Genomic DNA, 56,852 nt, shown 5'->3' on the forward strand with positions numbered 1-56,852 from the left:
CGGCCGAGCCGCGGACGACGGCGAGCACCTCGTGGCCGTTGCGCAGCGCGTCGGACAGCCGTTCCACGAGCAGCATGCCGGCGCCCTCGGCCCAGGCGGCACCCGCGGCGTCGTCCGAGAAGGAGTGGCAGCGGCCGTCGGGGGACAGCGCGCGGCGCTCGCTGAACTCGATGAACATCTCGGGGCTGGCCATGACGGCGGCACCGCCCGCGAGCGCGAGGGAGCACTCCCCCTTGCGCAGCGACTGGATCGCCGAGTGCAGCGCCACCAGGGAGGAGGAGCAGGCGGTGTCCATGGTGACCGCGGGACCCTCCAGGCCGAGGGTGTAGGCGATGCGGCCGGAGACGATGCTGCCGGAGATGGTGCCGCCGAGGTAGTCGTGGTGCATCAGGCCGACGAAGACGCCGGTCGGGGTGCCCTTCACCGTGGTGGGGTCGATGCCGGCCCGCTCGAAGGCCTCCCAGGTGACCTCCAGCAGCAGGCGCTGCTGCGGGTCGGTGCCGGGCGCGTCCTTGGGGCTGATGCCGAAGAAGGCGGGGTCGCACTCGGCGGCGTCGTGCAGGAAGCCGCCGTGGCGGACGTAGCTCTTGCCGGGGGCGCCGGGTTCGGGGTCGTAGATCGCCTCGACGTCCCAGCCGCGGTCGGTGGGGAACTCGGTGACGACGTCGACGCCCTCGTCGACGATCCGCCACAGGTCCTCCGGGGTGCGCACGCCGCCGGGGTAGCGGCAGCCCATGCCGATCACGGCGATGGGCTCGCGGCCCTGTTCCTCCAGCTCGCGTACGCGGCGGCGGCTGCGCTCCAGCTCGGTCGTGGCCCGCTTGAGGTAGTCGCGGAGCTTGCCGGCCGTGGCCGAGTCTTCCATCACTGGGCTCCCAGTTCGTTGTCGATCCTGGCGAAGAGTTCGTCGTCGCTGGCCCCGCCGAAGTCCTCCGTCGGCACGGGGCCGCCGGCGCGTCCGTGGGTGTCCTGCCAGCCGCGCAGCAGCGCTTCGAGGCGGGCGGTGACGCGGGCGTGGCTGCCGTCCTGGTCGGGCAGGGCGTGCAGGTCGGCTTCGAGGCGGTCCAGCCCGGCCAGCGCGGACCGGGTGAGGTCGGCCGGTCCGGGCACGAGCGCGGTCCTGAGGTGGGCGGCGAGGGCGAGGGGCGTGGGCTGGTCGAAGACGAGGGTCGCGGGCAGGGTCAGGCCGGTGGCGCCCGCGAGGAGGTTGCGCAGTTCGACGGCGGCCAGCGAGTCGAAGCCCATCTCCTGGAAGGCGCGCCCGGGATCGACCGACTCGGGCGAGGGATGCCCGAGCACACCGGCGACATGGGTGCGGACCAGCTCCACCAGGGCGCGGTCCCGTTCGGCGTCGGCCAGGGGGGCGAGCCGGTCGCGCCAGGAGTCGGCGGGGGCGCCCGCGGCGGGTTCGGCGCCGCGCCGCCGGGCGGGTCGCACCAGGCCGCGCAGCAGCGCGGGTACGCCGTCGGGCCGGGCGCGTACCGCGGCGGCGTCCAGGCGTACGGGCACCAGTACGGCGTCCTCGCCGCCCGGGCCGGCGTCGAAGGCGCGCAGTCCCTGGGCGGGGGTCAGCGGCGGCAGTCCGAGCCGGCGCAGCCGTTCCAGGTCGGCGGCGTCGATGCCGGCGCTCATGCCGCCGGAGCCGGACCACAGGCCGTAGGCGAGGGAGACGGCCGGCAGGCCGAGGGAGCGGCGGTGGGCGGCGAGGCCGTCCAGGAAGGTGTTGGCGGCCGCGTAGTTGGCCTGACCGCCGCCGACCAGCAGACCCGCGGTGGAGGACAGCAGGACGAACGCCGACAGGTCCTTGTCGCGGGTCAGTTCGTGCAGGTTCCAGGCGGCGTCCACCTTGGGCCGCAGCACGCGGTCGACCTTGTCCGCGTCGAGGGCGGCCAGCACGCCGTTGTCGACGACCCCGGCGGCGTGCACCACGGCCCGTACGTCGTGCTCGGCGAGCAGCGCGGCCAGGTCGGCGCGGTCGGCGGCGTCACAGCGGGCGAGGGTGACCTCGGCGCCCGACCCGGCCAGCTCGTCGCGCAGTTCGCCGGCACCGGGGGCGTCGGCGCCGCGCCGGCCGGCCAGCAGCAGGCGCCGTACGCCGTGCTCCGTGACCAGGTGACGGGCGATCAGGGCACCCAGTCCGCCGGTGCCGCCGGTGATCAGGACGGTGCCCTCCGGGTCCCAGGCGAGCGGGGCGCCGGGCTTGGCGCGGGCCAGCCGCGGCACGCGCACCTCGCCGTCCCGCACCGCGACCTCGGGTTCGCCGGAGGCGAGCGCGGCGGCGAGGGCGGGCCCGGTGCCGGCGTCGCTGTCGATCAGCAGGAACCGGCCGGGGTTCTCGGCCTGGGCCGCGCGTACGAGGCCGTGGAGGGGGGCGTGGGTGAGGTCGCCGGTCCGCAGGAGCACGGCGAGCCGGCGGCCGGCGTACCGCTCGTCGGCCGTCCAGGCGCGCAGGGTTTCCAGGGTGGCGTTGACCCGCTCGCGTATCAGTCCGGGCAGGTCCGTCAGGGCGGCGGGGGCGGCGGGTACGGCCAGGACGACCGGGTCGGGTACCGGGCCCGCGGCGGTGAGGGCGGCCAGGTCGGCGTGGTGGGGCGCGTCGGGGCCGGTGCCGCCCGGGACGGTGCCGGGGTGACCGGTGCCCTCAGGGCGGCCTGTGTGGTCGCGGTCGCCGGTGCCACCGAGACCGCAGACGGCCGGGGCGGGTGCGGCGGCCTCCGTCACGGTGCCGGGCGCCGGGACGAGTTCGACCCGGTAGAGCGGGTCGTCGCCGTCCCCGGCGAGCTGTTCGGCGGAGACGGGGCGGGCGACGAGGCCGCGCACGGTCGCGACGGGTGCTCCGGAGGCGTCGGCGAGGGTGAGGGTGACGGCGTCGGGACCGGTCGGGGACAGACGCAGGCGCAGCGTGTCCGAGCCCGCCGCGTGCAGGGTGACACCGCTCCAGGCGAACGGCAGCACCGCCTGACCGCCGGGCAGCTCCAGCAGGTTGACGTGCAGGGCCGCGTCCAGGAGAGCCGGGTGCAGGCCGAACGCGGCGGCGGTGGCACGGGCGCTCTCGGGCAGGACCGCCTCGGCGAACAGTTCGTCGCCGCGGCGCCACATGGCGCGCAGGCCCTGGAAGACCTCGCCGTAGCCGTAACCGGTGCGGGCCAGGCCGGGGTAGAGACCGGCCAGGTCGACGGGTTCGGCGTCGCCGGGCGGCCAGTCGGTCAGGCCGGCCGGGCGCCCCTCCTCCTCCGCACCGGCCACGAGGCCGGCGGCGTTGCGTGTCCACGGAGCGTCGGGGGTGTCCGCGCGGCGGGACCAGACGGTCAGCTCGCGCCGTCCGTCGCGTTCGCCGCCGACGGCGACCTGTACGGCCAGTGCGCCCTGCTCGGGCAGGATCAGCGGGGCGTGCAGGGTGAGTTCAGCGACGGTGTCGCAGCCGGTGCGCTCCGCGGCCTGGAGCGCCATCTCGACGAAGGCGGTGCCGGGCAGCAGCACCGTTCCGTGCACGGCGTGGTCGGCGAGCCAGGGGTGGGTGGCGCGGGAGAGGCGGCCGGTGAGGACCGCTCCCCCGGTGTCGGGCAGGTCGGTCGCGGCGGTCAGCAGCGGATGGCCGGTGGCGCTCTGCCCCAGGCCTCCGGCGTCGCCGCTGCCGCCGGCGGTGGCCTCCAGCCAGAGGCGTGTCCGCTGGAAGGCGTACGTGGGCAGGCCGGTGGGCCGGGCCGCGTGCGGGGCGAAGAACGCGGCCCAGTCCACGGCGGTGCCGGCCGCGTGCAGCCGCGCCACGGCCGTGACCAGGTCGCGTTCCTCGTCGCCGTCGCGGCGCTGCCCGGCGACGGTCACGCTGTCCTCGGGCAGGCAGTCCGCGGCCAGGGCGGTGAGGGCCGCGTCCGGGCCCACTTCGAGGAAGGCCCGGACGCCCAGCTCGTGCAGGGCGGTCAGGGCGGGGGCGAAGCGGACGGGACGGCGGACGTGCTCGACCCAGTGGTCGGCGGTGGCCAGCCGGCCGGGGTCGGCGAGGGCGCCGGTGAGCGTGGAGACGACCGGGATCCGCGGCCGTTCGAAGGCGCACCGGGCGGCGGCCTCGGCGAAGTCGGCCAGCATCGGCTCCATCAGCGGCGAGTGGAAGGCGTGCGAGACCTTCAGCCGCTTGCTCTCGCCGAAGCGGGCGGCGAGGGCGTCCACGGCGTCCTCGGCTCCGGAAATCACCACGGAGCGCGGGCCGTTGACGGCGGCGAGGCCCACCCGGCCGTCCAGGTGGGGTATCACCTCCTCCTCGGTGGCGCGCAGTGCGGCCATGGCGCCGCCCGCGGGCAGGGCCGCCATCAGGGTGCCGCGCGCGAGCACGAGCCGGACGGCGTCCGGCAGGGACAGCACACCGGCGACATGGGCGGCGGCCAGTTCGCCGACGGAGTGTCCGGCGAGGTAGTCGGGGGTCACGCCCCAGGACTCCAGGAGGCGGTACAGGGCGACCTCGGTGGCGAAGAGGGCGGTCTGCGCGTAGTCGGTCCGGGTCAGCAGCTCGGCGTCGGTGTCGATCACCTCGGCGAGCGGCCGTTCCAGACCTCGGTCGGCGAGCGCGCACACCGCGTCGAACGCCTCCGCGTACACCGGGAAGGCCCGGCGCAGGTCCCGGCCCATGCCGGTCCGCTGCGCCCCCTGACCGGTGAACAGGAACGCGGTCCGGCCGCCGGCCCCGGTGAGCGGGGTGGCGGCGTCGAGTGCGGCGAGCAGTTCGCCGGTGTCCCGGCCGACGGCGACGGCGCGGTGCTCGAAGCGGGCGCGGGTGGTGGCCAGCGACAGCGCCAGGTCGGCCGGGCGGCTGTCCGGGCGGTTGCCGAGATGGTCGCGCAGGCGCCCGATCTGTCCGGTGAGGGCCCGGCGGGTGCGGCCGGAGACGATCCAGGGGAGCCAGGCGCCGTCCCGCCCGGGCGGGTTGTCCCCGTCCTGTGCCCGGTCCGGCTCGGCGGGGGCCTGCTCGATGATGACGTGGGCGTTGGTGCCGCTGATCCCGAAGGAGGAGACGGCGGCGCGGCGGGGGCGTCCGGTGGTGGGCCACGGGCGCCGCTCCAGGGCCAGTCGGACGGCGCCCGCGCTCCAGTCCACCTGGTCGGTGGGGGCGTCGACGTGGAGCGTCGGGGGCACCTCGCCGTGCCGCATGGCCAGCACCGTCTTGATGATCCCGGCGACGCCCGCGGCGGCCTGGGTGTGCCCGAGGTTGGACTTGACCGAGCCCAGCAGCAGCGGTTCCGCTCGGTCCTGGCCGTAGGTGGCGAGCAGCGCCTGCGCCTCGATCGGGTCGCCGAGGGAGGTTCCGGTGCCGTGCGCCTCGACCACGTCGACGTCGGCGGCGGTGAGTCCCGCACCGGCCAGCGCCTGCCGGATGACGCGCTGCTGGGACGGGCCGTTGGGCGCGGTCAGGCGGCTGCTGGCACCGTCGGAGTTGACCGCGCTGCCCCGGATGACGGCGAGCACCGGGTGCCCGTTGCGCCGGGCGTCGGCGAGCCGTTCCAGCAGCAGCATGCCGGCGCCCTCGCCCCAGCCGGTGCCGTCGGCCGCCGCCGCGAAGGCCTTGCAGCGGCCGTCCGGGGCGAGTCCGCGCTGCCGGCTGAAGTCGATGAACGTCTCCGGCGTGGACATCACGGTGACGCCGCCGGCCAGGGCGAGCGAGCACTCGTCCGACTGCAGCGCCCGTACCGCCCAGTGCAGGGCGACCAGGGAGGAGGAGCAGGCGGTGTCGACGGTGGCCACGGGGCCTTCGAGGCCGAAGGTGTAGGCGACGCGTCCGGAGGCGATGCTGGCGGCGCTTCCGTTGGCGAGGTAGCCGTCGAGGTCGTCGGGTACGGCGGTGAGGCGGGTGGCGTAGTCGTTGTACATGACGCCGGCGAACACGCCGGTGCGGCTGCCGCGCAGGGACTCCGGGACGATGCCGGCCCGCTCGAAGGCCTCGTGGGAGGTCTCCAGCAGCAGTCGCTGCTGCGGGTCCATGGCGAGGGCCTCGCGGGGGCTGATGCCGAAGAAGCCGGGGTCGAAGTCGGCGGCGTCGTACAGGAATCCGCCGCTGCGGGAGTAGGTCCTGCCGGGCCGCGCCGGGTCGGGGTCGTAGAGGGCGTCCACGTCCCAGCCCCGGTCGGCGGGGAAGTCCGACACCGCGTCGGTCCCCGAGGCGACGAGGTCCCACAGTTCCTCGGGTGTGGTGACGCCGCCCGGGTAGCGGCAGCCGATGCCGACGACGGCGACCGGGCCGTGTGCGCGTTGCTCGTTCTCGCGCAGCCGCCGCCGCGCCTCCCGCAGTTCCGCGGTCGTCCGCTTGAGGTAGTCGAGCAGTTGCTCTTCGTTGTTCACCAGCGCGCCATCCGATCGAGATCGAAGTGAGGGCCTGGGCCGCGCGGATCGCCTCCGGACGGTTTCCGGTCCGCTTCCCCTCCGTTGTCGGAGGCTAGGCAGGCGGTGATGACGCAAGACACCCCTACGGCCCCCAGGGCCCCTGACGCCGGTAAGGGGTCCCGGGGGGACGACGTGCTCGCGGCACAGTGGAGCGCGGCCGCGCCGGTGCCGTGACGGTGACGGTCGCGCACCCTCGTGCGGCGGTGTGCCACTGGAGCCGCTCGTACGGGCGGGCCTTCGCGAGGCGGGACCGGGACGGGTGGACGGAACGAGGCCTGGAGGGGCGGGCGGAGCGGCATCGGGGCGGGCGGACGGAGTCAGGTCCGGACGGGCGGGCGGACGGAGTGACACCAGGACGACGGGCCTGGTCGCCGCTCGGCCTCGGCACGCCGGATGCCGCGGCCGGATCCGGGGTCCGGCCGCGGCATCCGCCACTCAGGGCACTCCCAAGGCCCAGCACAGCGGGTGCCCCGCACAGAGGGACCCACACGGAGCCGAACGGGTGATATGACCGGGCGCGGCCGCGCGGCTCGCTGTCTCCGCACGCCCGGCGGCGCTGCCGCGACCGGAGTCACGGCCTCCGGAAAGTGGTCAGCGCGCCGCGCGCAGCTCGGCGTGGAGCTCCGGACCGCTCCAGGTGCGCGGCGCCGACTCCGCCTCGCGCACCAGGGTCACCAGATGCGCGTTCGCGGGGGCGGTGAGTCCATGGGCGGCGGCGAGGGCGACGATCTCACCCTGCAGTGAATCGATCTCCGTGGGCCGGGAGCGCTGGAGGTCCTCCCACATCGAGGAGCGCGCATGGGCGTCGATGCGGAGGGCCGCTGCCGCCACCCGCCGGAAGAGGGCGTCGGGCAGCCCCAGCACATACGGGGTGAGGCCGGGCGCGGTGGGGCCGAGGCGGGCGGGTACGACCCCGGCGGCGCGGTAGGCGGTGAGGGCCTCGCGCTGGCAGAGGGCGAGACAGCGGCGGTACGCCCGTCGGCCGAGCTGATCGCGCAAGGGCAGCCCCGAGAGGGCGTTGATCGCGTTGTTGAGGTTCATCAGCAGCTTGGCGTGCTGCACCTCGGACATGTCGGTGCGGGCCTCGATGGCGAGGCCCGCCTCGCGGAAGGCGGCGCCGAGCGTGTCGTCGGGCTCGGTCATGAGCCTGCCCGGCATGCCCTGGTGCACGATGCCGGGCTCGGACCGCACCACGTTGTACGGCACCATCCCGGCCAGCACGGTGTGGCCGGGCAGCGCGCCGCGCAGGACGGCGGGGTTGTGCAGTCCGTTCTGGAAGCTGACCACGACGGCGCCGGGGGCGAGATGGGGGGCGAGGTCCTGGGCGGCGGCCTCGGTGCCGGCGGACTTCACGGTGACCAGCACATAGTCGGCGCCGGCCGCGGCTTCGGGTCCGGTGGCCGCGGTGAGCCGGTCGGCGGGGAGGTGGACCGGCGGCCGGGAGGAGGTGGTCAGCGTCAGTCCCCGCTCGCGCAGCACGTCCATCGCGGCGGACCGGCCGATGAAAGCCACGTCGTGCCCGGCGGCGGCGAGGTGACCGCCGAGGTGGCAGCCGATGCTGCCGGCGCCGAGGACCGCGAAGCGGGGCTTGGACATGGGTGACTCCTGTGGCAGGGCCGAAGCGGGCAGGGGCCAGCATGAACCAACGGCACACGAACCGGCCAGGCCCGCTGACCGCCCGGCGGACCAGCCCCGCTCCCGAACCGCCCACCGGCCCCGGTATCCGACCGCCTGACCGACCGCCCACCGGCATCCGGCTGCGCGAGCTGAGTGCCCAAGGCCCCGCCACCGCCCCTGACCGCCCGCCGTGTTGCCGCCACCCACCGCCCAGCGCCCAGCGCCCCGCCGCCACCCACCGCCGGCCACCCTGACGTCATCCGCCGCCCTGCCGCCCCCCTGCCCCCGCCCTACCTCCTTGCCGCCCACCTCCCTGCCACGGCCCGCCGCGCTGCTGCCCACCTCACTGTCACGCCCCACCCCCTCCCGCCATCCGCCATCCGCCACCTTGCCGCCGCGTCGCCGACACCGATGCCCCTGTGACCCGCCCCATCCTCGGCCACCGGCCCGTGCGCGGCGTGAGAGTGTGGCAGGAGGACATCCGGGCGGGCGAACGGAGCACTTGATGGACTGGCGTGAGTTCGCGCAGCAGATGGCTTCCATGGCGCGATCGCTGCTGGCACAGACCTCGGTCGACGACACGCTCAAGAGCATCACCGCATCGGCGATCACGCTGGTGGAGGGATGCGACGCGGCCGGCATCCTGGTCCTCCGCGGGGTGTCGGTGCAGTCCCTGGCCCCCACCGAGCAGCTCGTCGTCGACAGTGACCGGCTGCAGGAGCGGCTGCGGGAGGGGCCCTGCTTCGACGCCGCGCGTACCCGGGCGGGCGAGCGGGTGTTCCGGATCGCCGACTTCACGGCCGCACAGCCCCGCTGGCCCGCTTTCGCTCCGCAGGCCCGGGAGCTGGGGGTGGGCAGCATGATGGGGTTTCTGCTGTTCACCGAGGACGAGGACCTCGGCGCGCTGAACCTCTACTCGCACCGAGCCGGTGCGTTCACCGACGTCAGTGAGACCGCAGGCTGGCTGCTGGCCTCACACGCCGCGGTGGCGTTCTCCAGCGCGCGCACCCATGCCCAGATGCAGCAGGCCGTCGCCACCCGCCACACGATCGGCGAGGCCATGGGCATCCTGATGGGCGGCCACAACCTCACCGAAGACGAGGCCTTCGACGTACTGCGCCGCTACTCGCAGGAAAGGAACATCAAGCTGCGGGACGTCGCCCGCCGGGTGTGCGAGCACGGCGGCCTGTAGGGTCCGCGGTCGCCTCCCGCCGCCGTCCGGGCGACAGCGTGGGGGGAGTTGTCGTACCTGGGCGATAACTTGCCGCCATGGCGGACATCTACGAACTCTCCCTCGCCCTCAATCTGCGCGAGGAGCTCTCGGAGGAGGAACTCGCGGAGCTCCGGTGGCATCTCGGGTCGGGCCCCGAGCCGGAGCGGCTGCGGATCGTGCCCGCGTTCCCGGTCGTGCTCGTGGACGACGACGGCGAAACCGTCGTGGCCGACGAGCCCGTGCCGCTGCTGGGCCGACGCGGCGAGGCGTGGAAGGTGGACGGTGCGCTCGTCTCCGTACTGCTGCGCCCGGAGGACGCCCGGCACGGCGCATGGGCCCTGACCGTCCGGCAGGAGGTCCACCCCGACGAGTTCGACCGCACGGGCGAGCTGCTCGGCCGGCTGGCCACGAAGGCGCACGACCGGCACCGTGCCGCCACCGGTGAGGTGCGCCTGGGCTGGATCAGGTTCTGCGAGTCGCACCGGTTCGAGCCCCTGGTGGTCCGCGACGGCAGGACGGTGTGGCCCTGACACGCGGCCCGCCGCCGGCATTCACGCGTCCTGCCCCCGGCGTGGCCGGCACCGGCCGGACGCCCATGTCCACAGAGGGCAGGTGCCCCACATCCGGACATGGGACCAAAGCCCTTGCGTCTCCTGTCGTCTTTCAGACATGACCCGGAATCGGGTCGGCAGGCCCGGCCGTTCCACACCTGAGCTCCGCCGGAGCGTACGCCGGCGGCGAGGAGACCGCAGCGGGAACCGCGTCCGGGACCCAGATGGTCGGCCCTGCCTGCGGGAACGATACTGCGCACACCCCGCACCCGGTGGACGCCGACCGAGGCGGCGCGGCCTCCGTCCGCGGGCCCCGAAACATTCGGGCAATGTTCCAGCAAGATCTCCGCACCGGCTCCGGTGGCAGAATATCGGCGACCGTTCTTCGCTGCTCCGGCCACGCGATTGACGTGGCCTGGACCTGGTTTTAGTGTGGCCCCTCGTGCGGCCAGCAGGTAGCTGAGCAATAGCGGCCTTATCACGTCCGGAGGGGCGGTCAGTATGCCCGCAATCCCGTCGCCGACGCCTCCTACTCTTGTTCATATACTCCGGGACAGAGCATTAGAAAATCCCCACGGCACCGCTTACGTATTTCTCGCCGACGGCGAGGACGACGAACGCAGGATCGACTACCGGCAGCTGTACGCCGCGGCAACCGGCGTGGCGGACGCCCTGGCCGCGGGGCACGAGCGCGGCGAGCGGGCGCTGCTCCTCTTCCCGCCGGGCCTCGACTACATCACCGCGTTCTTCGGGTGTCTGCTCGCGGGCGTCGTCGCCGTACCGGCCTACCCGCCGCAGGACGCGCGCAGCCTCGGCCGGCTGGACGCCATCGTCACCGACGCGGGGGCGAGCATCGCCCTGACCACGAAGGATCTGCTGCCGCTCGCACAGTCGGGGCTCGACGCGCCCCTCGCGTGGATCGCGACCGACGCTCCACAGACGGGTGCCGGGCGGGCCGGCGCGCCGATCGCGCCCGGCCCGGTCACCGCGGCGCCGAAGGATCTCGCCTTTCTCCAGTACACCTCCGGCTCGACCCGTCTTCCGCGCGGCGTCATGCTGACGCACGCGAACCTCACGCACAATCTGCGGGCCATCTGCCGGTCGTTTGCCGGAGCCAGTCAGGACGTCATGGTCAGCTGGCTTCCCCCGTATCACGACATGGGTCTTATCGGGGCCATACTGGAGCCTCTTTACGGCGGTTTTCCAGGCGTTCTCATGTCCCCGTTGCATTTCCTCCAGAAGCCGTTCCGATGGCTGAAAGCCATCTCCGCGCACCGGGGGACGATCAGCCCTTCTCCGAATTTTGGATACGAACTGTGCCTGCGAAAGATCGACGGCGAGCAGCGGGCGTCGCTCGATCTCTCCTCCTGGCGTGCGGCCGTGAACGGCGCGGAGCCGGTGCGCGCGGAGACGGTCGAGCGGTTCACGCGGCGGTTCGCCTCCGTGGGCTTCGGCCTCGGCACCTTCCGCCCCAGCTACGGCCTGGCGGAGGCCACCCTGCTGGTGACCGCCGACCCGGTCGGCGAGAGCGTGCGCCGCTTCCCGGTCGAGGGCGTCTCCAGGATCGCCTGCGGGACGGCTCGCGGAGACCAGTCCGTCGTCGTGGTCGACACCGCCACACTGGCACCGGCGGCGGCCGGGCAGGTCGGGGAGATCTGGGTGTCCGGTCCCAGCGTCTGCGCGGGCTACTGGGGCCGCCCCACCGAGACCGCGGCGCTCCTCGGAGCCGTACTGCCGGACGGCCGGGGCCCCTACCTGCGCACCGGTGACCTGGGCGCGCTGGACGAGGAGGGCGCGCTCGTGGTCACGGGCCGGCTGAAGGACCTGCTCATCCTCCGTGGCCGCAACGTGTATCCGCACGACGTGGAAAGCGCCGCCGAGCGGGGCCACCCCGCGCTGCGGCCCGGTTGCGGCGCGGCCTTCACCGTGCCCGTGGACGGCGAGGAGCGGCTGGTCCTGGTGTTCGAGGTCGCGGACGGGGCGGACACCGACGCCGTCGCCCTCGCCGCCCGCCGGGCGGTGCGTGAGGAGTGCGAGGCCGACCTCCATGAACTGGTGCTCATACCGGCCCGGACCGTCCCCAAGACCTCCAGCGGCAAGATCCAGCGGCGCGCGACGCGGGAGGCGTTTCTGTCCGGAGCCCTGACGCGCCTCGGTGGCTGGCGCCCCGACGGCGCGGCGGCACCCGGCGCGCGGTCCGCCGTTCCTCCCCGTACGCCCCTGGAGTCGCTGGTGGCGCGCATCTGGGCGGAGTTGCTCGGACAGCCCGAGGTCGGCGTCCACGACGACTTCTTCGCCTCCGGCGCGCAGTCGCTCCTCCTCTCCCAGCTCGCCGTGCGCATCGAGGCGGAGTTGCCGGTGCGCGTCACGACGGGCGACCTCTTCCAGGCGTCGACGGTCGCGAAGCTCGCCGAACTGCTGGAGAGCCGACCGCTCACCGTCGACGACGAGCAGGTGGCCGGACTGATCGCGCGGAGCGACAACGGCTGAACGACGCGAGCACCGAACGCCTTCGACACAAGGCCCACCGTCCCGACGCACGCCGATCCCGGCAGGGGAGCACATGGATACCACGGACGTGGTGGAAACGCTGGACAAACTGGTCGCCGACTCAACCGACCACCACTACAGCCCCTATACGCGCTTCGACTGGGTCGACGAGCTCGCCGAGGAGCAGTGGTGGATGACACCCGACCTGCTCACCGTGGCCGGGACGCGGCACGCGCGGGAGCTGGACGAGAAAGTGCTCATGCGGCTGAGCAAGTGGGAGAGCGTCAACTTCTTCAGCCTCAACATCCACGGCATACGCGAGTTGCTCATCGAGGTGACCCGGCGGATCCACACCCGGGGTTTCGAGCTGCCCTCCGAGTTCTTCCACCGCTTCCTCGGCGAGGAGAACGGACACATGTGGTTCTTCGCGCAGTTCTGTCTGCGCTACGGCGGCAAGATCTACCCGGACAAGTCGCTCCCCGTCGCCACGGCCGAGGAGGACGCCGCGGTCGCCAACTTCCTCGTCTTCGCCCGCATTCTCGTCTTCGAGGAGCTGGTCGACCACTTCAACATCCGGATGGGCCGCGACGCCCTGCTGCACCCCCTGATCAGGGAGGTGAACCAGGTGCATCACGACGACGAGTGGCGGCACATCATCATGGGCCGCAAACTCGTGGGCCTGCTGTACGAACCCCTGCGGGAGCGCGGCGACCGGGAGCTGCGCGAGCGTCTCGACCTGTATCTCCGGCGCTACATCACCGCCAGCGTGCAGTCGCTCTACAACCCGACGGCGTACCGGGACGCGGGGATCCCCGAGGCGTTCGCCTTCCGCGAGGAGCTGCTGCGGGACCCGGCACGCGTCGCCCACCACGAGACGTTCTTCAAGCGCGTCATCCGGTTCCTGGTCAGCCAGGAGATCATCACCGGTTCTCCGTTCCGGGAGGCGGTGACCTGATGGGTGCGGACGTGATCGAGCAGGTGCGGTCGTGGCTGCTGGCACGGAATCCGGAGGTGTCCGCGATCGGCTGGGACGAGGACCTCATCGACAGCCGTCTCATCGACTCCCTCGACTTCCCCCAGCTGCTGCTCCTGCTGGAGGAGCTGGCCGGCCGGGAGCTGGAGCTGACCCCGGAGAACGTCGTCGCGTTCCGGACCCTGCGCGGCATACGCGACAGGGTCCTGGCGGCCTCCCCCGGCGCGGACGCGGTGAGCCATGAGTGACCTCTACACGGCGCGCGGCGGACTCGTCGCGCTCGGCCCGGAACTCGTCCGGCTCATGGACCTGCTGGACGGGCGTTTCCAGGGCTGGGCCCGGGAGTGCGGCGCCACGGCGATGGCCTTTCCCACGGTCATCAGCACGGCCGACCTGACCTCGATCGACTACTTCGACAACTTCCCCCAGCTCGCGCTGATGACGGCCCCGTTGAAGCTGCCGGCCGAGCGCCCGGAGGCCGGCGCGGCGCTGCCCGCCGACCGGCTCGGCGACAGCGGGTACGGGCTGGTCTCCGCGGCCTGCTACAACGTCTACCTGCACCACCGGTCCGCCACCCTCGCCGGGCCCCGCAGTGTCACCACCGTCGCCAAGTGCTTCCGCAACGAGGACCACTACGACGGGCTGCGCCGGCTGCACGGCTTCACCATGCGGGAGATCGTGTTCCTGGGGTCCAGGGAGGCGGTCCTGGACCAGCTGGCCGCGTTCCGGCCGAAGGTGGTTCGGTTCGCGGCCCGGCTGGGGCTCGACCTGGCGGTCCGGCCGGCGTCCGACCCGTTCTTCGAGAAGGGCGGCGGGCGGGCCCTGATGGCGCAGCTCTTCCCGGTCAAGGAGGAGTTCGTGCACGGGGGGAACCTGGCCATCGGGTCCCTGAACTTCCACCGCAACTTCTTCGGGGAGCGGTGCGGCATTTCCCTGGCCGACGGCGGACCGGCCTGCACCGGATGTGTCGCCTTCGGTCTGGAACGGTGGATCGCGGCCCTTCTGGAGACGCACGCGAACACCGACGACATCTTCGACCGGGTGGCGGAGGCGGCTTCGTGAGCGATCTGCTGGGGCGCCTGGCGGAGCTGTCCGGGCCGGAGCGCGCACAGGTCATGGCCCGGCTGCGGCAGCGGGCGGCCGCGACCGACGCGCGGCCGGCCGAACCCGCCGCCGTCTCCGACGCCCAGCAACGGCTGTGGCTGCTCCAGCGCCTGGACCCCGCCGGCCCGGCCCACCACCTCTCCGCCGCCCTGCACCTGCGGGGGCCGCTCGACGTCGGCGTCCTGCGCACCGCCCTGACCGAGATCACGGCGCGGCACGAGTCGCTGCGTACCGCCTTCCACGAGCGGGACGGCCGCCCCGTCCGGCACGTCGTCGCGCCCCGGCCCGTCGAACTCCCCCTGGTGGACCTCGGGGAGCTGCCGCCCGAGGAGCGGGAGCGCCGGGCGCGGGCCCTGCACGCGGAGCACGGCAAGCGCCCGTTCGAGCTGCACCTGGCCCCGCTCGTCCGCTTCGCCCTCCACCGGTGGACGGCCGAACGGCATGTCCTGACCGTCGTCGCGCACCACCTGGTCTGCGACGGCTGGTCGATGGGCGTGTTCACCTCGGAACTCGTCACGCTCTACGAGGCCCTCTCCCAGGGGCGTCCGTCCCCCCTGCCGCCTCCGCCCGCCCTTCCGGCCGGTCAGCGGCGCCCCGATGACGGGGACCGCGGCCGTTCGGTCGCGTACTGGCGCGGCGAGCTCTCCGGCGGCCTGCCGGTCCTCGAACTCCCCGCCGACCGCCCGCGGCCCGCGCGCGAGACGATCCAGGGCGCCCGGCACGGCTTCCGGATTCCCGCCGCCCTCCACCGGGAGCTGCGCGCGGCGGCTGGCCGTGACCGTTCCACCGTGTACGCCCTGCTGCTCGCCGCGTACGCCGTCACCCTGCACCGGGTCACCGGCCAATGGGATCTCGTCGTCGGCACCCCCGTGGACGAGCGCCGGAGCGCCGGCGAGGAGGCGCTGATCGGATTCTTCGTGAACACCCTGCCGTTGCGGTTGCGGCTCCGCCCGGGCTGGACGTTCGCGGACACGGCCCGGCACGCCGGCGAGGTGCTCGGCGGTGCGCTGGCGCACGATCTGCCGTTCGGGGACATCGTGCGGGAGACGAACCCGCCCCGGCTGCCCGGCCGCACGCTGCTGCGCCAGACCGCCTTCTCGCTGCAGCCCGGCGTCGCCGGGGACCGGCGCGCGGGGCGGCTGACCGTCACACCGGCCGCCCCGGACGACTTCGGCATCGGGGTGTCGCCCCTCGAACTCAGCCTGCACCTGCGCGAGCAGGACGGCGAGCTGCTCGGCTGCTTCGAGTACCGCACCGATCTGTTCGACGCCGGCACCGTCTCCCGGTGGGCCGCGGAGTTCCAGGAGGTGGTCCGCCAGGCCGTCCGCTCCCCGGACGCGATCGCCGTGACCGGCGGGCCGGCCCCCGAGACTAATCTGACGGACAGTCAACTAGCGCTCTGGTTCGGCAAGAGGACGGCCGGGGACGTACGGCTGTACTACGAGAACGTCACCGCTCTCTACACCATCACGGCGTCGCTCGACCACGACCGCTTCCAGCGTGCCTTCCAGAAGCTGGTGGACCACAGCGACGCGCTGCGCAGCACCTTCCACGAGGTGGACGGCATCCCGGTGCGGCGGGTGGCCGAGTCGGTGCCGGCGCCGGTGCCCCTGGTGGATCTCAGCGGGGAACCGGATCCCCCCGAGGCCGCCCTGCACTGGGCACGGCGGCGCAGCGGGCCGGGGCTCGACGCGGGGCGCGAGGTCTTCGACACCGCCCTGCTCCGGCTGGGCGACAGCACGTTCGCCTGGTATCTGAACGTGGACCACCTGGTCTGCGACGCCTGGTCGATGTCCCTGTTCCTGCGCACCCTGTCCGAGTACTACGACCTGGACCGGCGGGGCAGCCTCGCCGATGCCGTGCCGCTGCCGCCGTTCCAGGCGTACGTCGACCACGAGCGGTCGCCGAGCGGCTCCGGGCGCCGGGCCAGGGCGGAACGCCACTGGCGCGCCACGCTGGCCGAACCGGTCGAGCGACTGGCCTTCTACGGCCGGGAGGACGACGTGGCGGGCACCACCCGCACCGCCCGGCTCTCCCTCGACCTCGGGCCCGAACGCAGCGCCCGGCTGGCCGGGTTCGCCCGCGAGGAGGGCCACGCCTCGCCCGCCGTCGCGTTCGCCACCGCCCTCTTCGCCTACCTCCATCGCGTCGGGGGCGGCGAACTCCTGCGGGTGGGCACACCGTTCGCCAACCGGCCGGCCGAGTTCCGCGGCACGGCAGGCCTGTTCATGAACGTGCTGCCGCTGCAGCTGCGGGTCACCGGCGACACCCCGCTCCGGCTGCTCGCCCGGGAGACACAGCGGTCCTTCCTGGAGGCCGCCCGCCACCAGGACCACGTGCCCCGGCACCGGGCCGGCGCCCGCCTCTACGACGTCTACCTCAACTATCAGAACGCCGTGTTCGAAGGCTTCGGCGGCACGGTCGGCTTCGACCTCCTCGACACCGGGCACTCCCCCGACCGGCTCACCCTGCAGGTCCGCGAGCTGCGCCGGGGCCCCGCCGCCCCGCCCCGCTTCGTGCTCGACTTCGACTTCAACACCGCCTGCTTCGACGAGACCCACCGGGAACGCACCACCGGCCACTACCTCGCCCTGCTCGACGCCCTCCTGGCCCGTCCCGACCAGCCGGTCTCGGCCCCGCCGATGCTGTCGGACGAGGAGCTGAAACAGCTCGACTCCTGGAACGACACGGCCCGCTCCTACGACCTCGGCACACCGCTGCACGCGCACGTCGAGCGGCAGGCACGCCGTACCCCCGACGCGACCGCCGTCGTCTTCGAGGACCGCGCCCTCACGTACGCGGAGCTGGACACGGCGGCCGGCCGACTGGCCCGGCGCATCCGCCGGACGGTCGGGGACGACCGCCTTACGCCCGGCGCGACGGTGGCCGTGCTCATGGAACGTTCCCTGGAGCTGGTCGTCGCCCTGCTCGCGGTGCTCAAGGCGGGCGGCGCCTATCTCCCGCTCGATCCGGCCGCCCCGGCCGAGCGCACGGCGTTCATGCTCGCGGACTCCGGCACCGAGCTGGTGCTCACCGGCGGGCCGGCCGACGACGTCCCGGGCGGCGTCCCGGTCCTGCGGGTCGACGCCGCCGCGCCGGCGGAGCCGGAACCGGACGGCGTGGCGCCCGAGGTGGCCGTGGCCCCCGGCCAATCCGCCTATCTCATCTACACATCGGGCTCCACGGGCACACCCAAGTGCGTCCAGCTGACCCACCGGGGCATATGCAACCGCCTCCTGTGGATGCAGGAGGCGTACGGCCTCACCGCGGCCGACACGGTCCTGCAGAAGACGCCGTTCACGTTCGACGTGTCCGTATGGGAGTTCTTCTGGCCGCTCATGACCGGTGCGCGGCTCGTCGTGGCCCGCCCCGGAGGCCACCGGGACCCGGGCTACCTGGCCGAGGTGATCCGTCGCGAGTCGGTGACGACCGTGCACTTCGTCCCGTCGATGCTGCGCGTCTTCCTCACCGACCCGGCGGCCGCCGGCTGCGGTTCGCTCCGCCGGGTGGTCGCCAGCGGCGAGGCGCTGTCACCGGACCTCGTCCGGCGGTTCTTCCGGGTGTTCACCCCGCCGGCCGTCGAGCTGCACAACCTGTACGGCCCCACCGAGGCCTCCGTGGACGTGTCGGCGTGGCGGTGCCGCCCCGAGGACGCATCCGGCCCCGTGCCCATCGGCCGCCCGGTGGCCAACACCACGCTCGACGTGCTCGACGACCGGCTGGCCCCGCTGCCGCCCGGCCTCACGGGGGAGCTGCACATCGGCGGGGTCCAGGTCGCGACCGGGTACCGGGGCCGCGACGAACTGACCGCCGAACGGTTCGTGCCCGATCCGCGCCGGCCCGGTGGACGGCTGTACCGGACCGGCGATCTGGTACGGCAACGGCCCGACGGCGCCTTCGAGTTCATCGGCCGCGCCGACGGCCAGGTCAAGCTGCGCGGCCACCGCGTCGAGCTCGGGGAGATCGAGGCACGGCTGGCCGCGCACCCGTCCGTGCAGGCCGCCGCGGTGCGCCTGGCGCAGGACCGTCTGGTGGCGTACGTCGTACCGGTTGCCGGTACCGAGCCGCCCGGGCCGCGGGAGCTGCGCGCCTTCCTGGAACGCGCCCTGCCGGACCACATGGTGCCGCCCGTCTTCGTCCCCCTGGCCACCCTGCCCGTCACCGCCAACGGCAAGCTCGACCGGGCGGCACTGCCGCTGCCCGGACCGGCGTCGGCCGCCGTCGCCCCGGCCGGCCCGGCACAAACCGCGCTCCAGCGCACCGTGACCGGGCTGTGGGCCGGACTGCTCGGGTGCGAGCCGGACTCGATCGGGCTCGACGACGACTTCTTCGAGCTCGGTGGTCACTCACTGCTCGCGGCGCGCCTCATGGCGGCGGTGGCCCGCCGTTTCGGGGTACGGCTGCCCCTCACGGCCCTCTTCGAGGCTCCCACGGTGGCCCGGTTCGCGGAGCTGGTCTCGGCGGGCTCCGCGCACTCGCCGATCGTGTCGCTCCGTGCGCCGGTCACACCCGCGCCGCTCTTCCTGCTGCACCCCGCGGGCGGTGACGTGATGGCGTACCGGGAGCTGGTCTCGCTGCTGCCCGAGGGCCGGGAGGTGCTGGGCATCCGGTCCCGCGCGCTGTCCGGCGAGGCCGAGGCGGACAGTCTCGCCGCCCTGGCCGCCCGGTACGTGGACGTCGTCCGGGAGCGCCGGCCGGCCGGGCCCTACCTCCTCGCGGGCTGGTCCATGGGCGGCGCCCTGGCGGTCGAGGTGGCGGCCGGTCTCGAGGCCGCGGGCGAACGGGTCGCCCTGGTCGCGCTGCTCGACTCCGCCGTCCCCGGCGCGGGCGAATCCGACCCGCTGCTCGCACCGGCCGTCGCCCTGGCGGACTCGCTGCCCGGGCTGGACGTCACCGCCGGGAACACGGCGGCACTCCGCGAGCGGCTGCGCGGACTGCCCCTGGAGGAGCGGCTGAAGCTGCTGATCGGCTGGGCGGAGGAGCGCGGCGCACAGATACGGCCGTCCGATGCCCTGCGACGGCAGGCGGAACTCGCCGAGCGGCACGAGCGCCTGGTGCTCACCCATCGGCCGTCGGTCGTCGACGCCCCGCTCACGCTCTGGTGGGCCCGCGACCGGCTCCGTGAACTCCGCGCCTCCTGGGCACGGCAGACCCGGGGCGGCGTCCGTGAGGAGGCGGCGCTCCCCGGCAACCACTTCACCCTGCTCCGCCCGCCCCATGTCGCCCAGGTCGCCCAGCGGCTGGCGGCGGCCCTGGACGCAGCCGAGCGAACCGTCCCCGTAGACCGACAAGGAAGTGAACATCCGTGACCTCTGCGCAAGCCAATCAGGGGACCGCTTCACCGGAGACTCCCACCCCGTCCTCGGGCACCCCACCCCTCGCGGTGGCGGCGGGGCTGCTCACCGTCTTCCTGTGGGCCTCGGCGTTCATCGGCATCCGGGCGGCCGGTGAGGACCTCGATCCCGGCGCCCTGACCCTGGCGCGCCTGTTCATCGGCGCGGTGCTGCTGGGCGCCGTCGTGCTGATCCGCAAGGTTCCGCTGCCGCCCCGCGCCGACCTGCCGCGGCTCTTCCTGTGCGGTCTGCTGTGGTTCGGCGTGTACAACGTCGCGCTCAACGCCGCCGAGCAGCGCATCGACGCCGGCACCACGTCCATGATCATCAGTCTGGGGCCGGTGCTGATCGCCGTGCTGGCCGGCCTCCTGCTCAAAGAGGGCTTCCCGCGCCCGCTGGTCGTCGGTGGTGTCGTCGCGCTGGCCGGGGTGGTGCTGATCGGCTTCGCGACCTCCAGCAAGGGCCTGGAGGCCGGTACGGGCAGCGCGCTGGCGCTGCTGGCCGCCGCCGCGTACGCGGGCGGCGTCGTCACCGAGAAGCCGCTGCTGGGCAACAGTTCGGCACTCGTGATCACCTGGCTGGCCTGTGTCGTCGGTGCCGTGCTCTGCCTGCCGTTCCTGCCCCAGCTGATCGACAACCTCTCGCACGCGAGCGGCAAGTCGATCGGCTGGACGCTGTACCTCGGTGTCTTCCCCACCTCGGTCGCCTTCACCACGTGGGGCTACGCGCTGGCCCGTTCCACCGCGGGGAAGATGGGGGCGCTCACCTATCTCTCCCCGCCGATCGCGGTGACCCTGGCCTGGCTGATCCTCGACGAGACACCGCCGTGGCTGGCGGTGGTGGGCGGCGCGCTGTCGCTCGCCGGTGTCGTCTACAGCCAGCGCAGGAAGTGAGGAACCCGTGCCGGCGGCCCTGACGGTCGCGGTCGTGGCGACGGAGCGGCTCCTGGCCCTGCCGGGTGCCGACGCGTCGGTCCTGACCGCCGCGGAGCGCGGCCGTCTCGCCGCAGCGCGCACCGGCCGGGCGCGGGCCGACTTCCTTGCCGCGCGCGTCCTGGCCCGGCTGTGCGTGGCGCGGCGGACCGGCCGCCCGGTCCGGGACGTCGTGCTGGAGCAGCGCTGCCCGGGCTGTGCGGGGCCGCACGGCCGGCCGCACGTCAGGGACGTCCGGTGCCGGGTCAGCTTCTCGTACGGGGACGGGGTGGTGGCGGCCTCGGCCGCCGACCGGCCCGTCGGCATCGACATCGAGCGGCTGCCCGGGCCGGGCGCCCGCGGCGGCACCCCGGACCTCCGGGGGTTCGGGCACTTCCTGACCCGCGGCGAGACCGACCGCATCCGCGGCTCCCCCGCTCCGCGCTCCGCGTTCCTCCGTACCTGGGTACGGAAGGAGGCCCTGGTCAAGCTGACCGCGCGGGGGCTGCCCGCGATGGCAGGCCTGGACCTCTCGCACCTGCCGCCGCACCCCGCTCGCCGGGACCGGCCGTACCGGCTCGGCCCGCACCTCCTGTACGACCTGTCCGACGTGCCGTCCGAGGTGCTCGGCGCGGTCGCCGTCGCCGCTCCCGGTCCGCCGGCGGGCCCCGGTTCCACAGCCGCCTCCGGCATGCAGTCGCTCACTCTCGACGACCTGATCGAGACCCTCGCATCCCAGGGAGAAGAACCATGACCGAGGTACAGCCCCAGCCCGGGAGCGTCGTCCCGGACGCCCTGACCACCGTCCTGCTCGGGCACAACGCCTTCCAGTTCACGCGCGCCGGGGTCGAACTCGGCCTCTTCGACCTGCTGGAGCGCAGCCCGGGCACCCCTCGTGACCGGATCGGCGCCGAACTGGGCCTCGCGGAACGGCCCTTGGACATCCTGCTGCTCGGCGTGACCTCGCTGCGGCTGGTCGAGCGCACCGACGACGGGTACGTCAACGCCAAGGCGATCTCCGACCTGTTCACCGGCGGACACTGGGAACTCGTCAAGGCGGTCGTCGGGTTCGAGGCCTACGTCACCTATCCGGGCCTCGTCGACTTCACCGAGTCGCTGCGGGCCGACAGCAACATCGGGCTGCGGCGCTACCCGGGTGACGGCGCCACGGTCTACCACCGGCTCAGCGAGGATCCCGAACTGCTCAAGGTCTTCTACCACTTCATGGGCACCTGGTCGGCCGTGGCGAGCAAGCACCTGATCAGGTACGGCGACTTCAGCTCCTCCCGGCGCATCCTCGACGTCGGCGGCGGGGACGCGACGATGGCCATCGCGGTGGCCGGTGCCCACCCGGACGTGGAGGTCACGGTCCTGGAGATCCCGAAGGTGGTCGACCTCGCGCGCAAGCGGGTCGAGGAGGCGGGGCTCGGCGACCGGGTGAAGGTCGTCGAGGGGGACATCTTCGCGGGCGACTACCCCGAGGGGCACGACACGGTGATGTACGTGCACCAGCTGCAGATCTGGCCGCAGGACCGCATCCGGGTACTGCTGGGCCACGGGCACTCCGCGCTGCCGGAGGGCGGCCGGGTGCTGATCCTGAACTCCATGTCCGAGGACGACTACGACGGTCCGCTGATGGCCGCCCTGGCCAGCCCGTTCTTCGCGGCCGTGGCGGGTGAGGGCGGGATGCTCTACTCCTGGGAGGGCTACGAGAAGTCGCTCAAGGAAGTCGGGTTCGACCGGGTCCGGCGCACCCGCTGCACCGAGGCCATCACCCCGCACGGCATCATCACGGCGGTCAAGTGACCGGCCGGGAGCTCGATCCGGGCCTGGTGGAGGACCTGGTACGGCTGCGTGAGGACCTCCACCGGCAGCCGGAACTCGGTCTGGAACTCCCGCGGACCCAGGCCAAGGTGCTCGCGGCGCTCGACGGGCTGCCCCTGGAGATCACGACGGGCACCGGTCTGTCCTCCGTGACGGCGGTGCTGCGCGGCGGGAGCGCGGACGCGCCGGACGGCGACCGCCCCGTCGTGCTGCTGCGCGCCGACATGGACGCCCTGCCCCTGACGGAGACGAGCGGTGTCCCCTACGCCTCCGAGGCCGAGGGCCGCATGCACGCCTGCGGGCACGACCTGCACACGGTCATGCTGGTGGGCGCGGCCCGGCTGCTCACCCGGGGGCGGGACGGGCTCCACGGTGACGTGGTGTTCATGTTCCAGCCGGGTGAGGAGGGACATCACGGTGCGCGGCTGATGATCGAGGAGGGGGTGCTGGACGCGGCCGGACGGCGCCCGGTCGCGGCGTACGCGGTGCATGTGGCCTCCTCGATGCTGCCGTCCGGATGGCTGCTGACCCGCAAGGGCCCGCTGCTGGCGGGAGGCGATGTCCTGAACGTGACCGTCCGGGGCCAGGGCGGCCACGACTCCCAGCCGCACCTTCTCAAGGACCCGGTACCGGCCGCGTGTGAGATGACCCTGGCGCTGCAGACGTTCGCGAGCCGGGGCTTCGACCCCTTCGACCCGGTGCTGCTGTCGGTCGGCAGCATCCACGCCGGCACCGCGGCCAATGTCATCCCGGACGAGGCGGAGTTGAAGATCGGCATCCGGACCTTCGGACCGGCGGCCAAGGCGAAGGTCCTCGGCGGGGTGACCCAGGTGCTGGAGGGCGTCGCCGCGGCCCACGGGGTCACGGTGACGGTGGATCACGCGATGGACTATCCGGTCACGGTCGTCGACCCGGCCGAGGCGGACTTCGCGGCCGGCACGGTCGAGAGGGTGCTGGGTCCGGGCCGGCTCGTCTGGTCGGCGAACGCGCTGAGTCCCTCGGAGGACTTCTCCTTCGTCCTGAACGAGGTGCCGGGGGCCCTGCTCTTCCTCGGCGCCTGCCCGCCCGACCGCGACCCGGCGAAGGCGAGCTTCAACCACAGCCCCGACGCTGTCTTCGGCAACGAGGTGCTGGGCGACGGCGCCCGGCTCCTCGCCTCCCTGGCCGAGGAGCGGCTGGCCTCGGCCGGCTGACCGGGGCCGGCCGGCGGCGCGGCGAAGCGGGGACTGCCGTCGCGGCTCGGGGTGCGGATCAGTCCCGTAGCCCGAGCCGCGCACGTAATTCCCGGTTCTCCTGCTCCAGTTCCGTGATGCGCTCGTGCACCCGGTCCAGAGTGCCCGCGAGTTCGGCCTCGGAGAACCGCGGGGTGATGTGTTTGGCGCAGTTCCAGGCGAAACCCTCGACCGTCACCACCAGAAGCGACTCCACGTGTCCCTCCGTGCGCGTGTCGCCCGAACGGCCACGCAGGTCCGGGAATTCACCGGGGTCCCGGAGCTCGGCCCGGCCGAGCACTTTCAGCCGGGTGCGGCGTGCGTAATCCATGAAGAACAGCGACACCCGGTCGTTTCCGCGGAGGTTTCCGGCCGTGATGTACTGGCGGTTGCCGCGCACGTCGAGGAAGGCCAGTGTCGCCTCGTCCAGGACGTGCACGAATCCCGGTGGACCACCGCGGAACTGGATGTACGGCCAGCCCGTTTCGCTCACGGTGGCCAGATAGAACCCGTCGCGGGCCGCGATGAATTCGGCCTCGACGGCCCCCATGCGGTCGGCGCGCCCGGCGTTTCCGGCGAGCAGCCGCTCCATGGCGGAGGCGCTTCCCCGCTCTTCCTGGACGCGTCGGACGTGGTGCGTGAAGGCCACCTGGGCGTATCGGCTCATGCGACGCCGTCTCCATTCCGGGGAAAACAGCTCGGCGGACGGAAAGAGCAGTGCCGCCACCCTAGTCCAGATGTCCGGAGCGTCTCCGTGAGTCGGGTGAACACCCCGCATGTCTTCATGTCTTCGTCACCGACGACACCGGGAGCGGCCGCCGCACCACCCGGCTCCCGTGCGGACGTGCCCCGTCGGCCGCGACGGGGCACGTCCGCCGGCGTCACGCGTGCTGGGACAGGTCGATCGCCCGGTCGGCCCGCTCGGGCCGGAGCACGCGGAGGATGCCTTCGAGCAGGTAGTAGTCGGCGTAGGGCAGCGAGATCTCGATCCCGTCCTCGGCGGGGCGGTTGCGGGTGCAGCGGGCCACGACCGCGTCGGCCCGGGAGGAGTTCCTCGTCAGACATGTCTGCGACAGTGCGGTGAGCATGCGCAGCGCCACGTCCCGGTAGGCGCGCCTGCCCGTCGCCGCGTGCAGGTCGAGCAGACCGCACGCCATGACGGCCCCGGCGGAGGCGTCCTTGATGTCGTGCGGCTGTTGCGGCGCGCGGTAGTCCCAGACCGGGACGTGATCCGGGCTCAGGGCCCCGATGGCGAAGTCGGCGAGCTTCCGCGCGGTGTCCCGGAATGCCGGGTCTCCGGTCCTGCGGTACATGGTGGTGAACCCGTAGATGCCCCAGGCCTGTCCACGCGACCAGCAGGAGGTGGGGCTGTAGCCCTGCACCGTGCCCGGCCCGACGGGTGCGCCGGTGTCCGGATCGAAGTCGAACACGTGCGGGGTCGATCCGTCCGCGCGGGGGAAGACACGCTGGGCGGTCCGCGCGTGCTCCACGGCGATGTCAAGGTACGTGCCGTCGCCGGTCTCCCGGCTCGCGAACGCCAGCAGATCGAGGTTCATCATCGTGTCCATGATGACGCGGCCCGCGTTGGCGGTGTCCGTCAGCGCGCCCCATGCCCGGATGAACCTGCCGTGCGGGTTGTACCGCCGGATCAGGGAGTCCGCCGCCCGTATCGCCCCCGTCCGCCACTCGTCGTCGCCGGTCAGGCGCCAGGCGGTGACCCAGGAGGGGTAGAAGAGGAAGCCGAGGTCGTGCGTGCTCGTGTCGTACTGACGCGGGGCGAGGTTCCGGGCCGACTCGACGGCCCATGTGCGGAAGGCGTCGTCCTCGCTGTACAGCCACGCCATCCACAGCGTTCCGGGCCAGAAGCCGCCGACCCAGTCCCCGTTGCGCGAGTACGTCCACTTCTCGAACCGGGTGCCGACCGGGAATCCCGTCACGCCGGGCGCGACGGAACGGATCTTCCCCACCGCGTAGTCCGCCGCCTCGCGGAGTGTCCGCAGGGTGCCTCCCGCGTCCTGCCGGTCTACCGCCCCCGCGGCCGGCACCGCGGACGCGCCCACGGCCGCCGCGCCGGCCGCCGTGGCCAGCAACGCTCGCCGGGAAACGCTCATACTCACCCTCCAACTGCGCCGAGAAGTTGACCGAGCCTTGCACACCGCCCTCGACCCTGTACACCCATGTGTGCGGAGTTCAGTATGGTGAACGGCACGCGCAGGAGCCTTTCGTGACGCAGCGGAAGGTGTGCGGCTACCGGCTGACCGCGGTGCCCCGGGTCCGGCGGCGAGTGCCCGCCCCGTGGGACCGTTGGCCCCGAAGACGGTGATGCGCATGACGGCTGTTCGCTTCCCTCGTGCCTGAGCGTTCTCGTACGTGACCCGCGCAGCCGTGCGGTAGCCGGCCGGGCCCCGCGGCCGGCCCGGGGCCGGGCGAGCCCGCCGCGTTCCCCGTCCCTGCCGTCAGCCCGCGGCCCGGCGCGCCTGCTGCGTCTCCCGCAGGACGGCCCAGGCGTCCGCGACGGGGCCCACATGGCCGAGCTTGTCGGGGTTGCTCACCGTGCGGATCGTCTGGATCCGCCCGTCGAGGATGTCGAGGGTCCAGGTATTGAGGACCCTGCCGTCCCGGCCCCGGAAGACGGCGCCCGGCCGGCCGTTCACCCGGTGTGGTTCCACGAGGCCGCCGATCCGGGCGAACGGCGGCAGCAGGGTGGTGAGCACCCGGGACACGGCGTCGGCGCCGAAGAAGCCCCTCGCCCACTGCGGCGCCTTGCCCCCGCTGTCCGCGACCAGTTGCACGTCGGCGGCCGGCAGGTCCCGCAGCCCCTCGACGTCCCCCTCCCGGAAGGCGCCGAAGAACCGCATGGCCAGTTCCTCGCGCTCACGCAGGCCGGCCTCGAACCGGGCCCGGCCCTCGTTCACATGCCGGCGTGCCCGCACCGCCAGCTGGGGGCAGGCCGCCTCCGAGCGCCCCACCGCGGAGGCGACCTCGGGAAAGCCGAAGTCGAACACCTCCCGGAGCACGAACACCGCCCGCTCCAGCGGGCTGAGCCGTTCGAGCAGCAGCAGGGCCGCCATGGACAGCGAGTCGGCCAGTTCCGCCGACCGCTCCGGGTCCTCGTAGGGGTCGGCGAGCAGCGGTTCCGGGAACCACGGGCCGACGTCTTCCTCGCGCCGCACACGAGCCGAGCGCAGCACGTTGATGGAGATACGGGTGACCACCGCCGACAGACATGGCGGGGGAAGAGAGCCGGGACGAGCACCCCGCCGGGAGCCGTGCACGCGGGTCGAACTCCCCGTCCGGCGCAGTCACGTTGCGGGACGACGGCACCGGATCCACGCCCCCTGGGAGCGCAGGGGCACCCGGGCCTACGCTGTCCGTCATGCCCGCACACGACCGGCCGTTCAGCGTGGACCACGACGTCGAGGTGCCCGTTCCCGCCCCCGGCGAGCTGTGGACCGTCGGTGCCGTCATCCTCAACCGCGACGGCGAGGCCTTCGCCCAGAAGCGCGGCCCGCACCGCCGCCTCTTCCCGGACACCTGGGACGTGGTCGGCGGCCATGTCGAGGCCGGAGAGTCCCTCCTCGGGGCTCTGGCACGGGAGATCGAGGAGGAGACCGGCTGGCGCCTGCGCCGCGTCCGGCGGTTCCTGGGCATCGCGACCTGGCACGGGGACGACGGAGCCGGCCTCCGCCACGAGGCCGACTATCTCGTCGAGGTGGAAGGCGACCTGGACCGCCCCGCCCTGGAATGGTCCAAGCACTCGGCCTACGGCTGGTTCGGCCGCGGCACCCTCGACCGTCTCAAGGAGAACCGTGGGCCCGGGGAATTCCTGGTCCACGACCTCGTCGCCCGGGCCCTGCGAGACCGCCCGCAGGAGCACTGACACCGGCGCGCGACGCCGGGACCGCGCCGGAGCCGGCCCGTCACGACGGGCCGCCGGGCAGCACACCCAGCTGCCGCAGCTGCGCGTGGACGTCTACGACACCCCACACCTCGGCGATACGGCCGGCCGCGAAGCGGAAGACGAAGATCTCGCTGTACCTGACGGACCTGCCGGTGGGCGGAAGGCCCCGGTACTCGCCCAGGTGGGTGCCGGTGACGGTGTTCCGGAAGACGACCTTGTCCCCCTCCGCGACGGTGTCCTCGACGACGACCCGGAGGTCGGGGAACGCGCGGAGCAGCACCTCCCACACGTCCTTCAGCGCCCGCACCCCGGTCGTCCCCATGGGTACCGGGGTGTGGAAGACCACCTCCGGATCGACGACCTCGTCGATGGTCTTCGAGACGGTCTCCATGTCACCGGTGCCGACCGCGTCGTGCAGACGGCCGAACACCGCCTTGTTCCGTGCTGCCTGGTCTGTCGCCATGTCGCTCCTCCTCGGGCCCGGGTGAGGCATCGCGTGACGGCCGGCGCCGGTGGCGATCCCTTCCCCCTACGACGTGAGGGCCCGCCGGAATGTGACATGCCACAGGCGCCGCAGGCTGCTGTCAGGGCGTCTCGGGCATGCCGTACGTCATCGGAGGTGCGGCCCGCCCCTCAGCCGCGGGGAGCCTCGGTGAGGCCGGTCGCCGCCCGGCGCAGGGCGTCGCGGCATGCCGTGACGGCCGGGTGCCGGCTGCGGCCCCCGGCGTACGGCGGTGCAGACGCGGCGGGTGCGCCGGCCGCGGGGCAGTTGCCGCACCGCGACCGTCGGCGGCTGCCCGTTCCGGACGAGGTCGGGCAACGGGGCAGCGGCGTGGCCCTGTTGCACCAGGCGGAGAAGGCCCGCCGGGTGCTGGAGAGGCCGGGCGTGCGCCGGGCTCTCGGCCGCGGCACCGGCGTCGTGCTGATCGGCTTCGGTGTCGCGCCGGCGGTCTCCTCCGGGTGACGGACGCCGACCGCGCCGGGCCGGGGTCTCGCGGTCCCCACCGGCCCCTCGCCGGGCGGCCGGGGCCTGGGGCTCACGGTCCCCACCGGCCCTCTCGTCGAGCGGCCGGGGCCCGGGGCTCACGGTCCCCACCGGCCCCCTCGTCGAGCGGCCGGGGCCCGGGGCTCTCGGTCTGCACCCGTGGCCGGCGTCGAGCGCGCCGGGCCGGGGGAAATCGGTCGTGGGTCCGGCCGGGCGCTGTTAGCTTGCGGGCGTGGATCTCTTCTCGCGCTCGTGGGCGGCACTGCGCACGGCGGTCGCCGAACTCCCCGACGAGGACTTCGCACGGCCGTCCGGCTGCACCGGCTGGCTCGTCCGGGATCTGGTGTGTCATCTGGTCATCGACGCCCAGGACGTGCTGATCACCCTGGTGACCCCCACCTCGGCGGAGCCGACGCGCGACGCGGTCACCTACTGGGCCGTCACGGACACCCCGCCGGCCGGCGACGACCCGCTGGACGCGCTGACCGTCCGGCTGGCCGCCGCGTACGAGGAACCGCGACTGCTCAAGTTCCATCTGGACGACGTCGGTGGGCCGCGCGGCCGGGCTGGCCGATCCGGGACAGCGGGTCAGCACCCAGGAGATGGTCCTCACCACGGGCGACTACCTCTGCGCCTATGTGCTGGAGTGGACCCTGCACCACCTGGACCTGATCGCGCACCTCCCGGGTGCGCCGGGGCCGCCCGCCGAGGGACTCGCCCGCTCGCGCGCGATGCTGGAGGAGATCGCCGGGGCCGCCTTCCCCGCCACGTGGTCCGACCAGGACGCGCTGCGGATCGGCACGGGACGCCGTGCCCCGACCGCCGCCGAGCGGGCGGAACTGGGCCCGTCGGCCGGGAGGCTCCCGCTCGTCCTCGGGTGAGGGCGCGGGTACGGCACATCAGGGTCCATCGTCCGTGTCCTCCTGTGCCGTTGGCCTCAGGAACCGGTCTCCCCCACGGAGCTGTGTGCCGCCGCCCGGCGGAGAGACATCCGCCGCGTGTGCGGTGGCACAGCGGCCGTGCCGTCGGCGGCGCCCACGGTCCGGGTACCAGGGCTGGAGCGAGGTGTCGGTCTCCCGTTCGCACATCAGCAACGGTGAAAACCGGTCGACCCGCCCGTATCATCCAGGTGTCGCACCATCCGGAGCGGAGGAAAAGATGCCGGAAAGCGCTGGACCCGTCACCGAATTGGCCTCTCAATATGTCAGCCAGGTGAGCAACGACCTCGAGCACAACCTCAAGGAACAGGAACGGATCACGGCCGAAATCGCGGCCCTGCAGGAGCAGTTGGCCTCCCTGCAGCACGACCACGGCATTCTGCTGAACATGCAGCAGGCGCTCGGTATCGCCGCGCAGACCGGTGGCGCGGTCGTGCCTTCCCCTAGGAAGAAGAGCGGCGGCGCGCGGCGCCCCGAGACCGGCAAGACCGGGACCGAGAAACTCCGGACCGACATGCCGGAGGCCAAGAAGGCGGCCACGAAGGCGACCGCCAAGAAGGCGGCGGCCGGGAAGCCGGCGGCCAGGAAGGCGGCGGCGAAGAAGCCGGCCGCCCCCAAGGCCACTTCCGAGCCGGCTCAGCCCACACTCATCGAACTCGTCCGCCGGCACCTGGTCGAGCAGCGCGAACCACGCTCCGCCGCCGAGGTCACCGAGGTGCTGGGCCGGGCACATCCCGACCGCGGGGTCCAGACCAAGGTCGTGCGCACCACCCTGGAGAACCTCGTCGCCCGGAACTTCGCACACCGCTCCAAGCAGGGCTCGTCCGTCTTCTACACCGTGCCGGAGGAGCCCGCGCGGGAGAACGCGGAGGGCACCGACACCGCCGAGTGACCCGACCGCCTCTCGCACGCACCGGCGGCCTCATGTGCCGTCGGCCCGGTGCCGGAAGCGGGCGCGCCCCGGCCGGGCGCCCGGCCGGGGCGGTGATGTCGACGCCGGTGCGTGAGGCGGTCGTTCAGTCCACGGCGACGTCGCCGAGGACCAGCGCGAGCAGTCCGGGGAAGCGGGCGTCGAACTCCTCGCGGCGCAGCCGGTTGACCCGCCGCGGGCCCTCGTCGCGCTGCTCGACCAGTCCGGCGCCGCGCAGGACCGTGAAGTGGTGGCTGAGCGCGGCCTTGCCCACCGGTACGTCGAAGCTGCCGCAACTGCGCGTCCACGCCGCGGAGCCCGCCAGTTCGCGGATCAGCTGGATGCGCACGGGGTCGGCGACCGCGGACAGCGCGGTCAGCAGGGAGACCTCCGCCGGGTCCGTGTGGACCGGCGCCGCACGATGACCGCCACTCTCCGCCTGCTTCGGCATGCCTTCTCCCCGCACCTTTGCGCTCACCGGGACACCCGGGGTGTCCGGCCCCTTGCCGAGTGTTCGATGAACATCTTACAGTCTCAGTGTTCGCTTTCCATTGAACACTTTGCGGAAGGGCGCGTGCTGCTCATGCGTGCGGTGGAGTTCCACGAGTACGGCGGTCCCGAGGTGCTGAAGGCCGTGGACGCCGAGGTCCCCGAGCCGGGGCCCGGGCAGGTGACGATCGACGCCGCTTACACCGGCGTGAACTTCGCGGACCTCAAGGCGCGCGCCGAGGGGTACCGGGTGACGGCGCTGCCGTTCCGCCCGGGTCTGGAGGTGTCCGGCCGCGTGCGGGCCGTCGGCGAGGGAGTCGAGGGGCTGCGACCGGGGCAGGACGTCGTCGCGCTGGTCGGCAGTGGTGCCTACGCGGAGGTGGTGGCGGCCGACGCGGCCACCGTCTTCCCGCTCCCCCGGGGTCTGGACCTGCGCACCGCCGCCGCGCTGCCCACCGTCCTGCCGACGGCCCATGCCCTGCTCCACGAGGTGGGGCGGCTGCGCGCGGGCGAGACGGTCCTCGTGCACGGCGCGGCCGGCGGTGTCGGCACGGCGGCCGGGCAGCTGGCCCGGGCGGCGGGCGCCGGTGCCGTGTACGGCGTGGCCTCCTCCCGGGACAAGGCCGCCTACGCCCGCCGGCACGGCTACGACGAGGTGTTCACCACGGACACCTTCGCCGCCGACGTCCGCCGCGCCACCGGTGGCCGGGGCGTCGACCTGGTGCTCGACCCGGTCGGCGGCGAGACCCTGCGCCATGGCCTCGACGCCTTGGCCGCCTTCGGCCGTCTGGTGTCCTTCGGCAACGCGAGCGGTGCCGAGCCGTGGCACGTCGGGCAGCCCGAGCTGTACGCACAGGGCCGTTCCGTCGCCGGCTTCTCCGTGCTGAGTCTCGCGCAGTCCGTGCCCGACGCCCTGCGCGCGCTCGCCGAGCGTGCCTTCCGCACGGTCGTCGAGGGGACCGTGCGCCTGCCCGTCACCGCGGAGTTCCCGCTGGCGGACGCCGCCGAGGCGCACCGGCTGATGGGCGGGCGCGCGTCGACCGGCAAACTGCTGCTGCGGACGTCCGGCTGACCATCACCGCGGGATGCCGGGGGGCGCCGCCCCGGACCGCGGTGCGGCGGGACGGCGGCGGCGGCGACGGCGACGGCGACGGCGGCCGGGGAACCCGGCAGGCTGCCTCAGCCTGCCGGGCGGTCGGTGGAGCCGAAGCTGGCGAAGTAGGCGGCGACCATGTCCTCGTCGGCGTGTCCCTGCGCCGCGGCCCGCTCCAGGCGCTCCGCGCTCGCCGCGGCCACGTCCAGGCGGACACCGTGTTCTTCGCCCGCCCGGACGATGAGCCGGGCGTCCTTCGCGGCCGTGGCCACCGCGAACTGGGGCGGTGTCAGCCGGTCCTCCAGGACGAGTGCCGACTTGGCCCGCAGGTACCCCATGTCGAGCGGGCCGCCGCCGATGGCGTCGAAGAAGTCCTGAGGGTCCACCCCGAGCGCCCCCGCCAGGGCCAGCACCTCGCCGACCGCTGCCGTGGCCGCGATGACCCAGCTGTTGGCGACCAGCTTCAGCCGGGTCGCGGTACCGGCCGCGCCGTCCTCGCCGGACCACACGGTACGGGCACCGACCGCGTCGAACACCGGGGTCACAGCGGCCCGGTGCGCGCTCGGGCCCGCGGCGAGCACGAGGAGCTGACCGGACTCGGCCGGCTGGCGGGTGCCCAGCACCGGCGCGTCGAAGAAGACCAGGCCGTGATCGTGGGCGAAGGCGGCCAGTGCGCCGACACCCTCGATGCCGGCGGTGGTGGACTGCACCCAGGCGGCGCCGGAACGCAGCGCGGGGGCGGCCTCGCGCATCACGTCCAGAGCGGCCGGACCGTCGTAGAGCATGGTCAGGACGACATCGGCGCCCTCGACGGCGGCGGCTGGGGTGCCCGCGACCTGCGCGCCGTCGGCGGCGAGCGGTTCGGCCTTGGCACGGGTGCGGTTCCAGACGCGGACGGTGTGTCCGGCGCGCACCAGGTTGCGGGCCATGGCGGCACCCATGATGCCGGTGCCCAGGACACTTACGGTGAGCTTGTCGGTCATGACATCGACTTCCTGAAGGTAGGGGGCATGGGCGGTCGGGGGGAGTGCCCCACGGTCCGGTGGACAGGCCGTCCGGCCGTGCCTGGCGCCCGTTCCACCGGACAGATCTTCCACCAGCCGCGCGTGCGGCACATCGAGCCGCTCCTCCGGCGCGCCGTCCCGCACGGCGGTCCGGGACGGCCTTCCCTGCCGGGTACCCGGCCGGCCCGGACGGAACGGCACGGCACGGCCGACAGGGCGGCGGGTCCGACGCGCCGGGCGGTGTGCGCCGTAAATGCGTTACCGCCGGGCCGGAAGGCTTCGTACCGTGGCACGGTGACGACTCAGATGATCATTCTCAACGGTGGTTCCAGCGCGGGGAAGTCCGGGATCGCGCGCTGCCTGCAGGCCGTACTCCCGGAGCCCTGGCTGGTGTTCGGGATCGACTCGCTCGTCGACGCACTGCCGCCGAGGCTGCGGGGGCCGGACGGCGGCATCGAGTTCGCCGCGGACGGCGGGGTGCACGTCGGGGCCGGGTTCCGGGCGCTGGAGGCGGCCTGGATGGAGGGCGTCGCGGCGACCGCGCGGGCGGGCGCCAAGGTCGTCGTCGACGATGTCTTCCTCGGCGGAGCGGCCTCGCAGCAGCGGTGGCGGAAGGCCCTGGAGGGGCTGGACGTGCTGTGGGTCGGCGTCCGGTGCGCGCCGGACGTCGCGGCGGCACGGGAGACCGCCCGCGGCGACCGGGCCGAGGGCATGGCCGCGTCCCAGGCCGACCTGGTGCACGAGGGGGTGTCGTACGACCTGGAGGTGGACACGACCCGCACCGAGTCCCTGGAGTGCGCGCGGACCATCGCCGCCCGCCTCGGCTGACCGGCGGGCACCACCCGCCCCGCCGGCGATCCCCCTGTTCCTGTGGGGCCGGGGCGTCGTGGTCGCCCGGGGCTCACACGCAGCCCGCGGGGCCGACGGGCCTTGGGGTCGCACCGGCTCACATACGGCCTGCCTCCGACGGACGTTGCGTTCGCGCCGGCTCACCTACGGCCCACGGCCGGCGCGCGTTGCGGTCGCGCCGGGGCTCACGAACGGTCCGCGCCGTCCTCCCGGGCGTCGGCCGCCGGCAGGCCGGCCGCCGGGGGAAGGCCCGTGCCGGACACCGGCGGCTCGGTCCAGGGCGACGGCGGGGCCGTGACCGGCCCGGGCTGTCCTGCCCACGGCGGGGCGACGGCCGTACCCTGTCCCGGCTGAGCCGCCCAGGGCGACGGCACGGGTACGCCGGTGACCGGGCCGCCCACCCACTGCGCGGGCACCGGGGCTCCGGGGACGTACGGGACACCCGTGGCGAACACCGGTGGCTGCGCGGGCTGCTGCGGAGCCGGGGCCGTACGCTCCAGCCGGCGACGGCGCAGCCACCACGTCACGGCCGCCGTGTACAGGACGATGCTCAGCACGTCCAGCGCGACCACCTGCCAGTTCGCGTCGGCCGCGGTCTCGTCGCTCGCGAGTCCGCCGACGACCGCGGCCGAGGCACCGAAGGCGAGGAGGTTGTTGACCGTGTGCAGGGCGACGGACGCCTCCAGACCGCCCGTCCGCCAGGTCAGCCAGCCCGCGCACGCCCCGAACACCATTAGGTCGGCGAAGCCCCAGGGGGTGCCCCAGCCGTGGGCGGCGGCGAACAGGACCGCCTGGGGCAGGAACGCGGCCCACGGCGAGCGCAGGAACGCCCCGGCGGTCTGGGTCAGCCAGCCGCGGAAGACGTACTCCTCGGCGGCTGCCTGCAGCGGCACGAGCACCACCAGCAGGGCGAGAGCACGCCCGAAGGCCGCCCATCCCACCCACCGGCTCTCCGCACCGCCTCCGTCGTCGGGCAGCAGCAGCATGGCCCCCATCGACAGAGCGACGATCGGTACGGCGGTCAGTACGCACGACATGAGCCAGCGCCATCTCAGCCGCCCGGCCACGGACGAGACCGTGCCGGCCCGGCGTCCCCCGATCCAGCGCACGGTGAGCAGCACGACGGGTATGCCGGCCGCGATCGCGAACAGGCCCATGGCGGTGTCCGCGACGGGACCGAACTCCGGCCAGCCGTCGGCGTCTTCCTCGTACCCCATGCCCGATCCCACGGCCACGAAGACGGCCATGAGGACGACCAGGGTGATCAGGTACGTCCCGGCGAGGACCAGGGTGCCGACCAGTGGGCGCCACGCCCCGTAACGCGGTGAGAGGCGGGCCAGGCGGTGGTACGGGAGCTGCTCGGCGAGCTGGGGCTGTGTCATGCCGCCAGCCTGCCCAAGGACACTCTCGTGTGCCATCGGCCTGCGGCATGACCGGTGTCTCTATCTCTGGTTGGTGGCGTCGCCGCTGGCCGGCGGTGCCGCCTGCGGCCGGTGCGGCTGCCGGCGTCCGGTGTCTTCACACCCGGCCGGTGTCTCCATGCCCCCGATGTCTCCGCCCCCGCCAGGTGTCTCTGTCTCTGGTTGGAGACGGACCTCCGCCCCGGGTCCGGTGTGCGCCGCACGGCCGGCCTCTACGCTCGTCGGCGACATGGAGACGATACGCACCTGGCTACTGCCCCTGCTGCTGGCGGCCGGGCAGGGCATCCTGCTGTGGCCCGGCACAGGCCCGGACGACGCACCGACCGGGCCCGCGCTCGTCGGCGCCCTGTGCGCGCTGGCCCTGGAGACGGCCGCGCTGGGGTGGCGACGCACCGCTCCGCTGCGAGCCCTGGCCTGCACTCTGGTGGCCGTGATTTTCGGCGGACTGGCCGCACCGGACGGCTATCTGGGGATCGGCCCGCTGATCGCCCTGTACTCCGTCGCCGTCCGCTGCCCCGTACCGGTGACGGTCCGGGCCACGGCCGCCGTCGTGGGCGTCGAGTGGGTGGCGGCCGCGGTGCAGGAGGGTCCCCGGGCCGCGCTGCTGTCCGACATGGCCGTCTCCCTGGGCGCGTACCTGCTGTGCGCCGGACTCGGCGAGGCGAGGCGCCGGTTGCTCGCCGGCCGCATGAGCTCCGTCCGGCGGCTGGCGGGGGCCTTGGACGCCCGCCGGCTGGCGGGCGACCACGAGCGCCGCCGCCTGGCCCGGGAACTGCACGACGTGAGTGCCCATCACCTCACGTCGGTCGTGGTGACCGTCGACGCCGCGCGCCGGCTCCAGGACGACCGGCCCGAACTGGCCGCCGAGGCACTGTCGTTCGCGGAACGCACCGGCGCCGAAACCCTCACGGCGCTGCAACGGCTCGTGGGGCTGCTGCGGGACGCCGACCGGCCGGACCACCGGCCGATGAGCGGCCGGATCGAGGAACTGGTGGCGGGATTCGGCCGGTTGGGCCCCCCGGTGACCGCTCGGATCCCGGACGACCTGGCCGGCCCGGCGGCCGAGGCGGTCCACGGCATCATCCGTGAAGCCCTCACCAACGCACTGCGGTACGCACCCGGCGCCGCCGCCCGGGTACGGGTCCGGCGGGCGCCCGGTGGGCTCGAACTGACCGTGGAGAACGCTCCGCCACGTACCGCGCCGCAGGGGGCCGCCGGTCTCGGGGCGGGGCGCGGGGTGTCCGGGATGCGGGAGCGGGCCGCCTCCGCGGGCGGCGAACTGACCGCCGGGCCCACCCCCGAGGGCGGCTGGCGGGTCCACGCGACCCTGCCCGACGGCGACCTGCCGCGGCGGCAGGACGAGGACGGCTGGCGGCGTGACGTCCTGCGGGAGCAGCGGTTCACCGACCCGGCGCTGACGCTGGCCGCGATGATGCTGCCCGTGTCGTGCGTGTTGGCTCTGACGGAGGACTGGACGGCCGCGGCCCGGCGGGCCGCGCTGCCCTCCCTGCTGGTCGTCTGCGGGCTGCTGGTGCTGCACGCGGTGCCCCTGCTGTGGCGCAGGAGGGCGCCCTGGGCCGTGTTCCTCGCCGTCCTGGCGACCGCCGGGCTGGGGCCGGTGGCCGTCGTCGCGGCGCGGCTGCCGTCCCAGGTCACGGAGTTCCTCGTGGCCGGGACACTGGTGGAGGTGCTGGCGGTGTACGCGGTCGCCGCCTACGGTCAGGGGGCGCCCCGCACCTGGCCCGCACCGGCCGCCGCGGCGCTCGGGACGGCCTGTGTCGTCACGGCGTCGGCGTGCGCCGACGGAGTGGTGGCGGGCGAACCGACGGGTCCGGCCGACGTCGTCCTGCTGCCGTTCTTCCTGTCCGTCCTGGTGGCTCCGGTGTTCTTCGCCGTGTGGGGTGCCGGTGTGTTCGTGCGGCGCCGCCGGATGCGGGTCCTGGCGTTCGACGACTTCGCGTTCGCCAGCTCGATCTGGCAGGCCGAACGGGCCGCGCAGGCCGAACGGCAGCGGCTGGCCGGGGCCTTGCGCGAGGCCGTGCTCGCGCACACCGGGGCGCTCGTCGGCGCGGCCCGGCGCGGCGACCTGGAGCAGGTGGCCGGCACGGCGAGGGCGGCGCTGGCCGCGATGCGGGAGATGCTGCACAGCCTCGGCGGGTCCGGGGACGGCGGGTCCGGCCGGCCGCTCGCCCCGTCGCCGTCCGCCGCCGATCTCGACGCGCTGTGCCACGCGCTGCGTTCGGCCGGCCGCGACGTACGGATGCGGGGCCTGCCGGAGGCCGCCCGGGAACTGCCGCCCTCCGTGCAGGTCTCGGTGTACCGGATCGTCGAGGCGGCGCTCGGCGCGGGCGATGCCGGACCGGCGCGGGTGACCCTGCGGCGGCGCCGTGGCCTCCTGCGCATCACGGTGACCGGGGTGCGGCTCGCCGTCGCGGGCCCCGTCGCCGAGCGTCTGCGGGTGCAGGTCGACGCGGCCGACGGGCGGATCGTGTGTGAACCTGCCGGTACCCTACGGGTGTCGTTGCCGGCCGGAGTCGTTCCGGCCCCCGCTCAGGAGGTGTCCCCGTCGCCATACGCGTGATCGTCGTCGACGACCAGGCCGTGGTCCGGGCCGGATTCGCCGCCATCGTGGACGCCGAACCAGATCTGACCGTGGTGGCCGAGGCCGGTGACGGAGCGGCGGCGGTGTCGCTCGCCGCGGCGGAGCGGGCCGACGTCGTCCTGATGGACATCCGGATGCCCGGCATGGACGGGCTCACCGCGACGCGCCTGATCACCGCGCCGGCCGACGGGCCACGGGTGCTGGTGCTCACCACATTCGACCTCGACGAGTACGTGTACGAGGCGATGCGCGCCGGGGCGTCCGGGTTCTTGCTGAAGGACGCCCTGCCCGAGGAACTGCTGTCGGCCATCAGGGTCGTCGCGGCCGGCGACGGCATCCTGGCGCCCGCCGTCACCCGCTCGCCTCATCGACACGTTCGCCCGCAGTGCCCCGCCCCCGCCGTCCGCGGCCTCCGGGCCGCTCGACCGGCTCACCCAGCGGGAACGGGAAGTCCTGCTGAAGATCGCGTCCGGCCTCTCCAACGCCGAGATCGGCGACCGGCTCGGCGTCACCACGGGCACGGTGAAGAGCCATGTGAACGCCCTGCTGTCCAAACTCGGGCTGCGCGACCGGGTCCAGGCCACGATCCTCGCCTACGAGACCGGTCTGATCAGCCCGGGCGAGGTCCCGCGGCGCTGATCGCGCACCGGCCCGCCGCCGAGGTCGACGTCCGTTCTCCGCCGGTCTTCCCCGGGGCGTGTCCGGTGGGATGGAGCCATGACATCACGAACGGAACTGAACGGCAGGACGGCACTGGTCACCGGCGGCAGCCGGGGCATCGGCGCGGCGACGGCACGCCGGCTGGCGCAGGCGGGCGCGGACGTGGCCCTGACCTATGTGCAGGGCAAGGACGCGGCCGAGGCCGTCGTACGGGACATCGAGGCGATGGGCCGGCGGGCGGTCGCCCTGCGCGCGGACTCCGCGGACGCGGCGGAGGCGGCGGACGCGGTGCGCCGCGCGGCCGGGGAGCTGGGCGGGCTGGACGTACTGGTGAACAACGCGGCCGTCGGGTTGATGGGGCCGCTGGAGGGCCTGTCCCTCGCCGACGTCGACCAGGTCCTCGCCGTCAACGTACGCGGCGCGTTCCTGGCCGCCCAGGCCGCCGCCGCGGTCATGACGGACGGCGGACGGATCATCACGATCGGCAGCTGCGTCACGGCGCGCGTTCCGGGACCCGGGGCCACGCTGTACGCGATGAGCAAGTCGGCCGTGATCGGCCTGACGAAGGCCCTGGCCCGGGAGTTGGCGGGACGCGGTATCACGGCGAACGTCGTGCATCCGGGCCCGACCGACACCGACATGAACCCCGCGGACGGCCCGTACGCGGACGGCCAGGCGGCCATGACCTCTCTGGGCCGCTTCGGGACGGCCGAGGAGGTGGCGTCCATGGTGACGTTCCTCGCGGGGCCCGAAGCGGCGTACGTGACGGGCACCGAGTTCTCGGTGGACGGCGGCTACGGCGCATGACAAGGGGAGTGGGGCGTGCCCGTCAGGTTCCGTCCAGGCGGCGCACGTCCTGCTCGTCCCACTTCCTGGTGTCGCGCGGCTGGGTGTAGGGCTCGGCCGTGGGCGGATGGCCGCCGGCGATGGCCCGCTGCCGCACGGTCTCCGAGTCGAACTCCAGGCCCAGCAGGATGGCCAGGTTGGTGATCCACAGCCAGACCAGGAAGACGATGACTCCCGCCATGGTGCCGTAGGTCTTGTTGTAGGAGGCGAAGTTGGCGACGTAGAAGGCGAACCCGGCGGAGGCGGCCATCCAGATCAGCAGGGCGAGGACGCTGCCGGGGGTGATCCAGGTGAAGCCCTTGACCTTGGCGTTCGGGGCCGCCCAGTACAGGATCGCGATCATGACGGTGACGAGCAGGACCAGCACCGGCCACTTGGCGATCGACCACACCGTCAGCGCCGTGTCCCCGGCGCCGATCGCCTGTCCGGCGCGCCGGGCCAGGCCACCGCTGAAGACCACGATCAGCGCGCTGGCCACGGCGAGGACCATCAGCACGGCCGTGATGCCGACGCGCACCGGCAGCAGCTTCCACACCGGACGGCCCTCGGGCATGTCGTAGACGGCGTTGGCGGCGCGCATGAAGGCGGCCACGTAGCCGGACGCCGACCACACGGCCAGCACGAGGCCGGCCAGGGCCACGATCGAGCCGGTGCCTGCGGTGCCCTGCAGCTGTTCCACGGCCCGGGTGACGATGTCCCGGACGGGGCCGGGGGCCAGGTTCCGCAGGTTGGCCAGCACCCGGTCGGTGACCGACCTGCCGGCCACGGCCAGCAGTGACACCAGCACCAGCAGGGCCGGGAACAGGGACAGGACGGCGTAGTAGGTGAGCGCCGCGGCGCGGTCGGTCAGTTCGTCGTCCCGGAACTCGCGCAGCGCGCCCTTGAAGGCCGCCGCCCACGCCTTCCGGGGCAGCTTCACCGGAGTGTCCGGGGCGCGCCGCTCGACCTCCTCGGCGGGTCCGGCCTCCTCGGGCGCGGGGACGGGCGGCGCCGCCGGAGTCTCGTCGGCGGCCTGCCGGTGATGACGCAGAGGTACGTGCAGCTTGGCCATACCTCCCGAGTAACCCGAGTGGACGTCCTCAAGCCACCGCCGACGGTCCGACCACCAACGGGCGGAAGCACGGGCGGTTCGATCGGTGACGGGCGGCGGCCGGCGTCGCTCGGGGTCAGCCTCGGCCTCCGCTGAGGTTCCCCCACCGGGGACCGATCTGCTTCCACTCCGCGTCCCACTCGGCCATGCGCCGCCGGATGAGCCGGTTGCGCACCAGCCATCCCGCGCCCCAGACCGCCGCCGCGGCCGCCGGGGCCACCAGGGCGCCGGTGAGGGCCGACTGCAGGTCCGCCGCCGTACCGGTGACGGGGGCGGGCACCACCTGGTGCGCCTGGTTCGTCCACACCGTCACACGGCTTCCGGCGGAGAAGCCCGGGACCACCTTCGCCCGGTCGGTGTGCACCGAGCCGTCCGCGTCCGTCCACCGCACGCCGGCCCACACCCGGCCGTCGTCGTAACCGCTGCCGGTGGCCGGCATCCGTGCCGAGCCGTCGGCGAGGACGGCGGTCACGGGGTGCACCCGGGCCTGCCGCGCCGCGAACGCCGACTCGGAGGTCTGGACCGCCAGCAGGCCCGCGACGACCCCGGCGGCCAGGGCCAGTAGCCAGCCGGCGAGGACGATCCAGGCCTCCACGACATCGCTGTGCCGCCTGAGCGGATTGCGCCGCCATCGCCACAGCCGTACCCGGGTGACCGTCGTGGGAGGTGTCCGAGTCATCGTCACCGCCTCCTCTCGCGCACCGGCGGCCCGGAACCGGGACGGCCCCCCGCGGATGTCGCGGCCCCGGTCCCGGAGCGAGCGTCACGACACCATCCTGCACCTCTCGCCGCCGATCGTCCGCCGCAGGCCCGGTGAGGGAGCCGGGCCTGGCGTTTCTTCCGGTTCCGGACCGGCCCGCGAGGCCCGGCACGCTCGTCCGCGGCGCTGCCGCCGGCGGCCCCGGCCCGCTCCGAAAGGACAGGCCCTGGGACGGGCCATGACCGGCTGTGACCGGCTGTGACCGGCTGAGGCGGCTGTGGCCGGCTAGGACGGGGTCAGCGGAAGGTCGTCGGTGAAGGCGTTCACCGGCTGGGCGACGGGCCTGGCGTCCCTGACGTCGAGCGCGGCCTCCGCGGTCCTGGTGCCCAGGGTGCCCCGCGGGTGCCAGGTGCCGGTCACCGCCAGCCAGGTGTCGGCGGGCGGCGCCTGCCTGCCGTACATCCGCACCTTGACCGTCTGCGAGTCCGCCGCGCAGCAGGAGAAGATGATGCGGGTCAGGTACCAGCCGCCGTCCTCACCGGCCGGGGTGACGAAGCCGGTCAGCCTGACGGCGCGGCCCGCGACGGCCCGGCTGCGGTCCTGCTGGACTCGTTCGGTGAAGCCCGTGAGGGTCAGCGGCACGGGTGAGGCCGCCGGCAGGGCGGCGAACCCCTTGTGCACGGCGACCGGCTTGGTGTTCGCGCGGGCCGCGGTGTACGCGCCGAGCGCGGGCGGGGCGTGGACGAGCAGGCTGAGGGCGGGCAGGAACAGCAGCCAGGCGATGCGCGGGGTGCCGGTGTGGTCGTGGCCGTGGGGCTGGTCGGCCTCTCGGAGCCGCTCGTGCTCATGGGCGTGGTCGCTGTCGTCCCCACAGGGCTGTTCGTGCCCGTGGCCGGACGGGGTCCCGGGACCGATGTGGGGGGCGGGCCGTACTCCACCGCGGGTGGCCGCCGCCAGGGCGAGCAGCAGCAGGACGACCCCGGAGGCGATCAGCGGCGGGCGCAGGCCGGCCTTGACGTAGCGCAGGTAGAGGTCGGTGAACAGCGCCACGTGCAGCAGGCCGGTTCCGGTCAGGGCCAGGAGCAGGGTCTGGACGGGGCGTCTCACAGCAGCGCGCCTCCGATCAGGACGCTCGTGGCGACGGCCACAACGGTGGTCGCCGTGGAGAACCGCCAGGCGAAGGCCCGGCCGAAGGTGCCGGCCTGCAGCGCGATCAGTTTCAGGTCGACCATCGGGCCGACCACCAGGAACGCGAGCCGGGCGGTCGGCGGGAAACCGGTGAGGGAGGCCGCGACGAACGCGTCGGCCTCCGAGCAGACGGCCAGCAGCACGGCGAGTCCCGCCAGGAAGAGCACCGCCAGCCAGGGCGTGCCGGAGAAGGTGTCCAGGACGGAACCCGGCACGGTGACGTTGAAGGTGGCGGCGGCCATGGCGCCGAGCACGAGGAAGCCGCCGGCGTGCAGGAAGTCGTGCTGGAAGCCGAGCCGGAACTCGGTCCAGCGGCTGTGGCCGTGCCGGTGGCCGGTGTGCCGGTGCCGCAGCAGGGGGCGCAGCCACTCCTCCTTGCCGAGCCAGAGCCACAGCCAGCCCATGACGGCGGCCGTGCCGAGGGAGGCCACCAGCCGGGCGACGACCATCGCGGGGCTGCCGGGGAAGGCCACGGCGGTGGCGGTGAGCACCACGGGGTTGATCGCCGGCGCGGAGAGCAGGAAGGCGAAGGCGGCCGCCGGTGTCACGCCCCGGCGGATCAGGCTGCTCGCGACGGGAACGGAGGCGCACTCGCAGCCCGGCAGGATCGCGCCGGCGGCGCCGGCGACCGGTACGGCGAGGGCGGGCCGTCTCGGCAGCACCCGGGTGAACAGGTCGGCCGGCACGAAGGCGTTGATGGCTCCGGACAGGGCGGTGCCGAGGAGCAGGAAGGGGAGCGCCTGAACGGTGATGGCCAGGCTGACCGTGCGCCATGCCTGGACGGCCGGATGGTTCAGCCACTGGGTGCCGGCCAGGAGGAGCAGGGCCGTGGCACCCCCGGTGAGCGCGAGGGCGGCGCCGAGCGGCCACGCCCGGGCGCGGCGCACGGACGGACCGAGGGGTACGGCCGCCACACCGTCCGTCACACTCACCAGGTCATCCGCTTTTTTCATGATCACTCCGGATGTCGGTGTCTGGCCGACGATAGGCGAGGAGGTCGGCACGGCCGCGCGTACACGCCGCCGCGCGGGCGGCCCGGCCGCACAATGCGCTCCATCGGTCGCGCCCCGCCGTGTCACTCCCCCGCCCGGTCATGCGCCCGGTCACCTCCCCGTCCGGTGGCTCCCCGCCGGTGGCTCTTCTCACAAAACGGGGCGAACCAGGGCCGAAGGTGACGGGTACCACGTCGCCGGGCGCGCTTCTTGTCTACGTTCGTGACCCATGTCGCCCCGCTTCTCCCGCACCACACGGACCAAGGCCGGCGCCCTTGTGGCCTCGGCCGCCGCCCTCCTCTCCGCCGGTCTCCTGCACCCGGCGCCGGCAGCCGCCGCCACCGCGCCCGCCGCGAAGACGTCGGCGCACGCCACGGTGGCGGTGCTCGACCTGGACGCGACCGGCGGCACCCCCGTGGTCCGCGGCGCGGACCGGACGTACGACACCGCCAGCATCGTCAAGGTCGACATCCTGGCAGCGCTGCTGCTCCGGGCGCAGGACGCGGGACGGCGGCTCACCCCGACGGAACGGCACCTCGCCGAACCGATGATCCGACGCAGCGACAACGCGGCGGCCAACGCCCTGTGGCGGCGGATCGGCCGGGCCCCGGGTCTTGCGGCCGCGAACGAGCGGCTGGGGCTGACCTCGACGAAGGGCGGGCCCGGCGGCAAGTGGGGCCTGACCCGGACGACCGCCAGTGACCAGATACGACTGCTGCGGGCCGTGTTCGGCTCCGGCGGCGCGGCGCACAAGGGCTCCGGCGGCCTCGACGCGGACTCCCGCACGTACGTCCGCTCCCTGATGAGCCGGGTCGTACCCGAGCAGACCTGGGGTGTCTCCGCGATCGCGGGCCCGGGGTCCGGGAAGGCGCTGAAGAACGGCTGGCTGCAGCGCAACACCACGGGGCTCTGGGACGTCAACAGCGTCGGACAGGTCAGCGCCGGAGGTCACCGCTATCTCGTCGCGGTCCTGTCCGACGGCAGCGCGTCGATGAGCGACGGGGTGCGCCTGGTGGAACGGACGGCGCGCTCGGCGGTCGACTGAGGGTCCGGCCGCGGCAGGGACCGGGCAAGGGGGGACGAGCCCAAGACCGAAACGCGCCTCCGGCCCCTGTGACACGCCTGTGACAGTCGGCGGACAGTCCCATGAAGTCGGCCGAGCAATCTGGTGGAACAAGGGCAAATCGCCCTTAACGGACAGCCCCCGAGCCGTTCCGCCGGAGGAATCACATGAGCGCCACTCTCGCCCCGTCGCCCACCGAGGCCCCCGCCCTGGCTCCGCGCGAGCGGGAGACGCTCCGGCACATCGCGGCCGGCCGCACCTACCTGCAGACCGCACGCCACATGGGGCTCTCCACCCACACCGTGGACGCCTACCTGCGCCGCATCCGGGCCAAGTTCGACATCACCAACACGGCCGAACTGACCCGCGTGGCGATCGCCCTGGGCCTGTGACGACGGGCCGCCGGGCCCGGGCTTTTCGGCCGGCGCGGAAGGGGCACGCGGTGGGGGTACGGCTTCCGACCGGAGGGGCGGTGCCCACGATGGCCGAATACGAACGATCCCGCACGATGCCCGCGCAGCCCGAGCACGTCTTCGACCAGGCGACCAACGTCGCCCAGCTCGATGCCTGGCTCCCGGACGCCCTGCATGTGGACGTCGAGGACCCGCCGGCCGTGACCGTGCACGAGGACGGCTCCGGTGAGGACATGCCCGCCCTGCTGCGCTCCGCGCCGGACCAGATGCGCATGGAGTGGGGCACCCGGGAGCGGGGCAGCTACACCGGCTGGCTGCAGGTGGCGGGCATCGGCAGCGGCGCCAGCGAGGTGACCGTGCACCTGTCCTTCTTCGAGGGCGGCCACGATCCGGGCGAGCAGGCGGTGTACGAGGCCCTGGAGGGCAGCCTGCGACGGCTCGAGGACCAGGTGAGGATGCGGAGCGACCCCACGGCCGGCTGACCTGCCGCGCGCGGCGCCCTGGTGTGCGCCGCGCCGGGCCGGCGCCCCGCGTTCCGGCCCGGCCGGCTGCGTCCCGGTCCCCGGTCAGTAGCCGGATCCCAGCCGCTGCGTCGAGTAGGCGCATTCGGTGTAGAGGTAGCCGGAACGGAGTCTGGCGGTGTCCGAGGCCGGGGTCGCGGTGCTGCCGCGCCTCGGCTTGTGCACGAAGTACGTGGTGCCGGCGGGAAGGCCGATGGTGCGCTGCGGGTAGTCTCTGCCGCTGTCGGCGCAGGGCTTGAAGCCGGAGAGCAGGGTGTCGGCGAGCGAGTATGCCTTGCAGCGGGCGCAGCCCTTCAGGGTGAAGCTGCCGGTGACCGGACCGGTGTACAGCACGGTGACGTCGTCCGGGCTGTCGTTCTTGACGGTGACGGAGATGCTGCCGCCGGAGGCCGTCGTGGGCAGCTTCCGGCCGGCCGCGGGAACCGTCCGGGCGACCTCGGCGGCGATGGCGACCTTCTGGGCCCGGGCCCGGTTCCTGTCGTGTTCGTGACCGGCGGCGAATCGCTCCATGGTCTCCTGGGCCGCGTCGAAGTCGCCGTCCCTGTACTGATCGACACCGCAGGCGTACTGGCCCGCGTCGCCGCTGCGCCCGGCGCGGCCCGCGGCCTTCGCCAGGCGGCCGTCCGTGTCACCGGCCGACGCGGACAGGGCGTCGATCCGGGTGCCGAGGGTGTGCAGCCGTTCGACGGCCGCGCAGGGTTCGCCGCCGCCGACGGCCTTCTCGGCGCTCTTCACCGCCGTGTCGACGGCGGGTACCACCCCGGCCGCCGCCGCGGACCGCGGGAAGGTGTCCAGGAGGTCGCCGAACCGGGTCACCCAGTCCGCCTCGCCGGTCGTCAGGTGCTCGGTTCCGCACTCGTACAGGGAGGTCGCGAGCCGCTCGTCGGGCCAGTCGGCCAGCGCGCCGAGCCGCTCTCGCGGCAGGGTGCCGGGCACGGTGCGCAGGTACTTCAGCGGCGCTATGGCCTGGCAGTACTCGTGGTGGCCGTAGGCGGCGCCGACGGTCGTGTAGTAGGTCCGCAGGCTCTCGGGGAGCCTGCCGGCCGCTCGGGAGCCGGGGTGGTGCACGGCGATGTCGCGGTAGGCCTCCAGGGCCGTGCGGTAGTCCGCCGCGGCGGTGGTGAACGGCTGCCGCCCACTCGTGGCGACCAGCCGGTCGGCTCGCTCCAGCCGGCCGAGGATCGCCTGCTCGACGGCTTCGTCGTGAGCGTCGTCGTAACCGAGGGCACCGCCGGCGGGTACGGCGAGCAGCAGCACACCCAGCAGCACCGCGAGGGGCGCCCTGCCGGGCCGGGCGGCCCGGGTGCGCAGTCCGGCGAACCCGCCGTGGACGGCCGCCGCCGACAGGAGTACGGCGTAGCCGGCGAGCGCGGCGCCGGGAACGCCGTCGGCGTCCGCGGGGAGCGCGACGAACAGGAGCGTGCCGGTCGCCGCCCAGCAGACGGCCGTCAGCACCCGGCGTCGCAGCAGGGCGTACCCGAGTCCGAGGCCGCTGAGATTGAGCAGGGCGACCGCGACGGCCCGCCAGGCGTCGGGCGGCGCGGGCGGCGGACCGGGCGGCGGACTCGCCGGCGCGGGCGGCGGACCGGGCGGCATGGGCGGCAGCGGCGGGCCGCCGGACCCCTGCCCCGGATCGTACGGACCTGCGGACATGACGGCTCCCCCCGGTCAACTGCCCCCGCATGGCTGCGGATTGGCAGTGTACGGGGGCGGGCGCAAACCCGACAGAGCCCCGGACACCGGCCCTTAACCGCACAATCACCATTTGCCGAATGCCCTATTTGTCCGATTATCCTGGGCGGCCTTGCCGGGGCCGGCCGAGCGGCCCGCGGGACGCGACGACGGCGGCGGGAACACCAGTTGCGGCAGGTCCGCTCCGTCGCGGAGACGGCGCAGCGGGCGCTGATGCATCCCCTCCCCCACCGGATCGACGCGCTGGCGCTGCGCGCCGCCCTGCTCGGCGCGTTCCGTGAACTCGTCCACCTGGAGCCGTTGTTGACACGGATCGCCGAGCGGCTGGACGACCGTGCCCGGCGGCAGATCACGGCCGTGGACGGCGTCCAGGACGGCGACCGGCCGGACGGGACCCCGGGCGCCCTGTTCACGGAGCGGTTCGCGACCGCGCTGCTGGTGGAGTTCCCGCCCGGGGAGCCCGTGGCCAGGCTCGTGCACTGCGGGCATCCCGAGCCGTTCCTGGTGGGGGCGGGCCGGGTACGCGGCCTGCTCCCCGACCGGCCCGGTGCGCCGCTCGGTCTCGGTGACCTGCTGGAGACGGCACCGGCGATGCAGACCGTTCCGTTCGGCCCGGGCGACCTGCTGCTGTACGCGGACGGGTTCATCGAGGCCCGTGACCGGCGTGGCCGGTTCTTCGGCCTGGCCGCCCGCCTCGATGCGCACGCCGGCCGGAACCTGGAGGCGATGGCGGCCGGGCTGCGCCGGGACCTGGTCCGCCATGTGCGCGGTGATCTGGACGACGACGCGGCGCCGGTGGCCCTGGAGCGGCTGCCCGAGGCGCCGGTCGCCCCCTGACGGACACGGGCGTACCGGCTCGCGACGGGACCGGTTCCGGACCCTTTTCACCGTCCGCGGTCCGGCCGGTCACGCGGTCGCCGATGATGGGCAGGACGTAGCCGGCGAGGGGAGGGATGCGGCCGTGGGCTGGACGACCGAGGAGTTCGGGGACTCCCACGAGGGCATCGTGGGAGCCGTCCTGGCGGACGGCAGTGAGCCGAAGCCCGCGTACTTCGACATCGGCAGCGGCGCCGAGACGTACCGCACCAGCGAGTGGTGGGCGTACGACGGCAGCGTGACCAGGCCGAGGGCGGCGGCGGTGCGGGCCTCGTGCAGCTGCGGCTGGCGCGGGCCGAGCACCCCCGTCCCGTGGGACGAACTCGACACGGACGGCCTGGAGGAGCTGGACGTCTCGGGGCCGCGCCGGGACTGGAGCGAGCACATCCGGGCGGTCGAGCGGCAGACGGTGCCGCTGCCGGCCGACCTGGCCGGGCTGCTGAACGCCCTGGAGGACAAGCTGATCCCGCTGGCCGAGGACGCGCCCGCCGCCGCCTTGCGGGCCGTGGCCGCGCTGGACCGGCTGACCCGGCGGGCCGGCCGGGAAGCGGCCTGCGTGCTGGAGGAGGAAGGCGACCAGCGGTGGGAGGCCCTCGGCCGGGCCCTGGGCATCGGCGCGGACCGGGCCCGGTCCCTGGTGACGCGGTATCTGCTGCTGCGGTGAACCGAGGTGGCGGGCCGGCATGCGCACCCGCGCGCCGGCCGGCCGACCCGGGCCGCCCTCCTCGTGGGTCTCCATGCCGCCCCCGGCCTTCGGTGAACGGACGACGGCTCCCGCCTGGCACCCGACAACCGACACCTGCCGCCTGCCGCCTGACACCTGCCGCCTGGCCACGGGGCGGTCCGAGGCCGGGCGTGGCGGCCATGAGAAGCCCGTCGGTCGTCGCCACGCGGAGTGAGCGGGCCTCGAAGTGCCGCGCATGCGGAATGTCCCCCGCCGCCAGGGGGCCGCCTCCCCTGTCCGGCCCAATGACGGTGCGCCGGAGGGGCGGGCGGGCGTGACCGGTGTGACCGTGGGGAGGGAAGCGCGGACCACGAGTGGCGAGGAGAGGGCGTGGTGAACGGAGCCGGCGAAGGCTGTGCGCAGCTGAGTGCCGTGGCGGACGCCGTGCTGTACGAGGGCTACCTGCTCTATCCGTATCGCCGGTCCTCGGCGAAGAACCGGGTCCGCTGGCAGTTCGGCGTACTGCTGCCCCGCGACTGGGTGGAGCGGGAGGGACCGGTCACACCGGGGATCTCCGGCTCCGCCGACTCCTGGTACCAGCAGACCGAGTGCCTGCTGCGGGTGCGGCACGGCGACGCGGCCGTACGGGTGCGCGTGCGGTACCTGCAGCTGCAGTACAAGCAGGTGGAGGCGGCCGACGGGGACGGCGGGCACCGCCCGGTCGAGTCGTTGCGCACGGCCGACGGGATCACCCGGCTGTCCTTCGAGGAGGCCGTGCCCCGCGAGACCGAACTGGTGCTCTCCCTGGCGGAGCTGTCGGGGGACGGCCGGACCTTCTTCGTGGGGGCGTCGGCCGGGGAGGATCACGAGCCGTTGCCGGCCGGAGCGGGGCGGACGGTGCGACGGCGCCGGGAGGTGCGGGCGGCGGCGACGGTCGTGGCCGAGCCGCTGGCCCCGCAGCTGTACCGGCTGCGCGTGCGCACGGAGAACTCCGGCGAGGCGCAGGACCCCGGAGCTCCGCGGGGTGCGGCACTGGGGCAGGCGATGCTCGCCACGCACACCCTCCTCGCCGGCGACGGCGTCGATTTCGTGTCGCTGATCGATCCGCCGGCCTCTCTCGCGGAGCACGCACGCGGCTGCCGCAACGCGTTCACGTTCCCCGTGCTCGGCGGGGCACCGCCGCAGGCGGCCGGCGGCGAGGACGGGGCGACGGGCGCGTTCGTGCTCTCCGCGCCGATCATCCTCCCGGACCATCCGCAGGTGGCGCCGGAGAGCCCCGGTGACCTGCACGACGCGGCGGAGATCGACGAGATCCTCACGCTGCGCACCATGCTGCTGACCGACGAGGAGAAGGCCGAGGCGCGGGCCACCGACCCGCGGGCCGCCCGGATCCTCGACCGCGTGGACACCATGCCCCCGGAGGTGTTCGCCCGGCTGCACGGCACGATCCGCTCGCTGACCCCCGCTCAGGCACCGCCCGCGGACCGGCCCGCCTGGTGGCAGGAGGGCGGGGACGACGGCCTGGCCCCCACGACGGACACCGTACTGGTGAGCGGGGTGCCCGTGGGCGGCGGCAGCCGGGTGCGGCTGCGCCCGCGCGGGCGGGGCGCCGACGCCCAGGACATGTTCCTGGAGGGGCGGACCGCACAGGTCGCCGCCGTCTTCCACGACGTGGACGGCAGTGTCCACCTGGCCGTCACCGTGGACGACGATCCCGCCGCCGAACTGCACGGCTGGTACGGCCGGTTCCACTACTTCCGGCCCGACGAGGTCGAGGTCCTGGACGGCGCGGACGCACCGGGTCCGGTCCGTCCGCCCCGGCCGCACTCCCCCCGGCCCGCGCGTCCGGCCGACCGCCCCGAGAGAGGACGGTCCGATGCACACGCCTGACGTGCCGGCGCGCCGGCACCGGACGGCCGGCGGCCCCGGCGAACCCCCGCACCGACCCTCGCGGCCCCGTCGGCCGCGTCCTAGACGGTTTTCGTAACCGGCTGCAACGGAGGCCCCAGAGATGACCACACAGAGCGGTACCAGCGAAGTCCGCGGCGAGCCCAGCAGGGCCGAGGCGCGGGAGGGGTTCGACGAGATCACCATCCTCTGGATCTCGGAGGGCATGAGCTGCGACGGCGACACCGTGTCGCTGACCGCGGCGGGCCAGCCGTCGATCGAGGACGTGGTGCTCGGGCTGATCCCGGGCCTGCCGAAGGTGAACCTGGTCAACAAGGTGCTCTCGCCGAGCCTGGGCGGCGAGGACTTCCTCGCCCCGTACCGGGCGGCGGCGCGTGGCGAGCTGGAGCCGTTCATCCTCGTCATCGAGGGCTCGATCCCCAACCAGAACATCATCGAGGGCGACGGCTACTGGACGTCGTTCGGCAACCACCCGGACACCGGTGAGCCGCAGACGTTGAACGAGTGGATCGACGATCTCGCCCCGAAGGCCTGGGCGGTGGTCGCCGCCGGCACCTGCGCGACGTTCGGCGGCATCCACGCCATGGCCGGCAACCCGACCGGCTGCATGGGCCTCGCCGACTACCTGGGCTGGGAGTTCAAGGCGCGGTCGGGGCTGCCGGTGGTCAACGTGCCGGGCTGTCCGATCCAGCCGGAGAACTTCATGGAGACCCTGGTCTGGGTGCTCCAGCACGCGGCCGGCGCCGCTCCCCCGCCGCCGCTGGACCACATGCTGCGCCCGCAGTGGCTGTTCGGGAAGACCGTGCACGAGGGCTGCGACCGGGCCGCGTACTACGAGCAGGGCGACTTCGCGCGGGACTACAACTCCCCCAAGTGCCAGGTGAAGGTGGGCTGCTGGGGCCCGGTCGTCAACTGCAACGTGCCCAAGCGCGGCTGGATGGCCGGGATCGGCGGCTGCCCGAACGTCGGCGGCATCTGCATCGGCTGCACCATGCCGAGCTTCCCCGACGCCTTCATGCCGTTCATGGACGAACCCCCGGGCGGCACGCTGTCGACGATGGTGATCAGGCCGTACGGGGCGGTCATCCGCCGGCTGCGCGGGCTGACCAACGACATGGTGAACCACGAGCCCAAGTGGCGCCACAACAAGCGCAAGCTGACCAGCGGTTACGACCCGCACTGGCGCGCGTGACCCCGCCGGTGACCGCGCCCGTCCCGCATCCCGCCATCACATCGCCGAACCCGAACAGCGAGGGGCAGTACCGCAGATGACCACCACCGAGTCCAGGCAAGCAGGACGCAAACCCGCCCAGATCGTGGACATGTCCTGGGATCCGATCACCCGGATCATCGGCAACCTGGGTATCTACACGAAGATCGACTTCGCCAACCGGGAAGTCGTGGAGTGCCACAGCACCTCGTCGCTGTTCCGCGGCTATTCGGTGTTCATGAAGGGCAAGGACCCGCGGGACGCCGGGTTCATCACCTCGCGGATCTGCGGCATCTGCGGCGACAACCACACCACCTGCTCCAACTACGCACAGCAGATGGCCTACGGCGTGAAGCCGCCCAAGCTGGCCGAGCACATCACCAACCTGGGCGAGGCGGCGGAGTACATCTTCGACCACACGATCTTCCAGGACAACCTGGTCTTCGTGGACTTCTGCGAGGCGATGGTCAAGGCCACCAACCCCAGTGTGCTGGCCCGCGCCGAGCGCACCGACGCGCCCCGCGGGGACGTGCACGGCTACCGGACCATCGCCGACATCATGAAGGCCTTCAACCCCTTCGAGGGCGAGGTCTACAAGGAGGCGCTCAAGGTCAGCCGGATCACCCGGGAGATGTTCTGCCTGATGGAGGGGCGCCATGTGCACCCCTCCACGCTGTACCCGGGCGGGGTCGGCACGATGCCGCAGCCGAACACGTTCACCGACTACCTCAGCCGCCTGATGCACGTCATCGACTTCATCAAGAAGGCGGTGGCGATGAACGACGACGTCTTCGACTTCTTCTACGAGGCCCTGCCGGGCTACGAGGAGGTCGGCAAGCGCCGCATCATGCTGGGCTGCTGGGGCGCCTTCCAGAACCCGGACGTCGTCGACTACCGCTACGCGACGATGAACGAGTGGGGCCGGGCGATGTACGTCACCCCGGGCATCGTCGTGGACGGCAAACTGGTCACCAACAACCTCATCGACATCAACCTCGGCCTGCGCATCATGCTGGGCAGTTCGTTCTACGAGGACTGGGTCAACGAGGACCCGTTCGTCACCCACGACCCGCTCGGCAACCCCGTCGACATGCGCCACCCGTGGAACCAGACCACGGTGCCGGTACCGCAGAAGCGGGACTTCGAGGGCAACTACAGCTGGGTGATGAGCCCCCGCTGGTACCACCCGGAGACCGGCGAGCACCTCGCCCTGGACACCGGCGGCGGCCCCCTCGCCCGGCTCTGGTCGACCGCGCTGAGCGGCCTCGTCGACACGCCGTACGTCAAGGCGACCGGCGGCGGTATCCGCATCACCCTGCCCAAGGGCGAGAAGCTGCCGGAGACGACCCTGGAGTGGCGCATCCCGAAGTGGAGCAACACCCTCGAACGGGACCGCGCCCGGCCCTACTTCATCGCCTACGCCGCCGCCATGGCCCTGCAGTTCCTGGAGGAGGCCATGGGGATGCTCAAGAGCGGCGACACGAAGGTGTACGAGAACTTCGAGGTGCCGGACGAGTCGATCGGCTGCGGCTTCCACGAGGCGGTGCGCGGTGTGCTCTCGCACCACCTGGTGATCCGGGACAAGAAGATCGCCAACTACCACCCGTACCCGCCGACCCCGTGGAACGCCAGCCCCCGCGACATCTACGGCACACCGGGCCCCTACGAGGACGCCGTCCAGGGCCAGCCGATCTTCGAGGAGAACGGCCCCGACGACTTCAAGGGCGTCGACATCATGCGCACCGTCCGCAGCTTCGACCCCTGTCTGCCCTGCGGCGTCCACATGTACATGGGCAAGGGCAAGACCCTGACCACCGTGCACTCGCCGACCTACGGAGCCAACCATGGCTGAGGCCGCCGGGCGGCTGCCCGACCCGGCGGTGGAGGCGCGGCTCGCCCGTCTCGACGAGGTGCTGGCCGGGCTGGAGGACACACCCGGCCCCGCGCTGGAGGCGGTGCGGCTGCTGACCGAGGTCTACGGCGAGGCCCTCGCCCGGGTCCTGGACCACGCGGACGAGCGGATGGGCAGCGTGCTCACCGGTGACGAGCTGCTCGGGCACCTGCTGGTGCTGCACGAGATCCACCCGGAGCCGGCGGAGACCCGTGCCGCCCGCGCGGTGGAGAAGCTGCGCCCCGCCGTGCGCGAGCGCGGCGGCGACCTGGTGTGGTCCGGCGTCGACGGGCAGGTGGCGCGGGTCCGGCTGGACGGCGGCGGTGGCTGCGGTTCCGGGTGCGGCGGCGGGTCGGCCGATGTCGTCGCGGCCGTGCGGGCCGCCGTCCTCGCGGTGGCCCCGGAGCTGGATTCGGTCGAGGTGGTCACCGCGGAGCGCGAGGCGCCTTCGGCGTTCGTACCGCTGAGCACGATCAAGCGCCGGGCCGTGCCCCAGGAGGCGCGGTGAGCGTGGACGGCGCACTCGCCCGGGTGATCCGCTCCGCCGCCGGGCGCGCGGAGCGGACCGAGGCCGAGACGTGCGAGCTGTGCGCCGCCGATGTCGCCGCGGAACATCCGCACCTGTACGACACCGGTGCCGCCGAGGTGCGGTGCGTGTGCCGGCCCTGCTCGGTGCTGTTCGCCGACGACGGGGCGGGCGAGGGCCGCTACCGGCTCGTGCCCCGGCGCCGGCTGCGGCTGCCGCCGGTCGACACGGGGGTGCTGGGGGTCCCGGTGGGGCTGGTGTTCTTCGTCCCGCGCGCCGACGGCACCGTCACCGCGCAGGGACCGAGCCCGGCCGGGGCCATGCGCTGGGAGGTGGACCCGGCGGCCTGGCAGCGGCTGGTGGCCGCGGTTCCGCAGCTCGCCACCATGACCCCGGACGTGGAGGCGCTGCTGGTCAACACCGTGCGCGGCCTCGACGCACACTGGATCGTGCCGGTCGACGACTGCTACCGGATGGTCGCCCTGGTCCGCCGCGAGTGGCGGGGCCTGTCCGGTGGCGGTGAGGTCTGGCCGGCCGTAGAACAGTTCTTCAGGGAGCTGACCGAGCGGTCGTGAGACCCGGAAGGAGAACGGACATGGGCAGCATCCGAGTGGGCCGCCCCCAGGCCAGGCCCGACACGCCCTCCCACGTGCGCGGACTGCACCAGGGCAACAGGGGCCCCTACAAGCACCAGACCGGACACCACAAGGACGGCAGCTCCGACGCCCGCCGCTCCACCGGTATCCACTGGAAGCGGCATGACGCCCTGGTGAAGGACATGCCGAACATCTCGCCGGGATGAGAGAGCAGGAAGTGATGCCATGAACCTGGCCATGAGGAGACGCAAGACCCTGCGAACGGGGATGTCGGGACGGCAGCTGCTCGTGGCGCAGGCCGCCCTGGTCGGCGGCGTGATCACGGCCCTGTTCGTCAAGGAGTTCCCGGGCATCGTGCGCGAGCTGCGGATCTACCGGATGACCGGGGGGCTGCGCGCCCACCGCCGGTATCCGTGAGGCCGGCGTGCACGAACTGTCGATCGCGACCGCGATCGTGGAGCAGGCCGGGGAGATCGCCCGGGCGGACGGCGCCGGCGGTGTCTCGTCGGTGACCGTCCGCGTCGGTGAACTGGCGGGGGTGGTGCCGGACGCGCTGCACTTCGCCTTCGAGGTGGCCCGCGACGGCACCGCCCTGGCGGCCGCCCGGCTCGTGGTCGAGCAGGTGCCCGGGCGGGCCTGGTGCGGGGAGTGCGCCGAGGAGTTCGCGGTCGGCATGCCCCCGTTCTTCTGGTGCCCGCGCTGCGACCGGCCGTCGCGGGAGCTGCGCAGCGGCCGCGAACTGGAGATCACCGGCGTGCAGAGCTGACCGGCCCCGCCTTCGTGGCGGGGCCGGTCACGGTCCGGGCGGGGTCAGCAGATGCGGGGCAGTTGCTCCCCCAGCGGCAGGTCCACCACCCGGGTGCCGCCGAGACCGGTGGAGACGACCACCATGCCGGGGTGCTCGGCCACGCACTCGCCGATGCGGGCCGCTCCGGCGCCCTGCGGGTGGGCTCGCATCGCCGCCAGCACGGCGTCCGCGTGCTCCGGGGGCACGAAGGCGACGAGCCGGCCCTCGTTGGCGACGTACAGCGGGTCCAGGCCGAGGAAACCGCAGGCGTTCGCGACCTCGTCCGGGACCGGCACGGCCCGTTCGCTCAGCCGGACGCCGGTACCGGAGGCGCGGGCGATCTCGTTCAGGGACGCGCCCAGACCGCCGCGGGTGGGGTCGCGCAGCACATGGACGTCCTTGGTGACCGCCAGCATCTCGGCCACCAGGTCCGCCAGTGGTGCGGTGTCGGAGGTGATCTCGACCCCGAACTCCAGTCCCTCGCGCACACTCATGATCGCCACGCCGTGCAGGCCGATCGGCCCGCTGACGATGACGGCGTCGCCCGGCCGGGCGCGCTGCGGGCGGATGTCCACGCCGTCGGGTACGAGGCCGACGCCGGCGGTGGTGACGTAGACGCCGTCGCCGTGCCCGGACTCCACGACCTTGGTGTCCCCGGTGGCGACGATGACACCCGCCGCCTCGGCGGCCGCTCCGACGGCCCACGCGACGCGCTCCACGACGGCCAGTTCCACACCCTCTTCGAGGATGAAGGCGGTGGAGAGGTACGCGGGCCGGGCGCCGCTCATCGCGAGGTCGTTGACGGTGCCGTTGACGGCCAGGTCGCCGAGGCTGCCGCCGGGGAAGAACAGCGGGCGTACGACGTAGGAGTCGGTGGAGAAGGCCAGCCGGGCACCGCCCAGGCCGAGGACGGCCGAGTCGGTGAGGGCGGCCAGGGTGGGGTTGCCGTAGGCGGGCGCGAAGACCTGTTCGATCAGTTCGGCGGACAGGGCGCCGCCTCCGCCGTGGCCCATGACGACGACCGGCTGGTCGCGCAGGGGGGCGGGGCAGGTCCAGTTCGTGGGGTCGACGACCGGTGCGGTCGCCTCCGTCGCTTCGGTGGCGAGGTCAGCCAACGGGGTTCATCTCCTCCCGCGGGATCCTGGATCCCTGCTGGGCCGGGGTGTCGGTCATCCGGCGGTAGAGGTAGTAGGCGGCGCAGGCGCCCTCGTTGGAGACCATGGTGGCGCCGAGCGGGGTGCGCGGGGTGCAGGCCTTGCCGAACGCCTCGCACTGGGTCGGCTTGATCAGCCCCTGCAGGATCTCGCCGGCCCGGCACACGGCGGGCTCCTCGGTACGGATGCCGGTGACGTCGAAGCGGTGCTCGGCGTCGTAGGCGCGGAAGGCGTCGGTCAGCCGCCAGCCGCTGGCCGGGATGGGTCCGATGCCGCGCCAGTTGCGG

The 56,852-nt window shown here is 73.7% G+C and carries 47 protein-coding genes and 3 pseudogenes (2 of these 50 cut by a window edge); 33 read left to right on the top strand and 17 right to left on the bottom strand.

Going from position 1 to position 56,852, the window contains the following annotated elements; all coding sequences use genetic code 11:
* From FHS34_RS31745 to FHS34_RS31755, 3 genes are all read right to left on the bottom strand, one after another.
* A protein-coding gene (locus FHS34_RS31745; protein WP_184971883.1) for a type I polyketide synthase crosses the window boundary here: on the bottom strand, positions 1-865 show its beginning. Its footprint begins 3,884 nt before the window's first position; 865 of the gene's 4,749 nt are visible here — the first part of the coding sequence; the start codon lies at positions 863-865; its stop codon lies off the left edge, out of view.
* Positions 865-6,327, bottom strand: coding sequence for a type I polyketide synthase (locus FHS34_RS31750; RefSeq protein WP_184971885.1), 5,463 nt, complete (start codon positions 6,325-6,327; stop codon positions 865-867). Before FHS34_RS31750 ends, FHS34_RS31745 begins: the two co-directional genes overlap by 1 nt.
* 633 nt (positions 6,328-6,960) lie before the next feature.
* Positions 6,961-7,965: a 2-dehydropantoate 2-reductase gene (locus FHS34_RS31755; protein WP_184971887.1), complete on the bottom strand. Its 1,005-nt coding sequence runs from the start codon at positions 7,963-7,965 to the stop codon at positions 6,961-6,963.
* Between the two features lie 526 nt (positions 7,966-8,491).
* Between FHS34_RS31755 and FHS34_RS31760 the strand changes: the two genes are divergently transcribed.
* From FHS34_RS31760 to FHS34_RS31810, 11 genes are all read left to right on the top strand, one after another.
* Entirely contained in the window at positions 8,492-9,178 is a 687-nt protein-coding gene (locus tag FHS34_RS31760; protein WP_184971889.1) for a GAF and ANTAR domain-containing protein, read from the top strand.
* Positions 9,179-9,255: 77 nt separating this feature from the next.
* On the top strand, positions 9,256-9,729 hold the full coding sequence (locus tag FHS34_RS31765; RefSeq protein ID WP_184971891.1) for a hypothetical protein: 474 nt from the start codon (positions 9,256-9,258) through the stop codon (positions 9,727-9,729).
* Positions 9,730-10,251: 522 nt separating this feature from the next.
* Entirely contained in the window at positions 10,252-12,240 is a 1,989-nt protein-coding gene (locus FHS34_RS31770) for an AMP-binding protein (protein ID WP_184971893.1), read from the top strand.
* A 73-nt stretch (positions 12,241-12,313) separates the two neighbouring features.
* Complete coding sequence (locus FHS34_RS31775; protein WP_184971896.1) at positions 12,314-13,195, top strand: diiron oxygenase; 882 nt, start codon at positions 12,314-12,316, stop codon at positions 13,193-13,195.
* Entirely contained in the window at positions 13,195-13,461 is a 267-nt protein-coding gene (locus tag FHS34_RS31780) for an acyl carrier protein (RefSeq protein ID WP_184971897.1), read from the top strand. The genes FHS34_RS31775 and FHS34_RS31780 overlap by 1 nt, the downstream gene beginning before the upstream one ends.
* Positions 13,454-14,275, top strand: a complete 822-nt coding sequence (locus FHS34_RS31785) for a class-II aminoacyl-tRNA synthetase family protein (RefSeq protein WP_184971899.1) — start codon at positions 13,454-13,456, stop codon at positions 14,273-14,275. Before FHS34_RS31780 ends, FHS34_RS31785 begins: the two co-directional genes overlap by 8 nt.
* Complete coding sequence (locus FHS34_RS31790; protein WP_184971902.1) at positions 14,272-19,626, top strand: non-ribosomal peptide synthetase; 5,355 nt, start codon at positions 14,272-14,274, stop codon at positions 19,624-19,626. Before FHS34_RS31785 ends, FHS34_RS31790 begins: the two co-directional genes overlap by 4 nt.
* Positions 19,623-20,543 carry a DMT family transporter gene (locus tag FHS34_RS31795; protein ID WP_184971905.1) on the top strand — a complete coding sequence of 307 codons (921 nt, stop codon included), beginning with the start codon at positions 19,623-19,625 and terminating at the stop codon, positions 20,541-20,543. The genes FHS34_RS31790 and FHS34_RS31795 overlap by 4 nt, the downstream gene beginning before the upstream one ends.
* Positions 20,544-20,550: 7 nt before the next feature.
* Positions 20,551-21,315: a 4'-phosphopantetheinyl transferase family protein gene (locus tag FHS34_RS42830; RefSeq protein WP_184971907.1), complete on the top strand. Its 765-nt coding sequence runs from the start codon at positions 20,551-20,553 to the stop codon at positions 21,313-21,315.
* Positions 21,312-22,367 (top strand): methyltransferase, encoded by a 1,056-nt coding sequence (locus tag FHS34_RS31805; protein WP_184971909.1) that lies wholly within the window; start codon positions 21,312-21,314, stop codon positions 22,365-22,367. The genes FHS34_RS42830 and FHS34_RS31805 overlap by 4 nt, the downstream gene beginning before the upstream one ends.
* Positions 22,364-23,578: a M20 metallopeptidase family protein gene (locus tag FHS34_RS31810; protein ID WP_184971911.1), complete on the top strand. Its 1,215-nt coding sequence runs from the start codon at positions 22,364-22,366 to the stop codon at positions 23,576-23,578. The genes FHS34_RS31805 and FHS34_RS31810 overlap by 4 nt, the downstream gene beginning before the upstream one ends.
* 58 nt (positions 23,579-23,636) lie before the next feature.
* On the opposite strand, the gene FHS34_RS31815 is transcribed toward FHS34_RS31810, so the two are convergent.
* From FHS34_RS31815 to FHS34_RS31825, 3 genes and pseudogenes are all read right to left on the bottom strand, one after another.
* A complete protein-coding gene (locus FHS34_RS31815) occupies positions 23,637-24,263 on the bottom strand; it encodes a pyridoxamine 5'-phosphate oxidase family protein (RefSeq protein WP_184971913.1) in 627 nt (208 codons plus the stop codon).
* Between the two features lie 214 nt (positions 24,264-24,477).
* On the bottom strand, positions 24,478-25,707 hold the full coding sequence (locus FHS34_RS31820) for a glycoside hydrolase family 88 protein (protein WP_184971915.1): 1,230 nt from the start codon (positions 25,705-25,707) through the stop codon (positions 24,478-24,480).
* A gap of 345 nt (positions 25,708-26,052) precedes the next feature.
* Positions 26,053-26,820 (bottom strand): annotated as a pseudogene (locus tag FHS34_RS31825) (sigma factor-like helix-turn-helix DNA-binding protein); the annotation flags it as partial.
* A gap of 152 nt (positions 26,821-26,972) precedes the next feature.
* Between FHS34_RS31825 and FHS34_RS31830 the strand changes: the two are divergent.
* Complete coding sequence (locus FHS34_RS31830) at positions 26,973-27,476, top strand: NUDIX hydrolase (protein WP_184971917.1); 504 nt, start codon at positions 26,973-26,975, stop codon at positions 27,474-27,476.
* 40 nt (positions 27,477-27,516) lie between these two features.
* Here the strand turns inward: FHS34_RS31830 and FHS34_RS31835 are convergent, their stop codons facing one another.
* Entirely contained in the window at positions 27,517-27,960 is a 444-nt protein-coding gene (locus tag FHS34_RS31835) for an ester cyclase (protein ID WP_184971919.1), read from the bottom strand.
* Positions 27,961-28,149: 189 nt separating this feature from the next.
* On the opposite strand from FHS34_RS31835, the gene FHS34_RS31840 reads away from it, so the two are divergent.
* The 3 genes and pseudogenes from FHS34_RS31840 (at position 28,150) to FHS34_RS31850 (ending at position 30,312) form a co-directional block, all read left to right on the top strand.
* Complete coding sequence (locus FHS34_RS31840) at positions 28,150-28,461, top strand: hypothetical protein (RefSeq protein WP_184971921.1); 312 nt, start codon at positions 28,150-28,152, stop codon at positions 28,459-28,461.
* Between the two features lie 253 nt (positions 28,462-28,714).
* Positions 28,715-29,363: pseudogene (locus FHS34_RS31845) on the top strand (maleylpyruvate isomerase N-terminal domain-containing protein).
* Positions 29,364-29,640: 277 nt separating this feature from the next.
* Positions 29,641-30,312, top strand: a complete 672-nt coding sequence (locus tag FHS34_RS31850; RefSeq protein WP_184971923.1) for a hypothetical protein — start codon at positions 29,641-29,643, stop codon at positions 30,310-30,312.
* Between the two features lie 124 nt (positions 30,313-30,436).
* On the opposite strand, the gene FHS34_RS31855 is transcribed toward FHS34_RS31850, so the two are convergent.
* On the bottom strand, positions 30,437-30,781 hold the full coding sequence (locus FHS34_RS31855; protein WP_184971925.1) for an ArsR/SmtB family transcription factor: 345 nt from the start codon (positions 30,779-30,781) through the stop codon (positions 30,437-30,439).
* A gap of 132 nt (positions 30,782-30,913) precedes the next feature.
* Between FHS34_RS31855 and FHS34_RS31860 the strand changes: the two genes are divergently transcribed.
* Entirely contained in the window at positions 30,914-31,891 is a 978-nt protein-coding gene (locus tag FHS34_RS31860) for a quinone oxidoreductase family protein (protein WP_184972209.1), read from the top strand.
* A 107-nt stretch (positions 31,892-31,998) separates the two neighbouring features.
* Here FHS34_RS31860 and FHS34_RS31865 read toward each other — a convergent pair whose 3' ends face one another.
* The gene (locus FHS34_RS31865) at positions 31,999-32,895 is read right to left on the bottom strand and encodes an NAD(P)-dependent oxidoreductase (protein ID WP_184971926.1); all 897 of its coding nucleotides are present in this window, start codon (positions 32,893-32,895) and stop codon (positions 31,999-32,001) included.
* A 327-nt stretch (positions 32,896-33,222) separates the two neighbouring features.
* Here FHS34_RS31865 and cpt point away from each other — a divergent pair, with 327 nt between their 5' ends.
* Complete coding sequence (gene cpt / locus FHS34_RS31870) at positions 33,223-33,744, top strand: chloramphenicol phosphotransferase CPT (RefSeq protein ID WP_184972211.1); 522 nt, start codon at positions 33,223-33,225, stop codon at positions 33,742-33,744.
* A 206-nt stretch (positions 33,745-33,950) separates the two neighbouring features.
* On the opposite strand, the gene FHS34_RS31875 is transcribed toward cpt, so the two are convergent.
* Positions 33,951-35,147 (bottom strand): type II CAAX endopeptidase family protein, encoded by a 1,197-nt coding sequence (locus FHS34_RS31875; protein ID WP_184971928.1) that lies wholly within the window; start codon positions 35,145-35,147, stop codon positions 33,951-33,953.
* A 268-nt stretch (positions 35,148-35,415) separates the two neighbouring features.
* Between FHS34_RS31875 and FHS34_RS31880 the strand changes: the two genes are divergently transcribed.
* The 3 genes and pseudogenes from FHS34_RS31880 (at position 35,416) to FHS34_RS31890 (ending at position 39,255) form a co-directional block, all read left to right on the top strand.
* Positions 35,416-37,767, top strand: a complete 2,352-nt coding sequence (locus FHS34_RS31880; protein ID WP_184971931.1) for a sensor histidine kinase — start codon at positions 35,416-35,418, stop codon at positions 37,765-37,767.
* Positions 37,758-38,427, top strand: a pseudogene (locus FHS34_RS31885) (response regulator). Before FHS34_RS31880 ends, FHS34_RS31885 begins: the two are co-directional and overlap by 10 nt.
* Before the next feature lie 78 nt (positions 38,428-38,505).
* Positions 38,506-39,255 (top strand): SDR family oxidoreductase, encoded by a 750-nt coding sequence (locus tag FHS34_RS31890; RefSeq protein ID WP_184971933.1) that lies wholly within the window; start codon positions 38,506-38,508, stop codon positions 39,253-39,255.
* A gap of 22 nt (positions 39,256-39,277) precedes the next feature.
* On the opposite strand, the gene FHS34_RS31895 is transcribed toward FHS34_RS31890, so the two are convergent.
* The 4 genes from FHS34_RS31895 to FHS34_RS31910 all read right to left on the bottom strand — a co-directional run bounded on the left by FHS34_RS31895 (position 39,278) and on the right by FHS34_RS31910 (position 43,225).
* Positions 39,278-40,345, bottom strand: a complete 1,068-nt coding sequence (locus tag FHS34_RS31895; protein ID WP_184971936.1) for a YihY/virulence factor BrkB family protein — start codon at positions 40,343-40,345, stop codon at positions 39,278-39,280.
* A 115-nt stretch (positions 40,346-40,460) separates the two neighbouring features.
* Positions 40,461-41,063, bottom strand: coding sequence for an Rv1733c family protein (locus FHS34_RS31900; RefSeq protein ID WP_184971938.1), 603 nt, complete (start codon positions 41,061-41,063; stop codon positions 40,461-40,463).
* Between the two features lie 306 nt (positions 41,064-41,369).
* Complete coding sequence (locus tag FHS34_RS31905) at positions 41,370-42,191, bottom strand: TIGR03943 family putative permease subunit (protein ID WP_184971940.1); 822 nt, start codon at positions 42,189-42,191, stop codon at positions 41,370-41,372.
* Positions 42,188-43,225 carry a permease gene (locus tag FHS34_RS31910; RefSeq protein ID WP_225817653.1) on the bottom strand — a complete coding sequence of 346 codons (1,038 nt, stop codon included), beginning with the start codon at positions 43,223-43,225 and terminating at the stop codon, positions 42,188-42,190. Before FHS34_RS31910 ends, FHS34_RS31905 begins: the two co-directional genes overlap by 4 nt.
* A gap of 268 nt (positions 43,226-43,493) precedes the next feature.
* Here FHS34_RS31910 and FHS34_RS31915 point away from each other — a divergent pair, with 268 nt between their 5' ends.
* The 3 genes from FHS34_RS31915 to FHS34_RS31925 all read left to right on the top strand — a co-directional run bounded on the left by FHS34_RS31915 (position 43,494) and on the right by FHS34_RS31925 (position 45,222).
* Positions 43,494-44,309: a serine hydrolase gene (locus FHS34_RS31915; RefSeq protein WP_184971942.1), complete on the top strand. Its 816-nt coding sequence runs from the start codon at positions 43,494-43,496 to the stop codon at positions 44,307-44,309.
* Between the two features lie 185 nt (positions 44,310-44,494).
* Positions 44,495-44,719, top strand: a complete 225-nt coding sequence (locus tag FHS34_RS31920; protein WP_184971944.1) for a response regulator transcription factor — start codon at positions 44,495-44,497, stop codon at positions 44,717-44,719.
* Positions 44,720-44,808: 89 nt separating this feature from the next.
* A complete protein-coding gene (locus FHS34_RS31925) occupies positions 44,809-45,222 on the top strand; it encodes an SRPBCC family protein (protein ID WP_184971946.1) in 414 nt (137 codons plus the stop codon).
* Positions 45,223-45,306: 84 nt separating this feature from the next.
* Here the strand turns inward: FHS34_RS31925 and FHS34_RS31930 are convergent, their stop codons facing one another.
* Entirely contained in the window at positions 45,307-46,914 is a 1,608-nt protein-coding gene (locus tag FHS34_RS31930) for a hypothetical protein (protein WP_372478601.1), read from the bottom strand.
* A 207-nt stretch (positions 46,915-47,121) separates the two neighbouring features.
* On the opposite strand from FHS34_RS31930, the gene FHS34_RS31935 reads away from it, so the two are divergent.
* The 10 genes from FHS34_RS31935 to hypA all read left to right on the top strand — a co-directional run bounded on the left by FHS34_RS31935 (position 47,122) and on the right by hypA (position 55,390).
* A complete protein-coding gene (locus FHS34_RS31935) occupies positions 47,122-47,790 on the top strand; it encodes a PP2C family protein-serine/threonine phosphatase (protein ID WP_184971948.1) in 669 nt (222 codons plus the stop codon).
* Positions 47,791-47,914: 124 nt separating this feature from the next.
* Positions 47,915-48,493, top strand: coding sequence for a hypothetical protein (locus tag FHS34_RS31940; RefSeq protein WP_184971950.1), 579 nt, complete (start codon positions 47,915-47,917; stop codon positions 48,491-48,493).
* A gap of 390 nt (positions 48,494-48,883) precedes the next feature.
* The gene (locus tag FHS34_RS31945; protein WP_184971952.1) at positions 48,884-50,383 is read left to right on the top strand and encodes a hypothetical protein; all 1,500 of its coding nucleotides are present in this window, start codon (positions 48,884-48,886) and stop codon (positions 50,381-50,383) included.
* A 121-nt stretch (positions 50,384-50,504) separates the two neighbouring features.
* Positions 50,505-51,593, top strand: a complete 1,089-nt coding sequence (locus tag FHS34_RS31950; RefSeq protein ID WP_184971954.1) for an NADH-quinone oxidoreductase subunit B family protein — start codon at positions 50,505-50,507, stop codon at positions 51,591-51,593.
* 76 nt (positions 51,594-51,669) lie between these two features.
* Complete coding sequence (locus FHS34_RS31955; protein WP_184971956.1) at positions 51,670-53,463, top strand: nickel-dependent hydrogenase large subunit; 1,794 nt, start codon at positions 51,670-51,672, stop codon at positions 53,461-53,463.
* Complete coding sequence (locus FHS34_RS31960) at positions 53,456-54,010, top strand: NifU-related iron-sulfur-binding protein (protein ID WP_184971958.1); 555 nt, start codon at positions 53,456-53,458, stop codon at positions 54,008-54,010. Before FHS34_RS31955 ends, FHS34_RS31960 begins: the two co-directional genes overlap by 8 nt.
* Positions 54,007-54,603, top strand: a complete 597-nt coding sequence (locus FHS34_RS31965; protein ID WP_184971960.1) for a DUF5947 family protein — start codon at positions 54,007-54,009, stop codon at positions 54,601-54,603. The genes FHS34_RS31960 and FHS34_RS31965 overlap by 4 nt, the downstream gene beginning before the upstream one ends.
* A gap of 20 nt (positions 54,604-54,623) precedes the next feature.
* A complete protein-coding gene (locus FHS34_RS31970; protein ID WP_184971962.1) occupies positions 54,624-54,830 on the top strand; it encodes a hypothetical protein in 207 nt (68 codons plus the stop codon).
* Positions 54,831-54,849: 19 nt separating this feature from the next.
* Positions 54,850-55,041: a hypothetical protein gene (locus tag FHS34_RS31975; RefSeq protein WP_184972241.1), complete on the top strand. Its 192-nt coding sequence runs from the start codon at positions 54,850-54,852 to the stop codon at positions 55,039-55,041.
* Between the two features lie 7 nt (positions 55,042-55,048).
* The gene (gene hypA, locus FHS34_RS31980; protein WP_184971964.1) at positions 55,049-55,390 is read left to right on the top strand and encodes a hydrogenase maturation nickel metallochaperone HypA; all 342 of its coding nucleotides are present in this window, start codon (positions 55,049-55,051) and stop codon (positions 55,388-55,390) included.
* 44 nt (positions 55,391-55,434) lie between these two features.
* Here the strand turns inward: hypA and hypE are convergent, their stop codons facing one another.
* Positions 55,435-56,526 (bottom strand): hydrogenase expression/formation protein HypE, encoded by a 1,092-nt coding sequence (hypE, locus tag FHS34_RS31985; RefSeq protein WP_280528499.1) that lies wholly within the window; start codon positions 56,524-56,526, stop codon positions 55,435-55,437.
* Positions 56,519-56,852, bottom strand: the 3' end of a protein-coding gene (gene hypD / locus FHS34_RS31990) for a hydrogenase formation protein HypD (RefSeq protein ID WP_184971966.1). It continues 812 nt past the right edge of the window; only the last 334 of its 1,146 coding nucleotides appear in the window; its start codon lies beyond the right edge, outside the window — the gene reads right to left on this strand; the stop codon is at positions 56,519-56,521. Before hypD ends, hypE begins: the two co-directional genes overlap by 8 nt.

Origin of the sequence: Streptomyces echinatus (assembly GCF_014203595.1) — a bacterium.
Taxonomy (GTDB): Bacteria; Actinomycetota; Actinomycetes; order Streptomycetales; family Streptomycetaceae; genus Streptomyces; species Streptomyces echinatus.

What these genes read in the sequence shown, in the direction of transcription:
- FHS34_RS31755 (WP_184971887.1), bottom strand. Translation starts at nt 7,965, where the DNA reads ATGTCCAAGCCCCGCTTCGCGGTCCTCGGCGCCGGCAGCATCGGCTGC.
- FHS34_RS31760 (WP_184971889.1), top strand. Translation starts at nt 8,492, where the DNA reads ATGGACTGGCGTGAGTTCGCGCAGCAGATGGCTTCCATGGCGCGATCG.
- FHS34_RS31765 (WP_184971891.1), top strand. Translation starts at nt 9,256, where the DNA reads ATGGCGGACATCTACGAACTCTCCCTCGCCCTCAATCTGCGCGAGGAG.
- FHS34_RS31770 (WP_184971893.1), top strand. Translation starts at nt 10,252, where the DNA reads ATGCCCGCAATCCCGTCGCCGACGCCTCCTACTCTTGTTCATATACTC.
- FHS34_RS31775 (WP_184971896.1), top strand. Translation starts at nt 12,314, where the DNA reads ATGGATACCACGGACGTGGTGGAAACGCTGGACAAACTGGTCGCCGAC.
- FHS34_RS31780 (WP_184971897.1), top strand. Translation starts at nt 13,195, where the DNA reads ATGGGTGCGGACGTGATCGAGCAGGTGCGGTCGTGGCTGCTGGCACGG.
- FHS34_RS31785 (WP_184971899.1), top strand. Translation starts at nt 13,454, where the DNA reads ATGAGTGACCTCTACACGGCGCGCGGCGGACTCGTCGCGCTCGGCCCG.
- FHS34_RS31805 (WP_184971909.1), top strand. Translation starts at nt 21,312, where the DNA reads ATGACCGAGGTACAGCCCCAGCCCGGGAGCGTCGTCCCGGACGCCCTG.
- FHS34_RS31815 (WP_184971913.1), bottom strand. Translation starts at nt 24,263, where the DNA reads ATGAGCCGATACGCCCAGGTGGCCTTCACGCACCACGTCCGACGCGTC.
- FHS34_RS31820 (WP_184971915.1), bottom strand. Translation starts at nt 25,707, where the DNA reads ATGAGCGTTTCCCGGCGAGCGTTGCTGGCCACGGCGGCCGGCGCGGCG.
- FHS34_RS31830 (WP_184971917.1), top strand. Translation starts at nt 26,973, where the DNA reads ATGCCCGCACACGACCGGCCGTTCAGCGTGGACCACGACGTCGAGGTG.
- FHS34_RS31835 (WP_184971919.1), bottom strand. Translation starts at nt 27,960, where the DNA reads ATGGCGACAGACCAGGCAGCACGGAACAAGGCGGTGTTCGGCCGTCTG.
- FHS34_RS31850 (WP_184971923.1), top strand. Translation starts at nt 29,641, where the DNA reads ATGCCGGAAAGCGCTGGACCCGTCACCGAATTGGCCTCTCAATATGTC.
- FHS34_RS31855 (WP_184971925.1), bottom strand. Translation starts at nt 30,781, where the DNA reads ATGCCGAAGCAGGCGGAGAGTGGCGGTCATCGTGCGGCGCCGGTCCAC.
- FHS34_RS31860 (WP_184972209.1), top strand. Translation starts at nt 30,914, where the DNA reads ATGCGTGCGGTGGAGTTCCACGAGTACGGCGGTCCCGAGGTGCTGAAG.
- FHS34_RS31865 (WP_184971926.1), bottom strand. Translation starts at nt 32,895, where the DNA reads ATGACCGACAAGCTCACCGTAAGTGTCCTGGGCACCGGCATCATGGGT.
- cpt (WP_184972211.1), top strand. Translation starts at nt 33,223, where the DNA reads ATGATCATTCTCAACGGTGGTTCCAGCGCGGGGAAGTCCGGGATCGCG.
- FHS34_RS31875 (WP_184971928.1), bottom strand. Translation starts at nt 35,147, where the DNA reads ATGACACAGCCCCAGCTCGCCGAGCAGCTCCCGTACCACCGCCTGGCC.
- FHS34_RS31880 (WP_184971931.1), top strand. Translation starts at nt 35,416, where the DNA reads ATGGAGACGATACGCACCTGGCTACTGCCCCTGCTGCTGGCGGCCGGG.
- FHS34_RS31890 (WP_184971933.1), top strand. Translation starts at nt 38,506, where the DNA reads ATGACATCACGAACGGAACTGAACGGCAGGACGGCACTGGTCACCGGC.
- FHS34_RS31895 (WP_184971936.1), bottom strand. Translation starts at nt 40,345, where the DNA reads ATGGCCAAGCTGCACGTACCTCTGCGTCATCACCGGCAGGCCGCCGAC.
- FHS34_RS31900 (WP_184971938.1), bottom strand. Translation starts at nt 41,063, where the DNA reads ATGACTCGGACACCTCCCACGACGGTCACCCGGGTACGGCTGTGGCGA.
- FHS34_RS31910 (WP_225817653.1), bottom strand. Translation starts at nt 43,225, where the DNA reads ATGAAAAAAGCGGATGACCTGGTGAGTGTGACGGACGGTGTGGCGGCC.
- FHS34_RS31915 (WP_184971942.1), top strand. Translation starts at nt 43,494, where the DNA reads ATGTCGCCCCGCTTCTCCCGCACCACACGGACCAAGGCCGGCGCCCTT.
- FHS34_RS31920 (WP_184971944.1), top strand. Translation starts at nt 44,495, where the DNA reads ATGAGCGCCACTCTCGCCCCGTCGCCCACCGAGGCCCCCGCCCTGGCT.
- FHS34_RS31925 (WP_184971946.1), top strand. Translation starts at nt 44,809, where the DNA reads ATGGCCGAATACGAACGATCCCGCACGATGCCCGCGCAGCCCGAGCAC.
- FHS34_RS31930 (WP_372478601.1), bottom strand. Translation starts at nt 46,914, where the DNA reads ATGTCCGCAGGTCCGTACGATCCGGGGCAGGGGTCCGGCGGCCCGCCG.
- FHS34_RS31950 (WP_184971954.1), top strand. Translation starts at nt 50,505, where the DNA reads ATGACCACACAGAGCGGTACCAGCGAAGTCCGCGGCGAGCCCAGCAGG.
- FHS34_RS31955 (WP_184971956.1), top strand. Translation starts at nt 51,670, where the DNA reads ATGACCACCACCGAGTCCAGGCAAGCAGGACGCAAACCCGCCCAGATC.
- FHS34_RS31960 (WP_184971958.1), top strand. Translation starts at nt 53,456, where the DNA reads ATGGCTGAGGCCGCCGGGCGGCTGCCCGACCCGGCGGTGGAGGCGCGG.
- FHS34_RS31970 (WP_184971962.1), top strand. Translation starts at nt 54,624, where the DNA reads ATGGGCAGCATCCGAGTGGGCCGCCCCCAGGCCAGGCCCGACACGCCC.
- FHS34_RS31975 (WP_184972241.1), top strand. Translation starts at nt 54,850, where the DNA reads ATGAACCTGGCCATGAGGAGACGCAAGACCCTGCGAACGGGGATGTCG.